The 56921-nt window shown below is 54.4% G+C and carries 54 protein-coding genes and 3 pseudogenes (1 of these 57 only partly in view); 16 read left to right on the top strand and 41 right to left on the bottom strand.

Going from position 1 to position 56921, the window contains the following annotated elements:
- Positions 1-38: 38 nt before the first annotated feature.
- Positions 39-1022 carry a TAXI family TRAP transporter solute-binding subunit gene (locus tag TRICHSKD4_RS16880; RefSeq protein WP_009468089.1) on the top strand — a complete coding sequence of 328 codons (984 nt, stop codon included), beginning with the start codon at positions 39-41 and terminating at the stop codon, positions 1020-1022.
- Positions 1023-1122: 100 nt separating this feature from the next.
- A complete protein-coding gene (locus TRICHSKD4_RS16885; RefSeq protein ID WP_009468090.1) occupies positions 1123-3363 on the top strand; it encodes a TRAP transporter permease in 2241 nt (746 codons plus the stop codon).
- A gap of 77 nt (positions 3364-3440) precedes the next feature.
- Here the strand turns inward: TRICHSKD4_RS16885 and TRICHSKD4_RS16890 are convergent, their stop codons facing one another.
- Together TRICHSKD4_RS16890 and TRICHSKD4_RS16895 are read right to left on the bottom strand one after the other, a co-directional pair.
- Positions 3441-3884, bottom strand: a complete 444-nt coding sequence (locus TRICHSKD4_RS16890; protein ID WP_009468091.1) for an RbsD/FucU family protein — start codon at positions 3882-3884, stop codon at positions 3441-3443.
- Between the two features lie 108 nt (positions 3885-3992).
- The gene (locus TRICHSKD4_RS16895) at positions 3993-5678 is read right to left on the bottom strand and encodes an alpha/beta-hydrolase family protein (protein ID WP_009468092.1); all 1686 of its coding nucleotides are present in this window, start codon (positions 5676-5678) and stop codon (positions 3993-3995) included.
- Positions 5679-6047: 369 nt separating this feature from the next.
- Between TRICHSKD4_RS16895 and TRICHSKD4_RS16900 the strand changes: the two genes are divergently transcribed.
- The gene (locus TRICHSKD4_RS16900; RefSeq protein ID WP_208993114.1) at positions 6048-6965 is read left to right on the top strand and encodes an alpha/beta hydrolase; all 918 of its coding nucleotides are present in this window, start codon (positions 6048-6050) and stop codon (positions 6963-6965) included.
- A gap of 91 nt (positions 6966-7056) precedes the next feature.
- Here TRICHSKD4_RS16900 and TRICHSKD4_RS16905 read toward each other — a convergent pair whose 3' ends face one another.
- The 27 genes and pseudogenes from TRICHSKD4_RS16905 to TRICHSKD4_RS17025 form a co-directional block, all read right to left on the bottom strand.
- Positions 7057-7647, bottom strand: coding sequence for a rhodanese-like domain-containing protein (locus TRICHSKD4_RS16905; RefSeq protein WP_009468094.1), 591 nt, complete (start codon positions 7645-7647; stop codon positions 7057-7059).
- Between the two features lie 82 nt (positions 7648-7729).
- A complete protein-coding gene (locus TRICHSKD4_RS16910; RefSeq protein WP_009468095.1) occupies positions 7730-10819 on the bottom strand; it encodes a DUF6531 domain-containing protein in 3090 nt (1029 codons plus the stop codon).
- 5 nt (positions 10820-10824) lie between these two features.
- Complete coding sequence (locus TRICHSKD4_RS16915) at positions 10825-11292, bottom strand: SMI1/KNR4 family protein (RefSeq protein ID WP_009468096.1); 468 nt, start codon at positions 11290-11292, stop codon at positions 10825-10827.
- Entirely contained in the window at positions 11285-11497 is a 213-nt protein-coding gene (locus TRICHSKD4_RS16920) for an HNH endonuclease (protein WP_009468097.1), read from the bottom strand. The genes TRICHSKD4_RS16915 and TRICHSKD4_RS16920 overlap by 8 nt, the downstream gene beginning before the upstream one ends.
- A gap of 4 nt (positions 11498-11501) precedes the next feature.
- Positions 11502-12368 carry a PAAR domain-containing protein gene (locus tag TRICHSKD4_RS29490; RefSeq protein ID WP_009468098.1) on the bottom strand — a complete coding sequence of 289 codons (867 nt, stop codon included), beginning with the start codon at positions 12366-12368 and terminating at the stop codon, positions 11502-11504.
- An 81-nt stretch (positions 12369-12449) separates the two neighbouring features.
- The gene (locus TRICHSKD4_RS16930; RefSeq protein WP_009468099.1) at positions 12450-12977 is read right to left on the bottom strand and encodes an SMI1/KNR4 family protein; all 528 of its coding nucleotides are present in this window, start codon (positions 12975-12977) and stop codon (positions 12450-12452) included.
- A 624-nt stretch (positions 12978-13601) separates the two neighbouring features.
- Positions 13602-14096: an SMI1/KNR4 family protein gene (locus tag TRICHSKD4_RS16940; RefSeq protein ID WP_009468102.1), complete on the bottom strand. Its 495-nt coding sequence runs from the start codon at positions 14094-14096 to the stop codon at positions 13602-13604.
- Positions 14097-14098: 2 nt separating this feature from the next.
- The gene (locus TRICHSKD4_RS16945; protein WP_009468103.1) at positions 14099-14821 is read right to left on the bottom strand and encodes a restriction endonuclease subunit M; all 723 of its coding nucleotides are present in this window, start codon (positions 14819-14821) and stop codon (positions 14099-14101) included.
- Positions 14821-16170: a hypothetical protein gene (locus TRICHSKD4_RS16950; protein ID WP_009468104.1), complete on the bottom strand. Its 1350-nt coding sequence runs from the start codon at positions 16168-16170 to the stop codon at positions 14821-14823. Before TRICHSKD4_RS16950 ends, TRICHSKD4_RS16945 begins: the two co-directional genes overlap by 1 nt.
- Positions 16167-17105: a DUF4123 domain-containing protein gene (locus tag TRICHSKD4_RS16955; RefSeq protein ID WP_009468105.1), complete on the bottom strand. Its 939-nt coding sequence runs from the start codon at positions 17103-17105 to the stop codon at positions 16167-16169. Before TRICHSKD4_RS16955 ends, TRICHSKD4_RS16950 begins: the two co-directional genes overlap by 4 nt.
- Positions 17105-19189: a type VI secretion system tip protein VgrG gene (locus TRICHSKD4_RS16960; RefSeq protein WP_009468106.1), complete on the bottom strand. Its 2085-nt coding sequence runs from the start codon at positions 19187-19189 to the stop codon at positions 17105-17107. Before TRICHSKD4_RS16960 ends, TRICHSKD4_RS16955 begins: the two co-directional genes overlap by 1 nt.
- Before the next feature lie 61 nt (positions 19190-19250).
- Positions 19251-19574 carry a hypothetical protein gene (locus tag TRICHSKD4_RS16965; protein WP_009468107.1) on the bottom strand — a complete coding sequence of 108 codons (324 nt, stop codon included), beginning with the start codon at positions 19572-19574 and terminating at the stop codon, positions 19251-19253.
- Between the two features lie 243 nt (positions 19575-19817).
- A complete protein-coding gene (locus tag TRICHSKD4_RS16970) occupies positions 19818-20333 on the bottom strand; it encodes an Hcp family type VI secretion system effector (RefSeq protein WP_009468108.1) in 516 nt (171 codons plus the stop codon).
- A gap of 398 nt (positions 20334-20731) precedes the next feature.
- Complete coding sequence (locus TRICHSKD4_RS16975) at positions 20732-22015, bottom strand: TRAP transporter large permease (RefSeq protein ID WP_009468110.1); 1284 nt, start codon at positions 22013-22015, stop codon at positions 20732-20734.
- Positions 22012-22560 carry a TRAP transporter small permease subunit gene (locus TRICHSKD4_RS16980; protein ID WP_009468111.1) on the bottom strand — a complete coding sequence of 183 codons (549 nt, stop codon included), beginning with the start codon at positions 22558-22560 and terminating at the stop codon, positions 22012-22014. The genes TRICHSKD4_RS16975 and TRICHSKD4_RS16980 overlap by 4 nt, the downstream gene beginning before the upstream one ends.
- Positions 22561-22584: 24 nt before the next feature.
- Positions 22585-23622 (bottom strand): TRAP transporter substrate-binding protein, encoded by a 1038-nt coding sequence (locus TRICHSKD4_RS16985; protein WP_009468112.1) that lies wholly within the window; start codon positions 23620-23622, stop codon positions 22585-22587.
- Between the two features lie 2 nt (positions 23623-23624).
- Positions 23625-24473, bottom strand: a complete 849-nt coding sequence (locus TRICHSKD4_RS16990; protein WP_009468113.1) for a putative hydro-lyase — start codon at positions 24471-24473, stop codon at positions 23625-23627.
- A gap of 97 nt (positions 24474-24570) precedes the next feature.
- Positions 24571-25272 (bottom strand): annotated as a pseudogene (locus TRICHSKD4_RS16995) (substrate-binding domain-containing protein); the annotation flags it as partial.
- Positions 25267-25440 (bottom strand): annotated as a pseudogene (locus TRICHSKD4_RS32375) (LysR family transcriptional regulator); the annotation flags it as partial. The pseudogenes TRICHSKD4_RS32375 and TRICHSKD4_RS16995, both read right to left, overlap by 6 nt.
- Positions 25441-25568: 128 nt before the next feature.
- Complete coding sequence (locus TRICHSKD4_RS17000) at positions 25569-26312, bottom strand: ATP-binding cassette domain-containing protein (protein ID WP_009468115.1); 744 nt, start codon at positions 26310-26312, stop codon at positions 25569-25571.
- Positions 26309-27520: an alanine racemase gene (locus TRICHSKD4_RS17005; RefSeq protein WP_009468116.1), complete on the bottom strand. Its 1212-nt coding sequence runs from the start codon at positions 27518-27520 to the stop codon at positions 26309-26311. Before TRICHSKD4_RS17005 ends, TRICHSKD4_RS17000 begins: the two co-directional genes overlap by 4 nt.
- Positions 27521-27537: 17 nt before the next feature.
- A complete protein-coding gene (locus TRICHSKD4_RS17010; RefSeq protein WP_009468117.1) occupies positions 27538-28491 on the bottom strand; it encodes an ABC transporter permease in 954 nt (317 codons plus the stop codon).
- Positions 28492-28584: 93 nt separating this feature from the next.
- Positions 28585-29445 carry a substrate-binding domain-containing protein gene (locus tag TRICHSKD4_RS17015; RefSeq protein ID WP_009468118.1) on the bottom strand — a complete coding sequence of 287 codons (861 nt, stop codon included), beginning with the start codon at positions 29443-29445 and terminating at the stop codon, positions 28585-28587.
- Complete coding sequence (locus TRICHSKD4_RS31740) at positions 29442-29642, bottom strand: hypothetical protein (RefSeq protein ID WP_247642827.1); 201 nt, start codon at positions 29640-29642, stop codon at positions 29442-29444. Before TRICHSKD4_RS31740 ends, TRICHSKD4_RS17015 begins: the two co-directional genes overlap by 4 nt.
- A gap of 24 nt (positions 29643-29666) precedes the next feature.
- The gene (locus tag TRICHSKD4_RS17020) at positions 29667-30926 is read right to left on the bottom strand and encodes a M20 family metallopeptidase (RefSeq protein WP_009468119.1); all 1260 of its coding nucleotides are present in this window, start codon (positions 30924-30926) and stop codon (positions 29667-29669) included.
- The gene (locus tag TRICHSKD4_RS32035; protein WP_009468120.1) at positions 30923-31192 is read right to left on the bottom strand and encodes an ROK family protein; all 270 of its coding nucleotides are present in this window, start codon (positions 31190-31192) and stop codon (positions 30923-30925) included. The genes TRICHSKD4_RS17020 and TRICHSKD4_RS32035 overlap by 4 nt, the downstream gene beginning before the upstream one ends.
- A 52-nt stretch (positions 31193-31244) precedes the next feature.
- Positions 31245-32135: an ROK family transcriptional regulator gene (locus TRICHSKD4_RS17025; RefSeq protein WP_256377409.1), complete on the bottom strand. Its 891-nt coding sequence runs from the start codon at positions 32133-32135 to the stop codon at positions 31245-31247.
- A 541-nt stretch (positions 32136-32676) separates the two neighbouring features.
- On the opposite strand from TRICHSKD4_RS17025, the gene TRICHSKD4_RS17030 reads away from it, so the two are divergent.
- The 7 genes and pseudogenes from TRICHSKD4_RS17030 (at position 32677) to TRICHSKD4_RS17060 (ending at position 40587) form a co-directional block, all read left to right on the top strand.
- Positions 32677-33828 (top strand): Xaa-Pro peptidase family protein, encoded by a 1152-nt coding sequence (locus tag TRICHSKD4_RS17030; protein WP_009468122.1) that lies wholly within the window; start codon positions 32677-32679, stop codon positions 33826-33828.
- 37 nt (positions 33829-33865) lie between these two features.
- Positions 33866-34078 (top strand): hypothetical protein, encoded by a 213-nt coding sequence (locus TRICHSKD4_RS17035; RefSeq protein ID WP_040617158.1) that lies wholly within the window; start codon positions 33866-33868, stop codon positions 34076-34078.
- Positions 34075-35444: pseudogene (locus TRICHSKD4_RS31745) on the top strand (amidase). Before TRICHSKD4_RS17035 ends, TRICHSKD4_RS31745 begins: the two are co-directional and overlap by 4 nt.
- A gap of 45 nt (positions 35445-35489) precedes the next feature.
- Positions 35490-36761, top strand: a complete 1272-nt coding sequence (locus TRICHSKD4_RS17045) for a sarcosine oxidase subunit beta family protein (protein ID WP_040617070.1) — start codon at positions 35490-35492, stop codon at positions 36759-36761.
- A 10-nt stretch (positions 36762-36771) separates the two neighbouring features.
- Positions 36772-37068: a sarcosine oxidase subunit delta gene (locus TRICHSKD4_RS17050; RefSeq protein ID WP_009468127.1), complete on the top strand. Its 297-nt coding sequence runs from the start codon at positions 36772-36774 to the stop codon at positions 37066-37068.
- Positions 37065-40016, top strand: a complete 2952-nt coding sequence (locus TRICHSKD4_RS17055) for a sarcosine oxidase subunit alpha family protein (protein WP_009468128.1) — start codon at positions 37065-37067, stop codon at positions 40014-40016. Before TRICHSKD4_RS17050 ends, TRICHSKD4_RS17055 begins: the two co-directional genes overlap by 4 nt.
- Entirely contained in the window at positions 40009-40587 is a 579-nt protein-coding gene (locus TRICHSKD4_RS17060) for a sarcosine oxidase subunit gamma (RefSeq protein WP_009468129.1), read from the top strand. Before TRICHSKD4_RS17055 ends, TRICHSKD4_RS17060 begins: the two co-directional genes overlap by 8 nt.
- Before the next feature lie 28 nt (positions 40588-40615).
- Here TRICHSKD4_RS17060 and TRICHSKD4_RS17065 read toward each other — a convergent pair whose 3' ends face one another.
- Positions 40616-41620 carry a PQQ-dependent catabolism-associated beta-propeller protein gene (locus TRICHSKD4_RS17065; protein ID WP_009468130.1) on the bottom strand — a complete coding sequence of 335 codons (1005 nt, stop codon included), beginning with the start codon at positions 41618-41620 and terminating at the stop codon, positions 40616-40618.
- Between the two features lie 14 nt (positions 41621-41634).
- Positions 41635-42936 carry an ABC transporter substrate-binding protein gene (locus tag TRICHSKD4_RS17070; protein ID WP_009468131.1) on the bottom strand — a complete coding sequence of 434 codons (1302 nt, stop codon included), beginning with the start codon at positions 42934-42936 and terminating at the stop codon, positions 41635-41637.
- A 33-nt stretch (positions 42937-42969) separates the two neighbouring features.
- On the opposite strand from TRICHSKD4_RS17070, the gene TRICHSKD4_RS17075 reads away from it, so the two are divergent.
- From TRICHSKD4_RS17075 to TRICHSKD4_RS17090, 4 genes are read left to right on the top strand one after another with little or no spacing between them, the layout of a single operon-like run.
- Complete coding sequence (locus TRICHSKD4_RS17075; RefSeq protein ID WP_040617071.1) at positions 42970-43476, top strand: DUF3280 domain-containing protein; 507 nt, start codon at positions 42970-42972, stop codon at positions 43474-43476.
- Position 43477: 1 nt separating this feature from the next.
- Complete coding sequence (locus TRICHSKD4_RS17080) at positions 43478-44023, top strand: SRPBCC family protein (protein WP_009468133.1); 546 nt, start codon at positions 43478-43480, stop codon at positions 44021-44023.
- Positions 43992-44990 (top strand): YncE family protein, encoded by a 999-nt coding sequence (locus TRICHSKD4_RS17085; protein ID WP_009468134.1) that lies wholly within the window; start codon positions 43992-43994, stop codon positions 44988-44990. The genes TRICHSKD4_RS17080 and TRICHSKD4_RS17085 overlap by 32 nt, the downstream gene beginning before the upstream one ends.
- Entirely contained in the window at positions 44975-45820 is an 846-nt protein-coding gene (locus tag TRICHSKD4_RS17090; protein WP_009468135.1) for a quinoprotein dehydrogenase-associated SoxYZ-like carrier, read from the top strand. The genes TRICHSKD4_RS17085 and TRICHSKD4_RS17090 overlap by 16 nt, the downstream gene beginning before the upstream one ends.
- A gap of 3 nt (positions 45821-45823) precedes the next feature.
- On the opposite strand, the gene TRICHSKD4_RS17095 is transcribed toward TRICHSKD4_RS17090, so the two are convergent.
- The 6 genes from TRICHSKD4_RS17095 to TRICHSKD4_RS17120 form a co-directional block, all read right to left on the bottom strand.
- On the bottom strand, positions 45824-46378 hold the full coding sequence (locus TRICHSKD4_RS17095) for a PQQ-dependent catabolism-associated CXXCW motif protein (protein ID WP_009468136.1): 555 nt from the start codon (positions 46376-46378) through the stop codon (positions 45824-45826).
- Between the two features lie 45 nt (positions 46379-46423).
- Positions 46424-47242 (bottom strand): substrate-binding domain-containing protein, encoded by an 819-nt coding sequence (locus tag TRICHSKD4_RS17100; protein WP_139052220.1) that lies wholly within the window; start codon positions 47240-47242, stop codon positions 46424-46426.
- A 52-nt stretch (positions 47243-47294) separates the two neighbouring features.
- Positions 47295-47822 (bottom strand): c-type cytochrome, methanol metabolism-related, encoded by a 528-nt coding sequence (locus tag TRICHSKD4_RS17105; protein ID WP_009468138.1) that lies wholly within the window; start codon positions 47820-47822, stop codon positions 47295-47297.
- 145 nt (positions 47823-47967) lie between these two features.
- A complete protein-coding gene (locus TRICHSKD4_RS17110; protein WP_009468140.1) occupies positions 47968-49767 on the bottom strand; it encodes a methanol/ethanol family PQQ-dependent dehydrogenase in 1800 nt (599 codons plus the stop codon).
- Between the two features lie 169 nt (positions 49768-49936).
- Complete coding sequence (gene fghA, locus TRICHSKD4_RS17115; protein WP_040617072.1) at positions 49937-50788, bottom strand: S-formylglutathione hydrolase; 852 nt, start codon at positions 50786-50788, stop codon at positions 49937-49939.
- A 12-nt stretch (positions 50789-50800) separates the two neighbouring features.
- Positions 50801-51913: an S-(hydroxymethyl)glutathione dehydrogenase/class III alcohol dehydrogenase gene (locus TRICHSKD4_RS17120; protein WP_009466440.1), complete on the bottom strand. Its 1113-nt coding sequence runs from the start codon at positions 51911-51913 to the stop codon at positions 50801-50803.
- A gap of 168 nt (positions 51914-52081) precedes the next feature.
- Between TRICHSKD4_RS17120 and TRICHSKD4_RS17125 the strand changes: the two genes are divergently transcribed.
- On the top strand, positions 52082-52708 hold the full coding sequence (locus TRICHSKD4_RS17125) for a hypothetical protein (protein WP_009468143.1): 627 nt from the start codon (positions 52082-52084) through the stop codon (positions 52706-52708).
- A gap of 9 nt (positions 52709-52717) precedes the next feature.
- On the opposite strand, the gene TRICHSKD4_RS17130 is transcribed toward TRICHSKD4_RS17125, so the two are convergent.
- Entirely contained in the window at positions 52718-53755 is a 1038-nt protein-coding gene (locus TRICHSKD4_RS17130) for a quinoprotein relay system zinc metallohydrolase 2 (protein WP_009468144.1), read from the bottom strand.
- Between the two features lie 288 nt (positions 53756-54043).
- Between TRICHSKD4_RS17130 and TRICHSKD4_RS17135 the strand changes: the two genes are divergently transcribed.
- Positions 54044-54901, top strand: a complete 858-nt coding sequence (locus TRICHSKD4_RS17135; RefSeq protein ID WP_050763461.1) for a quinoprotein dehydrogenase-associated SoxYZ-like carrier — start codon at positions 54044-54046, stop codon at positions 54899-54901.
- 25 nt (positions 54902-54926) lie between these two features.
- On the opposite strand, the gene TRICHSKD4_RS17140 is transcribed toward TRICHSKD4_RS17135, so the two are convergent.
- The 3 genes from TRICHSKD4_RS17140 to TRICHSKD4_RS17150 all read right to left on the bottom strand — a co-directional run.
- Positions 54927-55313 carry a hypothetical protein gene (locus TRICHSKD4_RS17140; RefSeq protein ID WP_009468148.1) on the bottom strand — a complete coding sequence of 129 codons (387 nt, stop codon included), beginning with the start codon at positions 55311-55313 and terminating at the stop codon, positions 54927-54929.
- On the bottom strand, positions 55310-55975 hold the full coding sequence (locus tag TRICHSKD4_RS17145) for a hypothetical protein (protein ID WP_009468149.1): 666 nt from the start codon (positions 55973-55975) through the stop codon (positions 55310-55312). Before TRICHSKD4_RS17145 ends, TRICHSKD4_RS17140 begins: the two co-directional genes overlap by 4 nt.
- A 96-nt stretch (positions 55976-56071) precedes the next feature.
- Positions 56072-56921 carry the final stretch of an ATP-binding protein gene (locus TRICHSKD4_RS17150; RefSeq protein WP_009468150.1) on the bottom strand. Its footprint extends 1403 nt past the window's final position, so 850 of the gene's 2253 nt are visible here — the last part of the coding sequence; its start codon lies beyond the right edge, outside the window; the stop codon is at positions 56072-56074.

Genomic DNA, 56921 nt, shown 5'->3' on the forward strand with positions numbered 1-56921 from the left:
CTCGTTCCCAAACAGGAACAGACACCCAGGAGGATTGAATGAAAATTGCTTCCATGACGAGCGCAGCTGTTGCTCTTGCAATGTCCGCAACTGTCGCCATTGCTGAAGACCGCACCGGTTGGCCTGAGAGCTTCACCGTTGGCACAGCGTCTCAAGGCGGCACTTACTTCGCTTACGGCTCTGGCTGGGCAAACCTTGTTGCTGAAGAACTCGGCTTGTCCGGCGGTGGCGAAGTTACTGGCGGCCCAATGCAGAACATGGCTCTTGTTCACACTGGCGATGCCCAATTCGGCATGACCACAATGGGCCCGGCAGCTGAGTCCATTGCAGGCACCAACCCGATTGCACCGGGTCTGCAAATGACCAACGCCTGTGCCATGTTCCCGATGTACCAGACACCGTTCTCCATCACGGCACTGTCTTCTTCCGGCATCACATCCATTGCTGATATTCCGGAAGGCGCAAAGATCGGCTTCGGTCCTGCTGGTTCCACATCTGACACCTACTTCCCGCGCATGATGGAAGGGCTCGGTGTGAACTTTGAACGCCGCAACGGCGGCTGGTCCGACCTTGGTGGTCAGCTGCAGGACGGCCTTCTGGATGTGATCGCGTTCGCAGCAGGCGTTCCGGTCCCAGCTGTGAGCCAGCTCGAAGTTCAGACAGACATCAACATCATCGAGTTCACCGAAGAAGAGCGCGCGAAAATTCTGGAAGCCTTCCCGGTTTCCGAGTTTGAAATCGCAGACAGTACTTACTCCACCTTGAAGGCCCCGGCTCGCTCCGTGTCCATGTGGAACTTCGCTGTTGCCAATTGCGACCTGCCTGCATCCTTCGTGAAGGCTGCTGTCAACGTTGTCATGTCCGACAATGATCGCATGGTGAACATCCACAAGGCTGCTCGCTCCACTTTGCCTGAGAACTGGACCAAGAACACTGTTCTCAAATGGCATCCGGGTGCTGCTGAGTGGTTCAAGGAAAATGCTGGCGCGGATATCCCGGCTGACATGATCCACGGCAACTAAGCCAACCTCAATTTCTTCAACAAAAGGCGCCGCGCACCTCGCGCGGCGTTTCTCTAAGAACCATAAAAATCGCGGTATCAAAACCGAACTGCGGGGAAACATGAACGAGAAGACAATCAAGGCGGAAGACGACGATCATCTGATTGCCCATGACGTCGATGAAGAGCCGGTCGAGATTAACAGGCGATTGTTTGAGGGGCGCGACCTCTTGATCATCACCACCTTTGCAGCGCTTTATGCTGCGTTTCACATGGCTGCGCTCAACGGACTGTCCATTTCCGAATGGACCGGCATCACCATTCCGCTGCTGCCGACGTTCCCGATGGAAACATGGAACTTCCGTATTGTTCACATCGCAGGCGCGCTCGCGCTCGGTTTCCTTCTGTTCGCCGGTCGACTGGACTTCCCCGATGAAGGCAAGGAAACCAAGGCATTGGGCTACATCGCCTATGCCCTTATGGTACCCGCCCTCTTTTCCGTTGGCATGGCCTTCTCGTTCGCAGCTGAAATCAGCAGCGGAAAAATGTGGAACGGCATTGATGAGACCATCAAGTTCAACGAGACTTATCTCTTTGGCCTGCCACTGATTATCGCCACTTTTGGCGCAATTGCCCTGTCCTGGTTCCACAAACGGGTTCGCTCCGGTTTTGCTGCACCTGATGTTGTGCTGGCCGTGTGCGGTGTAGCCGTCGCAACGTACTTGATCACGATCTACGGCACACTGATGCGCAACTCCACGGGCACACCGTTTGCACCGATTGGCATTTCCATTGCGGCGGTTGCCGGAACCGCCTTGATCATGGAATTGACCCGCCGGGTTGCAGGTATGGCGCTAGTTGTTATTGCGGGCGTTTTTCTGGTCTATGTCTTCATCGGTGACAAACTGCCGGGCTTCCTGAATTCACCTGCGATCACATGGCAGCGCTTCTTCAGCCAGGTCTATACCGATGCAGGCATCCTTGGCCCGACGACAGCTGTCTCTTCCACCTACATCATCCTATTCATCATCTTTGCCGCCTTCCTGCAGGCCTCAAAAGTGGGCGATTACTTCGTCAACTTTGCATTCGCTGCAGCAGGGCGTGCCCGTGGTGGCCCTGCAAAGGTTGCGATCTTTGCATCCGGTCTGATGGGCATGATCAACGGCACTTCTGCCGGTAACGTGGTGTCGACCGGCTCCCTCACCATCCCACTTATGAAGAAGGTCGGTTACCACCGTAAAACGGCGGGTGCTGTTGAAGCAGCAGCGTCAACTGGGGGTCAAATCATGCCGCCGATCATGGGCGCTGGTGCGTTCATCATGGCTGAAATCACCGGCATTCCATACACCGACATCACGATTGCCGCCGTTATTCCTGCGGTTCTCTATTTTGTCTCCGTGTACTTCATGGTGGATTTCGAGGCAGCAAAACTCGGCATGCGCGGCATGCGGTCTGACGAACTTCCGAAGCTCAAGCAAATGCTGCGTCAGGTCTACCTGTTCGTGCCCATCCTGACCCTGATCTATGCGCTGTTTATGGGCTACTCGGTGATCCGGGCCGGAGCACTGGCAACGATTGCAGCAGCTGTTGTGTCGTGGTTGACGCCTTATCGCATGGGACCGAGGTCCATCTTCAAGGCGTTTGAGATTGCCGGTACCATGTCTGTTCAGATCATCGTGGTCTGTGCCTGCGCGGGTATCATTGTTGGGGTTATCTCCTTGACAGGTGTTGGGGCGCGCTTCTCGACGCTTCTGCTGAACCTTGCTGAATCCAGCCAGTTGCTGGCGCTCTTCTTCGCAATGTGTATTTCCATCCTTCTGGGGATGGGGATGCCGACAACGGCTGCTTATGCCGTTGCTGCGTCTGTGGTCGCGCCGGGTCTTGTTCAACTGGGCATTCCACTTCTGACAGCACATTTCTTCGTGTTCTATTTTGCGGTTCTCTCGGCAATTACCCCGCCCGTTGCTCTGGCGAGTTACGCTGCTGCAGGCATCTCGGGAGCAAACCCGATGGAGACGTCGGTCACGTCGTTCAAGATCGGGATTGCCGCCTTCATCGTGCCGTTCATGTTCTTCTACAATTCGGCATTGTTGATGGATGGTACCATTCTGGAGATCCTCAGAGCGGGTGCTACGGCTGTTGTCGGGGTCTTCCTGTTGTCCTCAGCGGTTCAAGGTTGGTTCCTCGGCGGTGTCGCTGCTTGGTTCCTGCGGTTGGGACTACTTGTCGCTGCGATCTTCTTGATCGAAGGCGGGCTTGTGTCCGACCTGATTGGAGCAGGCATCACCGCTGCGGTCTTCGCCGTTCAACGGATTTTCCATCCGAAACCGAATGCGAGCATTCCGGTTCGTGGCGCCGATTAAGACATACAAAAATCACAAACAATGAAACAGGCGGGACCACCAAATCCCGCCTGTTTCTTTATGAGCAGAAAGCTATCTTAAAACACAACACCCTTGCGCAGGATGAAACAGCCAAAAGGCCTGTCTTCTGTTGTTTGAACAACAGCAAATGCCTTCCGGGCATGGCTGTAAAAGGATTGCCGCTCGATGCTTTTCAGCTCACCACCTTCCGGAAGTCTTGGTCGGAGCACATCCCAAACATCCATATGCACCTCAGCAATCTCTTTTGGCGCACCGTCAATTTCCATCCGCAAGGCCGCATAGTCCGTGAACCCGTCAAGCGGCATTAACGCGCTGATGATGTCGGCCGCTTCAGGTGCATTCAGACCGGGCAGATCAATCACAGACGTTTCGCAACATGTTCGCGCCGTGTTGACAGACGGATAATTGCGATCTGCCAATACAAGCTCATCTCCGTGCCCCATCCGCGCAAGGCAATAGAGCAAATCCGCTGTCATGCGCGGATCAATTCCGGTTAACATGAAACCCTCCCCCTCCTCTTTGCAGGCATTAGAGCACACAGATGCTCTGGAGCCGATAGGACGTCGCTCACCTTTCGCCTTGATGGCTCTGCCCTGGCGTATCGGGGTCTACTCAGCCGTATTGGAGCAACCGCCTTGCACGCCATTGTCGCAATGAGCCTTCAGCCGCGCCGTATCGTCGGCGCTCCAGTCTTCCGGCGCCGTGGTTTCAACCCAGGGCGCGATATAGTCTTGAGCATAATAAGCGTGACCATGTCCGGGCGGAGAGCCGAAGGCTAACGCCATATCCAGAAGCAACTGGAAATGGGTCACAATAGGTATGAAAACGAAATGCTCCGACATGTCCTCGGCTGGTGGATCCAGCATCCACGGAGGTGCGCGCCAAATTGAAGCCGGATCATAGAAAACAATCGGATCACTGGAATACTGCAAGAAAACGATCCGAATATCCCCCCAAGGTGCCCCTTCTGACGCATCAGCAACGTGGGATGCATAGCGCACCAACGACCCGTCTCCGATTGTCGGCAAAACCCAAGGGCTTCCCGGCTCACGTCTATTTTGAACATAGTTCCAAAGCGTTGACGGGAACGGAGGGCCTGCCCAGAACGCGCCATCAATTGGGTCATCCAACAAACGGAACAGGTTTGTGGCATACATGGAAGACCATGCTCCAAGGCTGAGGCCATGCACATAAAGCTTTGGCCTTTGTTCCTTTGGCAAGGTTCTCCAGCGGGCATAAACCACATCCTGCAAAGCTGTTGCCTGCTCCAGTCCGGACTGCGTTTCCAAGAGCAATGCCAAGGGCGACTGCAGATACGAATATTGCACCGAAACCGTCGCGATGTCGCCATTGTGCATGTATTCAACCGGATCATGAGACCCGGGGTCCATCCAGCCTGTACCAGTCGGGCTGACAATGATCAGCACCTTCCGGTCAAATGCCCCCAGCCGTTTAAGTTCAGCAAGGGCCAGCTCTGCCCGTTCCTTGGGTGTTTCAGCATTCGCACGGCCAACGTAGACCCGGATCGGATCGAGAGCGGGTTTGCCCGTGTAGCTGGTAATCGCCTCGGCATCCGGCCCGGACAAAATGAAATCCCGTCCCGGTTTCCCTATGCCGCCCCAGTTAACGAGGGACTTTGAGCTGCCGGTCATACGCGCATTTGTTGGAGCCGGCGGCGCTTTGTCAAACAGCGCTTGTGCGGCTTCATAACTTTGATCGAGAGCAACAACAGTCCGGTCAAAAACTTCATCGCGGGTTACAACAAACAGGATAAGACCCACAGCTATGAGACCCAGCACGTTGGCTCGGCGCGGAGGCATGACCTTGTAGAACCAGGCCCGAACAAACCGGAAAAACGAGGCGACTGACCGCCCGGCCGCATAGGCAATCAGGAACGTCAGGGACGAAACGGCAACAATCCAGGCAAGGTGAAGCGCATTGGATGGCTCCATGCCCATCTTCAGCCGTAGTTCATTTTGCCAGTTCAAACTTGAGCCCAACACAACGAGGAAAAGCACTAACACACTGGCGGACGCCGCCCAAGTGACCCATCGCATCGCTCGTTTGGGAAGTTCCGGCATCTGGGCCGCGCGCCAAAGCAAAAGCAGACTCTGCGCCAACAAGTAACCAATGGCTGTGAGTAATCCGCCAAGCACTCCCTGCTCTGTTGGGCCTCGAGGGATGAGAGACGGGGTCAGGGATGCTGCAAAGAACACCAGGCCAAGAAGGAGAAACAGAATTGAAAAATCGCCAAACAGCCGGTGGAGGATTTTTCGAAATGTCAGACCAGCCATATTACTCAAATGCCTCAGGATAGAGATCACAGAACTTGGGAGAGCCGAAACAGCCCATCAGAAATATCAACGCTCAAGCGCCCCTTTTAAACACAATCACAACCATCAGGCGCAACCTCAAGACCTAAACAGCCTTCCTCGACTTGTCGATATGTTGCTGCTTTGATTACTAAGTCTTGGCATACCAACGTCAAATCGCTCTACTCGATTTCCTGCACTTGTCTATAAAGAAAGTTCCTTATGCGTTTTCACTCCTGCCGATCATTGTTTCTCGGACTTGTTTTTCTCTCTCCTTGTCTTCTCACAAGTCATGACGCTGCCGCGGACCAAACCGAGGCGGCAACGCCGAAGGTTCAGAAAACCCCATTTGTGACGTCAAGAAACCGCAACGACACCAATACCCCGGCCAAAGCGTTTGGTGATGAACGCAGCACGCTCAAAGCAGGGATTTACAGTGTTGTAGAACGAGATCTCAGTGTCCTGAATAGCCTCACCGAGGAGGCACCCGCCTATATCAAAGAAGAGCTGCTAAAGGTTCAGGAGGTTCAAGACCGGAAGGTCTCGGACCTTTTGGATCTCTATGCGAGACAAGCTGCAGATGGCTCAGCGACCCTTTATGTCCACGGCTATAACATCAGTTTTGAAAAAGGCTGCCGACGCGCCGCGATGCTTCGCGAAAACGCTGGGCTTACCGAGAATTATCTCTGGTTTAGCTGGCCTTCCGATGGCGTTGTGACCAATTACACCCGCGATGAAGCAGACCTTTATTGGAGTGTTCCGGATCTCGCCGACGTAATCGCCGACCTTGAGAGACGGCTCGGCGGAGACAACACCAATCTCGTTGCGCATAGTCTTGGCGCGCGCGGGCTGGTGCTTGCGCTTTACGAGATGGCGTTCCGAAAGCCAGACGCTCGCTTTGCGAATGTTGTGCTGCTTGCTCCTGATATGGATTTCGGCCTTTTCCAGCGCATCTTGCCACGCATCCGCCCGTTGACAGACCGGCTGACCATTTATGTCACGTCCGGCGACATTCCCCTCGCCCTCTCCGCCCAACTCCACGGTTATCCGCGACTTGGTCAGGCGGGCAATGATGTTGCCAGTCTTTCAGGCGTCGAAGTGATAGACCTGAGCGACCTGCCGGATGATAGCCCAACGGGACACCTTTATCACATTCACAGCCGGGTAGTTGGAGCCGACCTAGATGCGCTCTTAAACCGAGGTAAAGCAGCGCAAGAGCGGAAAGGCCTTTCACAAGTTGGCGAAAACAGCTGGCTCCTGAAACAATAGCAGGAGTACAAGAACAAATCCGGCCTGCCGGTGTTTCATGAACCAACAGGCCGCCTATTTGAATGAGTGGCGTTTGCCTTTTTAAGCCGTTTTATTTGCCCGGGGCGACCGTCAGGCCGAGCATGTGCAAGTTCTGCATGCCGCCGCGATAATAGTAGATGTTTTCAGCCGGAAATCCGGCCTTGATCATCCGCCGCGCGGCGGTCGGCGACTGGCCACACCAAGGGCCATTGCAGAACAAAACGACCTTTGGCATTTCCCCTTCACAGATCCAGCCGTCGAAATCGACCTCACAGCCAAATTCACCCAATCGGTCTGCCGCTTCATTATACGGAACAGAGATAGCACCTGGAATGGTGCCTTCTTCAAACTGCGGACGAATACGCCCATCAACTAGCAATGCATCACCCGTGCGCAGAAACTCCAGAACTTCCAACTCGCCAATGGTTGTGACACCGGGGGCCGGCGTCATCGGCTGGATACAAAAGTTTGGGCACTCTCGAGAGGTTTTGACCCACGGCTCGCCAAGGCGCGCCTCCGGGTCCTGATTGCGTTTGATCTCAACGCCCCCCTCCGCCGTTTCCACCGTCACGCTCATGATGTCTTTGGTGATTCCCACCTTATCTGCCAAAGCTGGTGTCGCAACCACAGCCAGCGCCAACCCCAGGACCATTCCCCGCATGCAAGCTTCCTCCGAACTCGTTTAACGTGCTGAAAGAGTATTGGTATCGTTGCGGCATGTCGAGTGAAGCCTTGGATTTACGTCACATCAAACTCAACACTGGCCGGTGCCTTGGTGTTTCTCCAAGAAACGCGGAGAATGGAAATAAATCTTCTAAAATCGGCACGCCGGCAAGCAGGTTAAATAGGGGAAGAAATCCAAGATGTTGATCAGCTAGCGATAAACCAAGAACCCGACGGGAAGTGACTTCAAGACCCAGACTGTCGCCTTTTTGCCCATGCAGAAACAGAATGCCTTGTTTCCCAACTTGGATTTGTCCAAAAGGCAGATGGAGCAATGTAGTCCCTTTGGTCTCACCGAGACACTCCTCGAAAACAAAAAGCGGCTGCCGTTGCGGCGACCAAACATACTCTGTGAGGCGCTCAACCCCATCATTGTCCTGTTGCCGGATATGCTCCAACAACCCTTCGAATGAATAGGAACAGGTTGTCTGGACCGGCAATTTCCGCGATCGGGTATTTTGAAAAAAACCGGTAACTTCCGGGATCAATCTCTGGGATACCAGCTCTTTGCCAAGTCCCCACTGAAACTCCAACCAAAAAACAGCCTCTCCATTCAACCTGACGGTTTGTGCTTTTGGGAGATTTTGTGCTCCCATTTCCGCGCAGATTTCGAGTGTTGATCCACCACAGTGGAGTTCAAAAGTTTCTGCATGACGCTGGCAGTCCAGTTGACGGTCACCTAAAGAAACAGAAAAACCTGTCGTATTACCTGCAATTCGTAATTCGTCGACCAGATGCTCACCGATCCACTCGATGTGTCGATCAACGATTTTGAACGTACCATATCCGGACTTGTCTCTGACCGTGGCTGAATTTCCGGTCCACGTTGCTTCAAACTGCGCAGCACCCTCAGAGACCAGGCGCAGCAGCTTTCCATTTGCATCACGTTCAATACAAATTTGTTGGCCCAAGTGATCTTCAATACGGAGTTCGTTATCGCGCTCTTCGAATTGAGCCAGAACCTTGTCGTCCAGACGAACTTCACTATCGGAGAGACACCAGCGACCACTTGCATGTTCAACTTGGCAGCCGCCATTTTCAAGTACAAGCCGTCGGGCCATTTTATCGTCTGAATAGGAAGTCTGCTCTAAGGGCAGTCTTCCATGAAAACTTCGCTCCAATGCAATTTGGCCATCACGTTGCCCTCGCGCTACAGCGCTGCATAAACTGCGGTTAAATCGCAACTCCGCCTCGCAGTCATCACGTGCTGGATTGGCATTCCATGGCCAAACACGAAGGTAACCTCCCCAATCCGCGTCACTCACTTGCATATGAGAGAGCCCGGAGACGTCCACCATGCTGTCTGAGACCACGGCGATCTCCGCGCCCTTATTGTTCTCCAGCGATGAGAGAACACCATTAGAGAGAAACCGGAGCCTGATGTCCTGGTCCGTATCGGCAATCAAGCGACCCAGTTTGTCTCGCCCATTCAGGTCATCCAAAAACGGCCCATCAACACAGCTCTCCGGAATGAAAGGCCGCTCAAGAGGAAAATGGCGAAAGGTTCCCCGGAAACAATTCTGCGGATTAAACTCTGCAATGCAGCTTCCGAATAGAGCGGAATGCGTTAGGTTGCTAATCGCCCGATAGACATCGGTAGGCACACCTAATGCGACTGAGGGTGTGCTTCCGATCAAATTCGCCGGAATCTGTGCGGATTCCGCAGGAGTTTGAAGAAGAGCGTGTGCCCAGTTCAGAGTTTCGGGAATTTCAGCTGCGTCTGAGATAGCCCCGCCAATCCAGTGCGGATGCTGGCCCGCTGGCCGTTCCAGATAGAACCTTAGAGCTTCCAGTAAGTGTTCAGCACCGGTGGCAGATTGGGTTGCTGTTTGCGCAACGTCCCAACTCGTCGGGTTCCACGTCACGTTTGCCGGATTTAACTCCTCTTTTGTTCCTTCGGGTGTTTCAACAGAGGTGAGTTGGCCGTTTTCAGAATAGTGCAGCTGCCAGTCGAGCCCGAGACATTCAAACCTTGTCAGACTTCCATCTTCTGAAAACGAAAACTCCAATAGCGGTGTGATTCCACCAGTCACACTTGATAGCTGTCCCCACGCCTCGTCATAGGTGTATTGAACCAAGTTGAGTTGCCGGACCTCAAAGGGTTCGGCTTCTTCGGTTTCAGAAGGTCCAGATGATACCGCATTGCCCAGACAAGCCAGCGTTACGCGGCCAAGGTCATCGCGGTCCAGATGAACACGCGTCTTGTCGGCAAACTCGAAAGCCTTAACTGCACGCGCTTTGACATCCAGCTCAAAAGATGTGATGACCTCTCCTCCCCGGCGAATGATGGTCATATCCTCTTTTGGATAGGCACAATCCAACGCCATCATACCGTGGGTGAAACGGCGAGCGAGCAAGCGCCTTTTCGCGTCAAAACGAAATGCTTCGCAGGCTTCATTTGGCCTGACGCGGTGCGTTAACAGCCCGTTTTCGTCATAAACGTACGCCCATTCGCCTGACAAACCCCCGAACGAATAGATGAGCTGGCCCTTTTCATTATAGCCATAGGATGCCAGTTCCGTTTCTTCGCCGGTTTGGGGGTCTGGTCCCAAGATGCGATCGAAGTTGATGTCCTCACATTCTACCTTCAAGGAGACGCCGTCAGATCTCAGAACCTTCTTCAAGTCGCCATAAGCGGAGCGCTTGAACCGAACTTCATCCCCGGCCCGATTATAGATCCGCCGCAGATAAAGACGTTTCCCGTCATGAAGCCCAAACTCGTAAAAGAAGCCACCCGGCACCTGAAATGTTGGCCTATCGTTCAAAAACTCCAATTTCCAGTCGATGACAACGGGATGACTGGATTGCCCTCCTGACCACGGCGTTTCGAACGCAGCTATTTCCCCAGTCGGCAGATGCAGGTGCATGTGCTCCAGTTTTGGGAGGACGAATATGTTCCAATTGTCGACCCAACCAGAACCAATTTGGCCGCTGAACAGCGGTTGGGATTGCCAAGTCGACAGAAGCGTTAGAGGGATTGGCCCGGGAATGGTGAAATCACGGCGAGCGAGGCGAACTTCACCTGTTACCGGATCAAAAATATTATCGATCAGCAACATTTGCGACGGCCGCGTCCCGCGGTAGTCATATAGGCGGTAAAGGTCGTCCAATTCGATTATTCCTGCCAGGCAAACAGACGCGAATAGAAGTGTTCTAGATCCTTGCCGAGGTAATTGAGGTTCTCGTAGCTCGGCCCCTCTCCACTTTCCCTCTCATGGTCCCAAAAGAAAATGGCACCTTCATCCTTTCCGGACGCGCTGATGAGGATCAGGTTTCCAAATGGATCATGGGCGAAAGGGATCATGTGCGGCAGGATGCGCCCGCCTCGATGATACATGTCGAAATATTCAAAGAAATTAGAGTGTTCCGCATCCGCATCAAATGTCAGGAACCAGTCAATCAGAGAATCTGAATAAGGGCCGTCATAGTCGAGAAATGTAAAACACTCCGGGACAGGCCGTCCGCCATTCTTTTTGGCTAACTGGTTCTTGAGGGCTCGCGGAACCGGCATCCCCAAAAACGCATCCACCTGAACCAATTCCTCGGCAGTTAGTCCCGGATCAGCCTGAACGATCTTAATCATTTTCGATCTGCCCTCGGATGACCGTGACGCCGCCGGAATGTGGAAAGGCGTTGTGCACACCAGTTTCCACCAGCTGCAAGGTGCCCGGATTGGCTCCATCATGGTGCCAGGTATAGCCCCGAGGGGTGCGTTGGTTTCCGGTTTGGCGCACCGCCTGATAACAATCGCGGATGCGGCTCGGTTTTGTGTCTTTGGTTACGGTCATAATCTCACAGAGTGGTTCCGGCAGCATGGGCGGCAAGATTTGGCACCTTGTCGGTCGCCATTGCCGTTAAGGTCGATTTCAGCGCTTCAGGCTGACCGGATGCCATGGCATGAACAGCATTGGCAAGGCTGTTTCCCGGCGGGTTAGGCAACACGGCCGTCAACGGGTTTCCCATGGAGGTCAAAGACTTGGAGGCCCGTCCCAATTGGGCTGACATATGTCCGCCGACATCGTTGGCAATCCCGTTCAATTTTCCCTTGAGGGCGGAAACGAGATTGTCTGATGTCAGCCCGTCTTTAACAGCGGACAAAGCAGCACCCGGCAGTGCTGCCCCAACGCTGGGCGGGACCAGACTTGCGACATGTTGGGACAGAGCATTTTGAATGCCGTTTTCAAGCAAGGAGTTCATTGTCTGCGAGACGAAATTCTCGAGACTGTCCAAGCCTCCTGCCAAGGCATTTCGGTAGGACAATAGCTCGGCGGCAGCCGGATCCGCCAATTTGCTCAATCCGGGATCAAGGAGCGGCGTAGATGAATCTTTTGCACCCTTCATGCAGCTCTTGAAGGGACCACCCATGCCAACGTCGCCAATAAGCGTGTCGCCTGATCCGGTAGAAACCGACCCGCCACACCCAATGGCATCCCCAACCCGTCCTGCCTTCTTGTTATTGATAAAAACAGTTGCTGACCCAGCCGAAAGAGACCGGGGATGAGGCGGACAGTTCGGGCATCCGTGCGGAACAAAAGCGTCACCCAAACGAACAGCCGGTCGGCCGTTGATAAACGTGTCGGATGAGCCGGCGATGGCGGGCGTTGGCGGAAAACACCCATGCCCGGCCCCAATATCCCCCAATCTCGCAGCTTTTGGCATTAAAGCCCCCGTCACATCGCAGTTATTGGTTCGAACTTGCTGTAATGCTTCATCAAACGCCGCCCATTCCAGTTCCAGATATTAGCCGTTGAGCGGACCGTAATCTTCTTCCCATTCCTCAAGCTCTTGCGGATCGGAATACAGGCTATCGATGAATTCATCGAAGGACCGTGCGAGGTGATAAACACCCTTCACGTTCGGAATTTCCGTCTCCCTTCCATCAAGGATCAATCGCGCACTGTCCATTGCCACAACCGATCCATAAAGCGGCCCCTCCAAGATCAAACCGTATTGAAGGTGGCCGCCGTAAGCTTCTGCAAACAAAAGGATGTTATCACTGATCATGCCGTTGGCACGGAAGGTTCTGGTTGCTCCCGCGACAGACTCTGGATCGTCCTCATCAGAAACGGTTAAAAACTCTTCGACCCGTAGATCATTCACTGTGCCCGATTTTACAGTGTTTGGCTGAAGTTTCCGTCCAGTACCGTATTCCCTTAAATAACCAACGTATTCATCCGGAATTGTTCCACCCACCAACTTGCCAATTCTCTGAAATGTAGCTTCACAAAAATCGTCTCTACGAGGTTTGCCGTACCTGATCAGCTGCATTTCTTTGTCACTCTATCCCAACAGGTCTATTGACTATCCAGAAAGGCCTTAAAACTAGCATTCACAAGAAACGGGTTTTCGCCGTCCTGCTGCTCGTCCGTCGCTACAAAGTCCTGTGGTCTATCGTGAATACGGAAATAAGTTTTGTCCTTATTTATTTCTTGGCAACCTATAAGTAACTGATCACCAAATCCATTTTCTGCGATTGGCAAGTAGTACTTTGCATTATTTTCTGCGTTCTAGCGCGTGTTTGAAACCCTGATCCAGATGTTTAAATACTCATCGCGTATCTGTTTTTGCGACATAAAGTCTGTAACACTATGCGCCTCTCCATTTGGGCCTCGGAAACCTTCTGGTTCGAATATTTGACCACCGTTATTTTGTTCCAAATACTCAAGGAACTCATTTCCTAAAACCAACCCATACTCAGCAGCCAACTCCGCTACGAGACGTTCGTTAGCCAGTGGGTCTCTAAAATCCCATTGCATGCCATTGACACAGCGTTAAATTGAGCGGTATTCGAACGCCTAAATATCACTTATGCCCTCCCCAGACCACTAAATTCAGTTACTGATTAATAAATGCCAAATAACACCAAACACGCCCCATATCTCCCCTAATACATTAGTAAATGGGGTATTCATCTACTAAGCCACCCCAGTATTTGGAAAAGGAATTTGCCATTAAAACCATCTTTTCCTTGAAATCCTCCACATTTTCTATTTCCTGTTCAACAAAGTAATAGAGGGCCCCGCTAGATATTTCCAAAATAATAAGCGCGTGCTCATGTGCACGACCAATGCACAAGTAACCATTAGGTAAGTGGAACTGACCGCGCATTTCTTCCGTATTATTTAAAACGTTCCAACCCATAAACCGACCTGTATATTTGTCATCTGTCAGATCCGCTTCTGTATTCGATATATGGTAAAGCATCATCACCGGCCAAGACGCCTCATTCACCTCATCCTCAAAACCGGCATCTAAGGGAAATGACGCTCCATTATAGGTTGCTAAAAAATCAACGTAGTCGGCAGGCAGTTCCGCTCCGATCTTTTGTTGAAACTCTTCTATTTTTGAAGCAGATGCTTCTTTAGACCACCTTTTGATCGACACCATTATTACTCTCCCAATTGGGCAGCTTTATTGTTTGCAAACTCCCCATGGTGCTTGAATAAACTATGCACACTCGCATCAACTGCAATCATACTTTTCCCACCAGCGTGATGCCAGTGCCACTCATCTCCGTCCAAACTCTCACCTAGAGCCTTGTTTGCTTTTCTTTTGTCCATTTGCCTGGCTCGGTCCTGTGCCGCTTTCAATTGATCAGGGTCGTCAAGGTCATATTGGCGGTATTTGTAGCTACCATCTTTTTTCAGGTCTTTTGGGTTAAGCTCTGTCAGTTCTATTTGGACCTTATCTGATCCTGGATAAATGACATTCTCGACCGGCGCACCGCCGTTGCTTTCGTTCCGTACGTTATGGAAATCTGGGTTCCCTTTCTTGTCGTACGGCACGCTGTATACGTCACCGCTTTCATGACGCATATGGACCTTGTAACCGTCGCCGAGCTTCTCTACTTTTACGAAATTTGGGTTATCGGGAGTCGGTGTACCTTTGGGTCTGACATCTTCCCACTCCTTGTTCGATAACGGCTTAGGCTCACCTTTGGGATAAGGATTCCCCTTCTTCCCGGTCGTTACATCTTCCTTCAACGGGGCTTTTTTGCCGTTGTTGAAGTGGGTGATTTTTCCGGCGCCGACTTCCTTGAATTCCTTGCCACCTTTCTTGATGGCGTCGAAGGCTCCTGCATTGCCGGTGATCTGTTTTGGAACGCGCGCCACTATTGTGCTCCCTGCATGGCCGTGGCACCCGTTGCAACACCTCCGGCGACGGTTCCTCGCTGGGCAGCTTCTGTCGCAACGCGGCTAAAGATCTCGGCGGCCTTGTCGCTGAGTTCCTTTGCGGCCTCCTTGGAGATCAATACACCTGCAATGTATTTGATGATGCGTTTGACGAACTCTTGAATGACTTCATCAAGGTAGCGCAACATCTCCGTCACTTTTCCAATGGCCATGCCGGCCAGTTCTATTATTCGGTTGAGCGCATCCGTTGCCGCCGCAACTTTACTCTCCCAGTAGAACACGACCCAAGAGTCTCGCAAGTCTGCGACCTTCTTTGTTGCCTGCTCTGTAAACTCGGCGAGGAACCGACGAAGGTGACCAATTGTTTGCTGAATGATGTTGCTAAAGGCAGCAGCCTGATCTTGCAGCCATTTCACAGCATTCCCTTTGTGGAAATACCGGATGATTTCCAGCACCTGATTGATCATTTCGGGCGCTGCTATCTTTTTGAACGCCGTTAGGAAATCCGATGCCTTTGCCATGTAGGGCAGCGCTTTTTTCAAGATGATCTTGAAGAAGCCTTTGAGGATCGATCCAAGGGTCGGGATCAGCCCGATTGCGGTTATGGCAAGTGTGAGCCATAGGACCCAACCCTCCCGTTCGCGTCGTTCGCGATCACACAGCTTGACGACAACAGCGACGATGTCCCGCAAATCGGCAATTTGGTCGATCACCGGAATGGCTGAGATCGCGGCATCACAAATGATCTGTCCAACTGTCGGGTTGTCGTTCCACTCCCCTTTGATCGTGCCCCAAATCCAGCTGAAAATGCCTTCATCGTCAGCATCTAAGCGTTTCAGCTCATCTTGCGAGCGCTGTCGCGCATCCTCTGCCGCTTCGAGGCGGGCTTGCTCCTCTGGTGTCAAATCTGTCCAAAAGTCATACCAGGCAGGTTTCAGCTCATCGATAACCTGATCTGCCTGATCATTGATTGCCCGGTTTCGGGCAATATCCTGGTTCTTGCGATAATCTGGGTTTGCGCGCTGCTGGTTTTCCGGCGTGTACTCGAGAGCATCCTCCCCCACAAGCGCGAGGGCTTGTTGCTGCGGAATGCCGTTGATGACCACCAGCCCATTGTCACCAACTGTTCCGTTGGTTTCAGCGCCTCCTTCCATGATGACGTGAAACGGGCATCCCGGAGAGGGAAAGAAGTCGTCATAAGTGACGAAAAGAACCATCGAATTAGGGCAATTCGGACACATGATATCGGGATGAATCTTGATGTCCGAGAAGTTCAAATCCGCGATATCGATGCTATCCGGGTCCGTCTGAACCTGCAGATCGCTCATTGGACACCTCCCGGTTGGAGGCGGGCAGCATCAAGCTCTCTTGCGGCTGCCACGAGCCGATCTATTTTAGGCTCTCCCGCAACATAGTCCGGACCTGACAAAATCGCAGAGGCATCAGGAATGGCCCCGTTTGCCTCAAACCCGTGACCAAAAGCGGTGGCAAGGATCAGGAACTTTGCAACATCCACTTCCATGTCGAAGCCAAGTTTATTGGCCTTTCTTTCGTTCACCTGAATGAACTGCAGTGCTTCATCACGGGTCGCTTGCGCCATTTTCGATGGGTACATTTCGCTGAGGAACTTCAAGAACCTCAGGTGTCGCACTTCGTGAAACCGATCGAGCAATCGATCCAGCTGGGCCTTTGACAATGTCACCGGTGTTGTCGGCGTGTTTTGAAACCCGTCAGCAGGCGACGGCAACTCGAGTGTTTGCCATGTCTCGCGTTCTTCATCCGGCGTCAGATGGATTGCGCAGGCGGGACCGGTTAGCGCAGCGCCAAACCCGTTCGGTAGAGATAGAATTGTCTTGATCAAGCTGGGATCATAAAATCGGAATAAAACCGTATCTGGCCCCTTGGGCGGATAAACGTAGAGCCAGCTGCGCCAGTGTTTCAGCCAGTTTTCTAGGGGAACAGGCTGGGCTGTTTCCAAGATGAAGCCCCATTTTGGGTCTTCATCAGCAACGGACGTCACCGTTTCAAGTATCTCATCGTCAAGCAAGACCAGATGCGGTGCCTCGGTGTTGTAATAATCTCCCGCCAAGTCCTCATAAAGACAGCCCGCCCGTTCTTTCCACTCACCGCACCACCCCGGAACATCCTTGTTGCCACACGCATCCAGAAGCGCGACCAAGGTCCCAGCACCACACCTTTCCTTAAGTGCGGCCCAATCAACCTCACCTTCTTGAACCTGATATGGTGGGGCGAGTGCGTGCATCAGCTATACCCACGATCTGTCGCCGGATCGGCTTCTTGCGGCTCTGATGGTTCTTGTGGAGGCACAGGCATGGCATCGGACGCCGTTCCCGGAGAGCCACCCTGATTGATTTTCACCTGCTTGCCGACAACAGTGACGCCACCCGCATCAATTTTCACAAACCCACCCGGCCCTTTAATAGTCAGGTCCTCGGTTCCCTCCAGCACAATGGTTGGTGCCTTTAGGGTGGTTTTGCCAAGCACGCTTGTCGTTGAAGCCCCTTCAACCTTTAGAGTGTCTGTTCCCTTTACTATGGTGGACCGGTTCGCGCGGAAACTGCGCACAAACGCGCCCATCACTGTCAGATTCAAGGTGCCGTAGATCTTCTGGAAGAGCGTTCCCCCAAAGATCCAATGTGTATCTTTGCTAATCTGTCGATACTCGTTATCGACAACCCTTTGGTGGTTTTGATGTCCGACAATTAAATGCCGGTTATGGGAGGTGATGCGGTGTTCGTCGTGGCGAACATGATCGCGGCGGTCATGTTCTACGATGTGATCCTCATCCATCTGCGCATGGAGGTAGAGTTGCTCCCGCCCGCTTTCATCCTCAAACCGCAGCTCATTGGAACCACCGCCCTTATGCGTGTCTGACTTGATGGCCATGACGGTTTTCAAACTCGGCAGTTTGTATGGCGGCATGTTTTGGGCGTGGTAGGTGCGGCCTGTGATGATGGGTTGGTCGGGATCGCCTTCCAGAAAATCCACGATGACCTCCTGCCCGATGCGCGGGATGGAGATGTGGCCCCATTTGGGGCCTGCCCAGTTGGAGGCAACGCGGATCCAGCAGGAGGACTTGTCGTTCTTCTCTCCATGCCGGTCCCAGGGGAACCACACTTTCACCCGGCCATATTCATCGCAATAAATCTCTTCACCGTCCGGACCCGTCACATGGGCGATCTGCGGGCCGTCCACCAGTGGCTTGGCCGGGCGGCTGGGACGATAGGGAAGCCGGGCTGGCATGGCCGTGAAGGAGGCTGAATAGGTCGCCGGTCCCCCGCCTGCTTCCTCGCCAAGCGCTTGCGGCTGGCTGCCATGGTGCGAGACGGTCAGCAGATGCCACGCCGTGTTGCAGGCGTCATTGGGGTGGTCTGTGAGCGCCATCTTGAAGCCCGGAGACAGGTGAATGGCATTGGTGCGCCCCTGCCCCGTTGTGGCATCCACACGCACGGCTTCCTGACGGTATTTGGTGAGGGGTTTTCCTGCGGCATCCTGCTTGTAACGGCCCGGATAGTCGTAAAGCGCGTAATCCTTGGCAGAGCCGTTGTCTTCCTGCCGGTCCACCTTGTGCTGCTGACTGTAGGGCGGGTTCTTGAAAGTGTAGTCGCGCTGGGTGTAGCTGGTGGAGCGCAATTGCTCCTTCAGCGAAAACCGATTGCAAAAGACGCCCTTCACTGCCCCGCTGGGCATGGCGTTGTATTCAAGGCTGGACTGGCCTTCCAGTTCTGCCACAATCTCCGGATTGTCGATGAAGTGCAGCGTGTGCTGGCCGTTCTCGCCATAGGTGAAGTAATACCAGATGCCTTCCTCGGCCGCGCAGCGATCAATGAAGTCCAGATGGCTTTCCCGGTATTGCACGCAATATTCGCGCGCTTCGTGGCTGCCGGTCAGCGACCACTTCACATCCTCAATGCCATGCTCCTTCAACAGCTCCTTGATGATGTCGGGCACGGACTTTTGCTGGAAGATGCGACAGTCCGAACCATGGGCCAGACGATGCAGCATGGGCAGCAAGGTGATGGAGTAAAGCGTGCGGTGGAAACCTTCTTCCCCGCGCGAAATCTGGGCAATCACACCGGCATAGTGGCGAAGGCCGAGATATTTGTGGTGAATGGTAAGCGTTGCCGGTGTGTCCAGCAGCGCATGAAGGTCCACATTTGGATCATCTGAGGCCAGCTGCACGTCAACTTCGGTGAGGCCAAACAGGGCCTCGGACACCGTGAAGTCATAAACGAGCAGTGCCGTGTCACCAGCGGCAGGCACGGTGAAGGAAAAGGCAATATCCTGATCCTGAAACAAGGCCGGTATCCGCGCCAGGACGTTCATGACATCACCTTTCCAAAGTTAAACGCCTCATGAGGCCATTGAGACACCGGGCTTAAAAGGCTCATGATTTGCCTCCCGTCTTCTTCCGGCACTCTTCAGCTAAAAGCGGGTGGTCGGGCAGCTGATCCAAAAAGCCGGTCACTTCCAGCTCGTCCCGATGGTCCTGCCACGTGAGGGCTTCAGACGTGCGAACCGGCACATCGCGCCCGCAAAGAACCACCTTTTGAAGACCGCGCTCGGGCAGCTCACCAGAGGCATCCGACTTAGCCTCGCAAGCACCTTCGCTTGAACCGGCAGCAGAGCCAGACCGCTGGACCGCATGCTGCCACAAGCCAAGGAGGCGATCCTTCACCGCTCTCACCTTGCTTGCGACATATCCGGCCATCGGTCAGTCTCCAGACAAAATCTCTAAACGCCGCCAACCAGAACCAGGCCACGGCGGCAAATGCCCTATCCGGATGCCACGCAAAAACGCAGCACCCGAACAGGCTTGAAGAAAAAGACGGCTCCAGGTAGCGGGGGTAGAGTGCACCTGGAGCCACAAGGGAGGGATTAAAACAGAACCGGCAAGAGAGGCGCTCCGTTCAAAGTCCCTCGAACTGCAAAGGCTTAAAGCTCCACGGCCTAATCAGACAGCTGGGGCGCGCCAGTCGTCAGAACCGGACGTACCTGCAACTGTGTGTTCCCACATGATCTTGCGGTAGGACAGCTCAACAAGAACCAGCTGGGTGTAGTCGGCATTGTCCGGGTTCTGGCAATGCGGCAAGTTACAATCGATGTCTGTCACCAAGGCGTCTTCAAGCGTCGTGGTGAAGAAATGCTCCTGCTTGCCTGCAGAGTTGGTGCGGAACCACTTCACTTCACACTTGGTCAGCATCTCGCCGGTGCACAGCGCGTTGTAAAGTAGCGGCACGGCCTTGTTCAGGCTGCAGGTAAACTTGAACGGCGTGTGGACGCGCTGACCAGCTGGCTGGCCGGATTGCGGATCGCGCGGGATGACAACCTTGTGGTCAACCGCCTGCACCATGATCTCGTCTTCATGGCCTTCTTGCCACACATTGCCGACGGAATCTTCGGTAAATGCACCTTGGGTGATCGGGCCCTGGGTTGCCCCTTCAATCGTAATATAAGCGGGAGTTGGCATGACTGCTCCTATATTAAAAACTTCTGCGGCCCTCGCTGCACAGCCCCGTGCCCGAACACCTTTCTCAAATCATCAGCCCGCATCCGCCGGACCGTGCCAATACAAATACAAACAACGTGCCAATTGCGAAAAAAACAAAAACCCTATCCTTAACTGTATGTATTTATTGAATAATTTTTCAAAAGACCTAAAAATATCAGGTCGTTACGCTCTTTAGGAAAACGGGCGAATTCCGGCCAAAGAAGGCCCAAAGCCGCCTATGCAACGCCCTTACCCCTCACAAACCATTGTAATAAATGCGATATTTTTAATGGCCAAAAATGACCAAAGCTGGCCAAATTTGGCCAGCTTTGATTGTCTGCTTTCCTGCTTGTCAGCCGTTTACTGAAAACGGTCTGTTATTGCAGGGCTGAAGGCAAGAAGAGTGCTATTTGAGGGAATGCGATCAGAGCGGCGACCATAATCAGCATGGCGAAGACATATGGAATCACGCCCAACATGACCTCCGTCAGCTTGCCATCTTTACGGGCACCTTGAACCACATAAAGGTTCAGTCCTACCGGCGGCGAGATAAGAGCCATTTCGATCAACACGATCATCAAAATGCCGAACCAGATCACGTCATAGCCTTGTGCGAGGATCAAAGGCACGATGATCGGGATAGTCACCACCATGAGGGACAAGGTTTCGATGAAAAAGCCCAACACGATGTAGATGCACACAACAACCAGAATGGTCATCAAAGGTGAGAGTCCCAACCCATCCAGCAAGGCCTTAAGCTCTGCGCCAAGTCCAGCTGATGCAAGGGTGAAATTGAGAAACGAGGCTCCGATGACAATCAACATGATCATCGACGTGATCTTGATCGTGCCAACCACGCTTTCGCTGATCATCTTGAGCGACACACCGCCGAAAAAAGCAGCGATCACAAGCGCACCCGCCACACCAACAGCGGCGGCTTCTGTCGGTGTGGCCCAACCGCGGTAGATGGTTCCGATGATGGCACCAAAGAGCAGAATGATCGGCACCAGCTGGATCAGGGCGCGCAGCATTTCGTTCAATGTGAAAACCCGTCTGACACCGCCAAGTTCAGGTCTGACAGCGCAAATCAAGGCAGTCACGGCCATGAACCCGACTGCCAAAAGCAGTCCCGGTATGAGACCAGCCAAAAAGAGCTGCGGGATAGAAGACTGGGTCAAAAAACCATAGACGATCAGATTGATCGACGGCGGGATCATGATGCCAAGTGTGCCGCCAGCCGCAATGGCGCCGGAAAAGAGTTTGGGGTCGTAGCCAAGCTTTTCCGCCTGAGGCATGGCCACGGTCGCGACCGTTGCAGCTGTTGCCACAGACGAGCCGGAAATTGCGGAGAACATGGTGGACGTGGCGACATTGGCATGGACCAAGCCACCCGGCATCCACGACACCCAGCGATCAAGGGCGGCATAGGTTCGTGTTGCCACGCCGCTGCGCACAAGAATTTCACCCAACAGCACAAAGAACGGGATCGCAATAAGTGTAGCGTTGTTGGACGTCGACCAGACCAGATTGCCCAACCCTTTGGTCAACGGAAACGGACTGAAGAAGAAATCAATCCCGAAGCCCAACAAGAAAAGAACAATGCCGACTGGTATGGAAAGGGTCAAAAGGGCCAGAAGGCCAACGGAGATGGCACCGATCATTGTGAAGCCTCCCCTTCGGCAAGTGTTCCTATGGCCGCTTCCGATCCGGCATAGTCACCGCGCAGCACCATCACCAGTGCGGCCCATAATGTCACAAGAGAAACGATTGCAAACCAAGCCCAACCAGCGAACCACGGCAGCTGAACAAGAGCCAAGGGCGTTTCCAGCGGTGTGTTGGCCCGTGATCCGTTCATCAAGGATCGCTCTAGAACAGGCCAGCAGCGATAGGCGACAACGGTGACCGTGGTTGCCATGACCGCCATCGCCATCAAGTCAAACAGGCACCGCCCCAAGGCCTTTGCCTGCAGGCGCAGTATATCAATGCGGACATGCGACAATTCCAGCAGCGCAAATCCCATCCCCCAGGATGTTGCAATGGCCATCACGTAGCCACTGATTTCATCCGTTCCGCCGAGAGAAGACCCCAATTGGCGCACAATGATTTCTGTAAGGATGAAACAGACACAAGCGAGCAGCAAAACGCCAATCACCATGGCGACCCATCGATTGAGCCGTTTCATCAAGTCCAAAACACGGTGTGCCATCAGGGCCTTCCCCAAGTCTTCTTGTTATTCTGCAGAGACGTTAACGCCGACAACTTCGCCGACAGATGCATTCCAACGCTTTGCCCAGTCGGCCCCGGTCCGCTCAGCCCATGCTGGCAAGACTTCGCTTTCAAGGATCATCCGAGCATTATTGAAGTCAGCCTGTGACACTTCAACCAGTGTCATGGAGCGGCTGTCGCCAGATGTGCATTCCCCTTGGCCCGTGAGGCAGGAAATGTTATTGGCCAGCGCACCTTGAGCCACGTCCCATGCCGGGCCTTCAAACTTCGCACTAACCTGTTCCTGGATCAACGCTTGAGTATCAGCGTCAAGGCTGTTCCACTTGTCCAAGTTGATGGCAGTAACCACCGGGTCCCAACCACCGAGCGGGATTGGCAGAAGGTGCGTTGAAACTTCCCACCAGCCAGCGCTGTAACCAGAACCTGCCCCGGTAACAGCACAATCAACAACACCCTTTTGGAGCGCGCCGGGTACTTCAGAAAAGTTGACATTCACCCCCTCTGCCCCAAGCGCTTCGAGGAATTTTGCTGTCATCCGGCCCGAGGCCCGCACCTTCAGGCCCTTCAGGCCATCTAGGTTGCTGACTTCCTTGTTGCAGAACACGACCTGTGGTGGATATGGCGCAATGGCGAGCACGTGGCTGTTGAAACGAGTCTTGTAGATGTCGGCGACCATCGGGCGCGCCGCATCGACCATCTTGCGTGCGTCATCTGCCGTCAGCGCCAAAAGCGGCACATCAAGGCCCTCCAGTTCTGGTGCATCGGCGACTGCATAATCTGCAACGGTCATACCGACATCAAAAACACCGTCGCCCAGAAGGCGAAACACATCGGCAACGCCAAGATTCATCTGATTGTGCGTTGTCAGCGCGACATTCAATGTGCCGCCTGAGGCTTCAGGTAGAGTTTCTGACCAAAATGGTGCTTCAAACTGCTTGTGCAGTGGCAGGCTGGACCAGCTCCCGACAACCGACAGGTCTTCTGCGGCGGCTGGCATCATCATCAGAGCGGACCCTGCAAGGGCGGTCAAAGTGCGTTTCATGATCATTCTCCGTTTTGATTGACGTTGTGTTTGCTTTGCCAGAATGGGGAAATGGATTGATCGACCTTTGGCGGTATGTCCGAGGCAACGTCTGTTACCAACATGCACCCAGGGGCATGGGTAATGCAAAAATCAGGTTTCGCGCGGCTGATGGCAGCCTGAGGAGTGACACCACAAGCCCAAAAGACAGGGGTCTCACCTTCGGGCACTTGGATAGGATCTCCATATTCCGGTGCGCTCAGGTCCTTGATGCCGATTGCCTCCGGCGCTCCCCAATAAACCGGGGTGCCATGGGCGTGCGGATAGTTTGCCGAAAGACCATAGATTGCCGGTATCTGCTCGCTTGGGTAGGAGCGCATGGTCACGACCAACGGCCCCTGAAAAATGCCCCCTGGCATGGTTTCAAGGGATGTGCGGAACATCGGGACGTTCTGCTCTGCCTCAATATGGCGAACCGGATAGCCGTTGGAAATCAGTGCCTCTTCAAACGTGAAGGAGCAACCCAACACAAATGTAACGAGATCGGAGCGCCAAAGCGCGCTGATATCAGCGACCTCTGTTTCCAGTTCCCCATCCTTGAACACCCGGTAGCTTGGAACATCAGAGCGGATATCAATGGAACCAAGATCGGGAAGCCTAGGGTCTCCGGGCTTTGAGATTCCAATCACCGGACAAGGTTTCGGATTGTTTGCGCAATAGAGCAGAAAGTCTTGAGCGTATCTCTTGGGCAGGATGACAATGTTGCCCTGAAGATGGTTAGGCGCTTGCCCAGCTGTTTGCCCACGAAACGCGCCCGTGCGGACGCCTGCTCGCAGATCCAGACCCGTTTTGTACTTTTTGACGTGAGACACTCCAGTTCCTCCCTCCACAAAGGAAGGGGAAAAGCAAACTTAAATCAAATCGAATATTTTTTCCAAACTGTATAAATTATTTTTATAATCACGCCAGATATGCCAATGCGGCGGCTGATATATCCTCCGCTAAACTGCTGGTCACGGCACCAGACACATAACTTGCAGTGAAGGCGATCGGAGAAATCTCCAGGTCTGTTTTCAACTCAACGAGCGCACCAGTCGCAATCTCCCGCCGGATGATGGACCGGGGAAGCGCACACAAGCCGTAGCCTGCACACCCCAAGCGCACGACAGCGCCCAAGGAGGCGGACCCGGTGATTTTGGGTTGGCCATGGGTCAACGGAGCAAGCGCTTCGCGAATTTGGTTATGCGGACGCGTGTTTGCAGAAAAGGTCACGATTGTTTCAGCCGCAATGGCTGCGGAGGACCAAAAGTCAAGCCTTTCCGCCAGACTTGGCGCTGCAGCGAGAACCATTTCATATTCGCACAGATCCAGGTTGGTGATGCTGGCTTCGGCGATTGGCCCCATGAGGAACGCCAAATCGATCTCCCGGGACACCAGCGCATTTCTGAGGTGATTGCTGGAATCAACAGTCAGATCGAAGGTCAATCTTGGCCTTGTTTTGGAATAGTCGGTGAGAAAATCCGGCAACCAACTGCTGACAATTGTCTCCGAAGCGCCCAACCGGACTGACTGTTCAACGGTTGCTGTGTCTGAAAACGCGGTGACAATCGCGCTATCAAGCTCCAGCGCTTTTTCCGCATAGGGCAGCAGTTTTCGGCCTGCCGGTGTCAACTCGGCGCTGCGCGTGTCCCGAACAAACACCTCGGCCCCAACATCCTGCTCCAGAACCTGTATTCGAGCAGTCACCGCGGGTTGTGTCAGGTTCAACTTTTGAGCTGCTGCCCGAAAGCTTCCAAGATTTGCAATCCAGTAGAATGTATCGAGGTTTCGGATTTTCATGCGCTTCGGGCCGTACGGCGTAATCCTTTCGCCTGCCTGCTGCTTTCAGGTGACAGGACACCATTCTCCTATATCAAAGTACCCCTTGCGGCAATCACCGATGCAGTAAAGGTTGAAACGCATGCGTCTTAACTGTCAACTCCAGTGATCATCGAGACAATTTCGTTTTTGTCGGTTTCGCTTGTCTTTCTCACGCCGATCTGTTGTCCACGACGGAGAACGCAGATGCGGTCGGACAAGCGGAACACCTGATCCAGACTGTCGCTGATAATCAGGATCGCGAGGTTCTTTTTCTTCAGCGATGCGACAAGCTCTTCCACCTTCGCCGTTTCGGCAACCCCAAGCGCGGCTGTCGGCTCGTCCAGCAAGATCAATTTGCTCGCCCAATGGGCGGAACGGGCAATGGCAATGCCCTGTCGTTGACCACCACTGAGATCTCGAATGGTCGAGGATGCAGAGGGAATGCGAACATCCAGCTCGTCCACCAACTCCTGACACTCCTTGCGCATGCTGACCTTGTCCAGAAGTCCGAACGGCTTCTTGGTCAGCTCTCGGCCAAGAAACATGTTCATGTAGACCGGCTGTTCAACCGCAAGAGCAAGGTCCTGATAAACCACCTCAATTCCTCGTTCGCGGGCGCTACTCGCATCGGAGAAGGCGGTTTCTTCGCCATCCAGTCGAATTTCGCCAGAAGTGGGTTTATGAACGCCGGAGATGATCTTGATCAGCGTTGACTTTCCGGCCCCATTGTCCCCGACCAGCGCGACGATTTCACCCGCCTTCAAATCCAGCGAAAAGTCCTGAATGGCGACCACGCCGCCAAACGCCTTGTGAATGTTCTTCAGGGATAGAACTGGTGTTGTACCGTTCATGCTGCAGCACTCCCCGGCCAGTCAACCTTGTCGCCAAAGCCGTTTTCAATTGTGGTCACGTGGGGGTTGCCGGTTGAAACACCGCGAACACCTGCGATCAGGGCACGCGTGACGAACGCCTGCCCACGGAAGCCGAAGACCACCGTATCACCGGGTGCCGGTGCTGCTGGGCCGTCTGCATCAATCATCGCGTAATAGTCGATTGCTGAATAATCCGGAACCTCAACATTCCGAAGAGCGCTGGCCTGTGCTGTTGGGGAAGAAGAGACCAGTGCCTTCACCTGATATTTTGGGAAGACCGGATCGATATAAAGCCCTCCACCAAAACAATACGCCTTGCCGCCATGATGGTGGGACACTTCGGAGAGATAGAGAACCGCAGGTTCCTCCGGGAGGTCTTCAACTGCATGCAGCGGCGTTGTTCCGTGCAGCGCATTGCCCGGTTCGCATTGTGTCGCCCCTGCATCAGCGAGCACCTTCAGCATAACAGCAGAGTTTGTACCCGGCGCGTTGACTTCAACGTCGTTCCATCCCGCCTTTGCCAAGGCTTCGGCAGACTTGTTCAATGTGGCAAGGTTTGGGGTCGGGACCACCTTTCGCTGCTCCTGATCAAACAGCAGCGCCGGAAATGTTGTGATACCTGCAAACTGTCCGCCGTCCAGTGCATTCAACTGGTCCGCAACAGCGCAAATCTCGCTTGCATCGAAGCCGCCTTCGTGCCCCCGATAAAAGGTATCGCCTTCAGTTTGGATGCGCGCCAGCAGGCGCTGGACCCGACCTGCAGCTTTTGAGGCGCTGGCGGCTTCCGCAGCTTTTGTCTCTGAAAACACTGTCCAATAGTCAGGTTTCAGCGTTTCAGCTGCAAACCGCGCTTCTCCACGCGGGATTTGTACCAGATGACCTAGATGCCCTGTCTTCAGGCCGGCTCTGTCACAGGCAATCGCGCAGGCCATGTCCACGGCAACCGAGCGATCAATACCGCCTTTCATGATGGCTTCGCAGAAGCTGGAATGGCGACCAACCTGCTTGGTCATGGCAAACACCTTGAGGCCATGGCGATCGGCTTCGGCGCGAAGGCGTTTCGCGTTGGACTCATTTGCATCAAGGTCCAGCACATAGGCATTCGCAGGGATAGCGCCGCTTTGATGCAAAGCCATTGCGGCTTCAACAAAAGCCGGGTTCCGGCGCATAAGAAGATCAAGGAACATGACTGCCCTCCAAAAAGTTATCTGCTGGTGTCGCGGAGCGAGACGGCAACGGCGATGAGGATGATCAAACCGCGCACGATCATCTGATCGGACACATCAAGGCCCATAAGGATCAGCCCGTTGTTGAGCATCCCCATCAACAGAGAGCCGAGCAGCGCACCGATTATCGACCCCTTCCCGCCTTTGAGCGCGGTTCCGCCGACGATGACCGCAGCGATCACAGTCATGAGATCGGTTTCGCCGAGCGTATATTTCGCAGCTTGAAGACGCCCTGCATAAAGAAGGCCCGCCAGCCCGGCGGTCGCCCCGCAAAGTGTCATGACCATCAGCCGCACGCGCGGCGCCTTGATGCCAGACACCTGCGCGGCACGCGGATTATCACCAACGGCGAGCACATGCGCTCCGAATTTTGTGTTCCTGTAAAGGACGTGGCCAATAATGACGGCCCCAAGTGTCCAGAACACCAGAGATGGCACGCCTAACAGGCTGCCAGAACCAAAGATGCCAGTGAAACTGTCATTGATCACGGGAATGGATCTAAGGTCTGTCATCGACCGAGCGATCCCCGCAAATAGGCCCATTGTGGCAAGCGTTACGAGAAAGGACGGCAGCCGCAAATAGGCAACCAGAAATCCGTTGAACGCTCCGATGGCAACACCGGCCCCAAGGCCTGCCAGAACTCCGAGAAACATCGGCCCGGTTTGCATGGCAACAGCAGCAGCAAGCGCCGATACGGCGACAACTGACCCAAAACTGAGGTCGATCTCGCCTGCGGACAGAGCAAACACCAAACCAACGGCCATGATGGTCGCCGGAGCTGTCTGCAGAACAATGTTGGTCAGATTGCGGGACGTCAGAAAACCATCGTCGTGAAGTGTCAACGCAAAGAACAGGAAGATCCCGAGAAAACCCACATAGATGATGCTTTGCTGCAGATCGATTGTTTTGATTTTTTGCAAGGCCGCTTGCATGGTCCACCTTCAAGAACTGGAGACTAGGGCCGAATTGGGAAAGCCGGGAATGCGCTGACGGGCCGAACCTGAAGGCCCGCCAGCTTTTTCACCTTATTTGGAAGCGTTCAGCACACTTGCCGGTGCGTCAATGCGCAGCGAGCGTTGCCACCCTTCTGCAACATTGTCTGCTGTGACCGTGACAGCCGGAGCCACGATGAACGGCGGCACGTCTTCGCCCAACAGATCAAGTACAGCGCTGGCAGCCATTGCGCGGCCCAGCTCATAGGCCTCATCCGCAACAATTGCCGCGACATTGCCGCCTCGGACCATATCGAGCGCGACAGGCTCTGACAGATCAAGTGTGACGACCTTTGTGGTGGAGTTCCCGTTCGCGCGGAGCGCTGCCAGAACGCCCTCTGCCGGTCCGGCCCAAGTGACGTAAAATCCGCCAATATCCGGGTTATTCAGAAGCATTGCATTTGCAACATCTTCAGCGCGGGCCGGATCGCTGATGCCCTGTTCAGCGACGATCTCAATATTCGGATAATCGTTTTCAATGGTTGTCTTGAACGCATTATCACGCTGGTTTGTGACGTAGTAAGTCGCATCGTGGTAGATCCAGCCTACAGTGCCCTTGCCACCCATAGACGCGGCTAATGCATCAGCTGCCTGTTTGCCCATCTGAAACAGGTCATTAGTTACAATCGCTGCATAATCATTCGGGTATTCATAGCCGGATGGAAGGTTGGACAGAAACGTCAGCGCAACGCCGGCTTCCTTGGCTTCCTGAAAGGCTGCAGCTGATGTGACAGGGTCAAGCGGCAGGGACAAGATGATGTTTGGAGATTTGGCCATCGCTGTTTCAATGTCGCTGCGCTGCTTGGCAGCATCAAAGCCCGCACTTGTCTGGGCAACAACCTCGATCCCCATACGGGAGAATTCATCTGTTGCGCCAGCGGTGACCGCATTCACGAAATCGGATTGATCATGCCACAGAAGAGCTGCGGTGTAGCCTTGACCCGCACTGCATCCAGCTGCTCGTCATTGACCATAACAGCTGATGTCGGCGTTGCCTTTTCGCCGCCCGGACCGACAGTTTCTGCAGAACCGGCAGTGGTGCTGAGGCTCAGGAAGACAGAGGCAAGAAGCCCCTTGGTGATGCTGTTCATAGTTTCCTCCACTGTTGAAATTTTTCAGGTCCGTTGCCGCACGCCGCAATAGGTGGCGATGAACAAGGCAAAGACACGGATGGCGTCGAGGTATTCTTCGACCTCGATACGTTCTTCGAATGTGTGAGCAACGGAGATGTCTCCGGGCGCGCAGTAGACTGTCGGGCAATCCAGCGCATTGACCAAAAACGGCATTTCCGACCAATACGGGGCACCGCCGATCTGCCCACCCCCAGCTCGGATAGACCGAACGCAGTCTTGAAGCATCAATGCAGGCTCCGCGTCCGTCGGAATTTCGACAGGCGAACCGCCCTTCGGGTGATCCCGGCCTGCTGGATAGTTGACTGAAACTGAAATCCCCTCTGGAAGGTCTGCCTTGGTGACCGCTTTTTCAAAAGCCGACACCGCATCATCCAGCTGCTCACCGGGCAACAGTTTTCGGATCAATGAAAGTTTGGCCTCGCCAGGAACGGAGATAAAACCACCACTCTCACAGCTGGTGACCAAGATAGAAGACGAGCCCAAAAGCTCATGGCGCGCGCATTTGGAAAGCTCCTCCTCATGGGCCCAGATTTCAGACAGAACCTTGTGGCTGGCCTTCAGCGCATCGACGCCAAGCTCAGGCGTACCAAAATAGGCGGACTTTCCGGTGATAACGATATCGGCAATAAAGAAGCCGATTTGGGCGGTGTAGACATCGAGGCTGGTGGGTTCGACGTAAACCGCGAAGTCCGGCTTTGGTATGCTGCCTGCCTTGACCCGTTCTACAAGGTCTTTTGCCCCGGCGCTCACGCCCGAGCCGGGCTCGCCACTTTCCTCGTCCCCGATAAAGGCAAAACTCAACCGGCTTTCAAGTTCATATCCGGCAGCCTGCAGCAGCCGATATCCGGCAATAGCTGCGCAAATACCGCCTTTCAGATCGCACGCGCCACGTCCCCACAATTTCCCGTCGACAATCGCGCCGCCGTATGGGTTGGCTCTTGAATCCTCTTTCCAATACTCACGCCAGCCGCGTGTATGGACTGTGTCGGTGTGCCCGAGGATCATCAGATCCCGGCCGCCCTTTACGCCCGTTGTCACGCCCCAGACATTTTCACGAGCACCGTCAAATGCACCCCGGTTTGTGTTCATGCCCAGCGCATTAAGCTGCTCAGACAAAAACGCTGCAAAACGTGTCTCGTTTCCGGTAACGCTTTCGATCCCGATTGCCCGCTGAAGCAGATCAATATCAGCCTTTTTGTCCTGTGCCGCCTCAAGTGCAGCCTTCAGCTCTGACCTGCTCATGAGTTCACCGCCTTGAAATTTTCAATAGCCGGCGGTGGCACCTTTATTTCCGCGCCTCTCTGCCCCTCGGCAAAAAGGGATATATGCAACCGAGACAGAGCAACGGACGCACCGCCTGCCAGCGCTGCATGATCTCCAAGTCGAGATTTGGTGATCTCCAAAGGACGCGAGCAACAAAGCGGCACGAAGTGCCTGATCCGATCCAGCAACTCTGGACGTGCCCCGATCGAGCCACCGATGACAATCTCTGACGGGTCAATCAGCATTGCTATGGAAACAATCGCCCGAGCGATTTGTTTGGCCGTTCATCCAGCGTTTCTATGGCCGCGAGGTCTTCTGCCGCCGCTGCATCAAATATTTCTGGCACTTGCAGGTCTTGCCTGTCAAAGACTTATACATGCCAATGATGGCGCTCGTCGCTGCCACACGCTCCAAGGCGCCCGTTGAAAGGCTATCCGGTTCAAACGGGTCAGCCCCGAAGGGCAAGAAACCGACCTCTCCGGCCGCCCCGGTTTTGCCGCGCAACAACTCACCGCCAACAACAATTCCAGCGCCAATACCGGTTCCCACAGATACAAAAACCAGATCACCCTTCTCGCCCTGGTTTCCTAGCCAGTTTTCGCCAAGGGCTGCGAGGTTCACATCGTTTTCGACAAACACTTCAACACCGAGCCGTTCGGTCAATGAAGCTGGCAGGTTGATTTGATCAATTCCGCGAATGTTCGGAGCCATCAGAACCGCACCCGTCGCAGGGTCCGGCACGCCCGGCACCCCGACAACAGCAACCCGCATGTTTTTTGCATCGCTTTCCGCGTCTTTTGCGGTCTGTCCAACTAGACGGGCAATCTGGTCGACAACACCGATCCCGCCCAGCGGGTCGGTCGGCTCTGTTCGCTCAGCAAGCACTTTCCCGGTCAGATCGCACAATGCCACTCGGACTTTCGTTCCGCCCAAATCGATGCTCGCGACCGTGGCTCCTGATGGCGAGATTTCATAGACAACCGCACGGCGGCCAATATGCCCTTCTGTCTGACCGACGGTACGAACCCAGCCGTCGTCTTTCAGGTTTCCGACAATCTCCGAGACCGTTTGCTTGGAAAGGCCCGTCATCTTGGCAACGCTGGCCCGCGAAATCGGGCCATAGTTGGCAATTGCCTGAATAACAGCGCTTTGTGACAAACGTCTCGATATCTTTGACTGGTCGGCCATTCCTGCACCCGATTTAATTCGTTCCATTACCGAACTAACTACGAATTGACATTACTGGTAAGTCTAATTTTTGAGTTTCTTGGTTTCACTACCCCAAACAATCCACACTGAAACTGCGCGCAAGACTGATACCAACCTTCAAAGATAAGCGCCCATCTGACCGTGTTTGGGAACTGTTCGGCAAGGAGCAGGTCGCAGGGCGGTATGGTTTATCGTACAAAACCTGCAACGCAGCAGGGCTGTAGCCAAACGCGGCCTTCGGTGGCTCGCTCTGGCTCGTAGGCCAGCGTTCCACTGCTTGAACGGCCAGACAGGCGGTCCAGTGCAACGCGCCTTGCCGAACAAACCGGGCCCTAGCCATCAAATGGGGTCTTATCTTTGAAGGTTGGCATATGATCAACGCCCCCTACCGCGTCGCATTTGCTGCACCCTTGTCGTTTCTCGGGCATGAAGCGTTTCACCGTCCTCCTATCCTCGAAGTGTTCGCAAGGCTGCTCTATCGGCCCTGTGTCCTTTCTCTCGCATTCAGGATGATGGTCCCGTGTCAAACACTCCGCCTTTTCCAGCAGACGAACTTGCTTCCCGTGTCGCCTGGGCCAACCAGGCGCTCGCCGATGCCAACCTTGATGGCATTCTGATTTCCGTGCCGGAGAGCATTTACTGGCTCACAGGGTTGGATCACTGGGGATTTTTTGCGGCGCATGTTCTGGTCTTGAACCGAAATGGCGAGATGGCGCTTGTCTGTCGGGCAATGGAACGCATCACCGTCGAAAATCAGGTCAGCAACGCTCAATTCTATGGCCATAAAGATCACGAAGAACTTTCGGACTATGTCCTTAAGGCCGCCTCTGATCTTGGCTTGAAGGGGGCACGATTAGGGATTGAAAAGCACAGTCTATTCCTCACGCCACGCCATGCCGAACTCATACAAGCGGGAGATGCCGCTTGGGTTGATGCCTCTGGGCTGATCGATGACCTTCGGCAGGTCAAGTCCGCGCTGGAGATGGATTACACTCGCAAGGCTGCAACAGCTGCGAATCTTGGCACTCTGGCAGCCATTGAAGCCGTCAAAGATGGCGCCAGCGATTATGAAATCGCCGCTGCCTATCATCAGAAGATGATCCTTGCGGGCAGTGAGTACCCTGGGTTCGGGCCATTTATTCGTCCGACCACGCGTCTTGGCGAGGAACACACGACTTGGCGCGGCGAGACATTTCGAAATGGCGACGCAGTTTTTCTGGAAACATGCGCTGCCTATCGCAAATACCAAGCGCCTATGGGACGGCTGGTTTATGTTGACGGGGCTCCGAATGGGGCTGAGAAATCTGCTGAGCTTGCCATTAAAGGTATGCAAGCCATCTGTTCAGCCTTGAAGCCTGGCGGGAAAGCCGGGGATGCCTATGCAGCATGGGGCGACGTTGCAGCCTCTGCCGGTCTCCACGATTACCAGCGCCACCACTGCGGTTACATGGTCGGAATTGGCTTTCCACCAAGCTGGACGGGCGGCTCCATGGTTACATCCCTGTTTCCCGGCTCAGACCGCACACTGGAAGTTGGAATGGTCTTCCATGCGCACAGCTGGTTCACCAACACCGATGTGGTCGACTACTTCATCTCCAACACCGTGCTTTTGACTGAAAACGGGGCTGAAGTGCTGATAAACCAGACACCGGAAACTCTGATCATTCGCTGAGACAAGCCAACGTCACACCAAACCAGTGGTTCTTGCCATGCGCCCATTGAAAAAGCCAACTTTGACCGGGATCTGCGACCAGATGGCGAGCCATGACTGGAGTGATGCGGAACTGGAGGAATTGGTGAAACCGCAGTTTGGCATCATCACGGAATTTCAGGACCTACTGTTGGAACTTGAAGAGCTGCGCAAAGTTGACCTGGGTGAGACCCCGCCCGCACTTTCCGTGCAAAGGCGATTGTTGCCATGACGGTTTCCTATGCCTTCAAAGACGTCAGAACTCTCAAGTCTGACCTTTCGGGTGGGGCTATTACTCCGGGCGAGCTTGTTTCATACTTCGCAAGTCGAATTCAAAAACTGAATGACCTTTCGCGGGCTTTTATCACCATTACGGCCGATGCGGCAGCCGATGAAGCAAACCGCCTCTCCCCCGAAGATCTAACTGCTTCTCCCTTTTCAGGCATTCCATATGCCTGCAAAGATCTGTTTGATGTCGAAGGTGTTCCAACGACTGCGGGTTCAAAGGTGTTCCACGACAGGATTGGTGACCGTGATGCCTTTGCAATCGCTCAATTGCGGGCTGCCGGTGCGGTGTGTCTGGGCAAGACAAACCTTCACGAGTTTGCCTATGGCGCAACCGGTGAGAACGAGGTCTATGGCACCTGTGTCAACGCCTATGACACCACACGTCTGGCGGGAGGGTCTTCCAGTGGCTCAGCAGCAGCGGTTGCCTTTGGCCTTGCCCCTGCAGCGCTCAGAACAGATACCGGTGGTTCAGTACGTGCGCCAGCAGTGCTGAACGTTTTGGTTGGCTTGAAGCCCACACTTGATCTTGTCTCGACACGTGGTGTGGTGCCGTATTGCTGGACGCTTGATCACGTTGGACTGATCACCCGAACGATCGCAGATTGCGCCGATTTTCTTGATGTACTCACCACCACTCGCTCACATGCTGAAGCACTCAATCAACCAATAAAGGGACTGCGGATCGGTATTCCGACCCACTTTTTCCAAGAACGTACGGACCGGAGATTTTGGCCGCATTGGAAACGGTCAAAGAACACCTCTCAGCACAAGGGGCCGTTCTGGTGCCGGTAAGCTTTCCGGACATGGAACACTCGCGAACTGTCTCTTTGACAGTGCAATTACCGGAAGCCTTGAGCGCCCATTCGCCTTATCTTGAAGAACGTGGAGAGCTTTATAGCAAGGACTTTCGGGCCGGATTGGCCTTGGGCCAGTGTCTATTGGCCGAGCACTATGTGAAAGCTAAACGCTTCATTGAAACCTATCGCACACAAACCACTGCACTGTTTGAAGACGTGGATGTCATTCTGACGCCCGCCACTCCCGAGATCGCTCAGAAGCTTGGTAACGTCAAGACCAAGCGAGACGGGGTGGAGGAAGCCATAGGCAACGCCATCACGCGCTTTACCACCTTCTTCAACATGACAGGCCATCCGGCTCTGACCATGCCCTGTGCCATGCACAGTAAGGGATTACCGATTGGCATACAGTTTGTTGCTGCTCACTTTGATGAGACTACGCTGTTTCATGTCGCGCATGCCGTTGAACGCGCGGGCAAATTCGCCATCCCTTTGCCAAAGGTCTGTGTCTGACATGTGCTTGTTCAACCACTTTCCACTCCCAAACGAGACACGCTGATGACCCGTTTTTCTGCATGGACCGTGTTTTGGAATGGCCTCACCGGCCAAAAGGGTTGGGGCCGCCAGTGGCGGGACCCTGAGCCCAAATCACATTATGACGTCGTGATTGTTGGAGGTGGGCTGCATGGACTGGCCACCGCCTACTACCTTGCCAAGAACCATGGCGTGACGAATATCGCGGTATTGGAAAAGGGGTGGCTTGGCGGAGGCAATGCAGGTCGGAATACAACAATTGTCCGCTCTAACTATGGACGCCCCGGCAACCGAGAATTCTATGAAGAATCCTTACGCCTTTGGGAAAACCTGAGCCATGACCTGAACTACAACGTCATGTTCAGTCAGCGCTCCCATATTGCCTTACTGCACAGTCCTGGCGCGATAGATGCTGCTGCGCGCAACTACAATACGATGCGACTGACAGGCACGCCCGATGCAGAAATCTGGGATTTGCCAACCCTCAAGAGGGAAGTTCCGCATTTGAACTACAGCGCCACGGCCCGTTTCCCAATTATGGGTGCGGCCGTTCAAAAACGCGCTGGAACGGCCCGCCATGACGCGGTTGCGTGGGGATATGCGCGTGGAGCTGACCAACTGGGTGTCGACATTCTGCAGCAATGTGAAGTAACTGGCGTAAAGCGGACTGAGGACACGGTCACTGAACTGGAAACCAGCCGCGGTCCCATCACCGCTGGCAAGGTCGCTTTTGCAGTCGCCGGAAACACCTCACGGCTCTGGACGATGGCCGGATTGGGGCGGTTGCCAATTGAGTCCCACAAGCTGCAAGCCTTTGTCTCTGAACCCTTGAAACCGCTTCTGGATCAGGTCGTTGTCTTCGGCGTCGGTGGGGCCCATTTCTACATCTCGCAATCGGACAAAGGTGGAATGGTCTTTGGCGGCGATCTGGACTGGTACAAGTCCTACGCCCAGCGCGGAAACCTGCCGATGGTGCAAGATGGGTGTGAGGCCGCCATGTCGATCTTGCCGTGCCTTGGGCGGGTCAAACTGTTGCGCCACTGGTCTGGTGTTGTCGACATGTCCATGGATGGAACGCATTTCATCTGCAAGACGCCACTCAGCAATCTCTATCTAAACGCGGGTTGGAATTATGGGGGCTTCAAGGCCAGTCCGGCATCTGGTTGGTATTTTGCCGACCTGATTGCCAATGACAGGCCGCATGAGCGTATTCAGTCTTTCGATCTCAAGCGGTTCGAGCGCGGTATTCAAATCGATGAACGAGGCGCGGGCCCGGACCCGAAGCTGCACGGATAAGGAGGCATCCATGATCAGAATCCCCTGCCCCTTCTGCGGCACAAGAGACCACAGCGAATTCACATACGGCGGTGACGCCAGCATCACCTACCCGGCTTTAGATGCGCCGAAGGAGGAGTGGCATGATGCTGTTTTCCTGCGCGACAACATCTGCGGACCACAGTTGGAAACCTGGCACCATGTCCACGGATGCAGAATGTGGCTGGTTATTGAGCGCGATACCATGACCCACGAAATTATGAGTGTCCGCCCCGCAAACCCCAAACTTTCTGCCCTATTTGAAGACAACAGCGAGGCAGACCAATGACGGCACGCAGGCTGGACCATGGTGGGCGGATAAATCGCGCGCACCCCCTCTCCTTCACCTTCGATGGCAACACATTTCGAGGTTACAAAGGCGACACGCTCGCTTCTGCGCTGATGGCCAATAACGAAACGGTGCTGGGGCGGAGCTTCAAATATCACCGGCCGCGTGGGATCATGTCTGCAGGCGTTGAGGAATCCGGTGCAATCGTCACCGTTGGCCGAGATGCAAGCCGGGAACCCAATGTGAAGGCACCCATGCAGGAGCTGTATGAGGGTCTGAGCGCGGAAGGGCAAAACGCCTGGCCAAATGTGCGTTTTGACCTTGGCGCGATCAACGGTCTCTTCAGCCGCTTCTTTGCCGCCGGGTTTTACTACAAGACCTTTATGGGGCTGCCGCCTTTTGAGTGGGGCCATGGTACTCGGCTCTGGATGCTCTACGAAAAGCTCATCCGGAAAGCCGCCGGGATGGGATCAGCCTCACGCGAACCTGACCCAGATTGTTATGATCATGTCCACGCTTTTTGCGACGTACTGGTCGTTGGCTCTGGCCCGGCAGGTTTAACGGCGGCGCTAACCGCTGCAGAAGCAGGTCGCGATGTTATTCTGGTCGAACAGGACTTTGAGCTTGGCGGCGATACCCTAAGCGACCCATCCCGTGAGATTGAGCGCGCCCAGCTCGTCGACGCCCTTGCAAAGGCGGGCGTGCGGATCATGCCCCGCACTACGGCTTTTGGTCTCTATGACCATGGCACAGCTGGCCTGTTGGAACGCGTAACGGATCACGTGGCCGATCCGGCGGACCAACTGCCCCGTCAACGGTTTTGGACGGTCCGGAGCGACGCAACCATATTGGCAACAGGCGCGCTGGAACGCTCTATCGCCTTTGACAACAATGACCGTCCCGGTGTCATGACCGCAGCCGCTGCCCGCAGCTATCTTAACCGGTTTGGCGTTTTGCCGGGGCAGAAGATCGTTATTGCCACCAACAACGACAGCGTCCATCACACAGCGGTTGCCCTTGCGAGCGCAGGGGCAGACGTGACCCTTGCAGATATTCGAAAGCATGGGGCGTCTGACCTTCCGGCTGATATCGAGCTTCGCGAGGGCGTTGCGCCGCTAAAGGTGCATGGCAGGTCAGGTGTTGAGGCCGTGGCATTTGCAAGTGCATCCGGCAACAACTGGTCGGCTGCAGGACAAACTGATTGCGATCTTCTGCTGGTGTCCGGCGGCTGGTCGCCGGTGGTCAACCTGTCCTCACATCGTGGAGCCAAGCCGGCCTGGAATGCGGAGCTTGCCTGTTTTCTGCCCGGCTTAACCAATGAACCGATCTACCACGCTGGGTCAGCAGCCGGAATTTGGGAGTATGAAGCCTGCAAGGCGTCTGGAGAATGGGCAGCAACGGCCGCGCTTGGCGAGGCGACTGCGCCCCCGCAGCCGGGTGGCTGGTCGACACCAATCAAACCGCTATACGAAGTGCGCTTACCTGAAGCCAAAACAAAGGCTTTTGTGGACTTTCAGCATGATGTGACCGGAGACGATGTCCGCCTTGCTCAGCAGGAAGGTTTTGTGTCAGTCGAACACTTAAAGCGCTACACCACCCTTGGCATGGCAACTGATCAGGGCAAGATGGGCAATGTCATCGGCCTTGCCCTCATGGCGGATGCACTTGGCAAGGATATTCCAGACGCTGGAACCACCCGGTTCCGCCCTCCTTACACACCGGTTTCGATTGGTGCTTTGGCAGGCCGGAATGTTGGCCATCACTTCAAGCCCTTGCGACGCACGCCCCTCCACGACTGGAACCTCAAGCATGGTGCAACCATGACCGAGGCAGGCCCCTGGCATCGACCCTGGTATTTCGCCAAGACTGGCGAAGTCATTGATGAAGCCTATGTTCGCGAAGCTTCAACAGTGCGCAAAACTGTTGGCATTTGCGATGTCAGTTCACTTGGCAAAATCGCTGTTCAGGGACCGGATGCAGCAGAATTTCTCAACCGGGTCTATTCCAACGGTTTTGCGAAACTCCCCATCGGCAAGGCGCGGTACGGCATCATGTTGCGCGACGATGGCTTTGTCATGGATGACGGAACAACCTGGCGCCTGGGTGAAACCGAATTTTTGATGACCACAACCACGACCAATGCCGGCAAGGTGATGGTTTTTATGGAGGAACTGCTGCAAACCCGGTGGCCGGATCTGAAAGTCCATGTCAGCTCGGTTTCGGATGAATGGGCTGCCGTATCTGTCGCAGGACCCAAGGCCCGGGCCACAATTGCCGCGTGTCTGGCTGAAGGCGAGTATATCTCCAATGAAGCACTGCCCTTTATGGGCGTACGGAAAATCACTTTAGCCAACGGCATACCGGGGCTGATTGCGCGGATCAGCTTCTCCGGCGAGCTTGCCTATGAGCTTTATGTGCCTGCCGGGCATGGCGCAGCCATGATGGACCTTTTGTGGCCGGAAGCTGAAAGGCAAGGCGGATGCCTTTATGGACTGGAGGCGCTGGGCACGCTCCGGATTGAAAAAGGCCACGTCACGGGCGCTGAACTGGATGGGCGCGTGACAATTGATGATGCGGGCCTCGGCAAAATGGCATCAACCAAAAAACCGTTCATCGGCAGCGCCTTGCGGCAACGCCCCGACCTATTGCGGCATGACAGGCCTCAGCTCGTCGGCATCTTCCCCAAGAACCCTGGGCAAACGTTCAAGGGCGGCGCCATATTGTGTGCAGATGGAGAAGTGAGTGGATTTGGCGAGGGATGGATTACCGGCGTCACCCACTCCCCTATGTTCGGCCACTGGATCGGCATTGGCTTCATATCCGGCGGGCATACCGCCTGGGCCGGCAAGACCGTGATTGCCAGCGACCTGACGCGTTCAGAAGACGTGGAAGTCGAGATCGTTTCACCTCATATGTATGACCCCGAGGGAGTGAAAATGCATGGTTGATCGACAGTCCGCTTTGGCTGCGCACCGAAGACCCCAACAGACCTCCTTTGACGGTGCGACGGGAGTGTCCTTTTCCGAGGTTTGGGCGTTTTCGCTGGTTCAAATCGCAGCATGGCCAGAGACCTTGCATTCTGTGGGCGTTACAGCCACCAAACTGGCTGGGTGTGATGCTGCTCCAGCTCCCGGACGTGCTGTGTTTGAGGGCACCAGAACATTGATGCGGGTAGAACCTTTGAAGTGGTGGGTTCTAAGCGAAGCACCTCAGGATGCTTCCTCCCTTCCAGCTTCGGAAGCATCTCAAGGCGCTGTTCTGGATCTATCTCATTCACGGACGTGGCTTCGCGTTAGCGGAGACAAGGCTGCCCCGCTCCTCAACCATTATCTGCCGATCAACCTGTCCGACAGAGCTTTTCCAGTTGGGTCTGTTGCAACAACAGCCATGCATCATATTGGTGTGACGTTGTGGCGGGACGAAGACGCCTTTAATATCCTTCTGCCCCGCAGTTTGGCGAGCTCTTTGTTCGAGCTCTTCACCGAAAGCTCCAGCCAGTATGGTTATAAATTCACCTGATGCTTAAGTGGCTTAGGGTCAGGATCCATTAATTTGGAGCGACAACCACGCCCCAAGGCAATTGCCCCACCTGAATGGACTTGATCGCTTCTTGCTCGGCTACATCAATGACCGTGATGTCATTTGAGTTGCCGTTGGTTGAGAGCAGGTATTTTTCATCCGGTGTGAAATCCAGCTGCCAGACGCGCTGGCCGACAAGGATATACTTCTCCACTTCCCGCTTCGGGATATTGATGACAGCAACCCGGTTCGCGGGCCCAAGCGCTACAAACAGCCATTCATTGTCAGACGTAATCCGCATTCCGACCGGCTGAAGCCATTCGTTTTGGACACCTGAGACTTCGAAACCGATTTTTGTCTCCAGTTCCGGCCCGGTTTCGCCATTCATGTTGATCACGGAGACCGTACCCCCGATTTCGGAGCTGACGAAGAGAAGTGCGCCATCATTGGTGAAGTGGGCATAGCGTGGGCGTTGGTCCACCAGAATATTGTGTTTGATCTGATAGTCTTCGGTGCTGATGAAATGCGCCATGTTGGTGGTTTCAGATGTATTTATGACCCAGCGGACATCAGGACTTACGGCCATTCCTTCGGGCTCCACACCAACAGGAACCTCGGCAACCACCGTCTTTTTGACTGTATCGACGACCGTGACGAGATTATCGTCCTCATTCGAAATGTAGAGCCGGGTGCCATCGGGGTTGATGACAAAAAGCTCCGGATCGGGCCCTGACGGCAGCGACCACAAGAACTCGTAGGTTTCGGCGTCAAACACCTTGATCGTGTCATCATCAGACGCGCACACATAAAGATGCTTGCCATCCGGGCTGATGCCAATGCCACGCGGGCGATTCCCGGCAGGAAACTCCGCAATTGCCTCCCAAGTGTCGCTGTCAATCACGGTGACGGTATTGCCGCGTTCGTTACTGACATAGACCTTGTTGGCCTGCGCGTCGGACACGTAGCCGGACGCAACTGCAAGACTTGCTGCGAACACACCTCCAAGAAGCGTTGTTTTGATTTGTTCGATCATCTGGCGAGAACCTCTTACTTGAATGCGTCGCAATCACTCTCCGGCTCATCAAGACCGAGCGAATCCAGTGGCGATCTGTGGTGCAAAAACCCTTCTTGAGGGGAAACTCCGACCGTTATCTTGCTGTCGGTCAAAAGGACCGGTTGCCGCATTTGGCCATTCCAGTTTCGGAAAGTTACCTTCTGGCCCTTGAAAGCTGCCAATTCAAAATCATCACCCAGCATGTAGTCCTTCAGAACTTGCGGATCGTCGCTGTTTGTCCGGGTGACAGCTTCCCCAATGACCCGAAGCGCCAACCAGGCGTTATAATCCGCTGGTTGGAGGAAGCGACCTGACAGTTTTTCAAACCGGCGCTGAAACTGGGTAGCTCCCCACGCCTCATGGCTTCCATGAAAGCTGACGGGCCGCAAGCCGCCAGAGCCGGCAACCGGCCGCGGTGTCCAGGCATGAAACGGGAGATACAGCGCAAAGACGTCACTTTCATCCGCTGCGATCAGCACGTCATGGTCCGTAGCATCTTGTGTAAAGACCGGCATCTGGCGCTGCACCAGCACATGCCCGCTGTCGGAACGACGAGACCCGCCGGTATCTTCATAAGTGCGTTGTTCAACAATCCGCGCCCCAAACTTCGTTGCGGCGCGCCGATAGGCATTACCTAGCTTGCGGTCATCTGGGTTGGAACCCTCAATCAAAAGCCAACGGTTCCAGCGCTTCCAAACAAGAAACTGAGCGAGAGCGTCAGCCAGCATGGCGCGGCTAGGTGCGACGTGGAACAGATTGGTCCGGCATTTGGACTGCCGCAATGCGTTGTCTGGAGCCAAGGCATTGAAGGCCAGTACTTCTGGCCCAACAGCATCGGTTATCCGAACGGTGTCCTCTGCATTTGCCAATATGACCAGAAAACGAACACCCTCCGACACCAGTTTTTGTGCTGCTTCGACAGCCTGCTCCGGTGGAGTGGCGATCGTCGCCATCTCAAATTTATGACCTAGAAATGAGCCTGTTGTGAGATTGTCCTCATTGCCAAGCTGAGCTCCGGAGAAGCCGAGATCGTCTGGTTTTCGATCAAAGCGCGAAACAGGTGCGAGAACCGGGTAGTCCACGCGCAAGATGCCGGTTTTGACTTCAACCGCTGCAGACGGGTTCGCCCATAAACACAACACAGCAAGCGTTATCACCCAGACACTCAACCAATGGCGTGGATGACACCAACACCTCATTCTTGAACCGGTCATGTCTCCGGCCCCTCCCGTTATTTCTCCCAAGGGCAGAATGACAGAAACGACCTGCAGCAAAACCGATACTTTCGGATCCATTGCGGCTGATAAGTGGCCGAATAGGATGGAGAAATGAGATTTTTGCTGACCCTCATGCTGTTCCTGTATTCGGGAGTTGCAAATGCTGAAAACGCATTCGCGCCCGGAGCCAAGATCGCCTTCTTGGGGCTAACCTTTTTGGACACATCAACCGAGGGCGCTTACTTCGGTGCGCGCGATGATGAAGCACAGCGCCTTAGTCTTCTGGAAGAGCTGATATCAGACCGTTTTGGCTCAGAAGGCATGGTCCTTCTGGACCTTGCTCCCATCGCGGGAAAACTGGAAAACACCACCAATCCGGCGAACTGCTATGGCTGCGATGTGCGTATGGCCAAAGAGCTGGATGCAGACTTTGTGGTGGTTGGCGTGGTCCAGAAAGTCTCTAATTTAATCATCTCCATGAACCTTGTGATGCGCGATGTAGAAACCGGCAAAGCCGTACGCGGTCGGTCAGTCGATGTGCGCTCCAATACAGACCAGTCATGGACACGCGGCATGAAATACATTCTCAAAACCACCTTCTTCAAGGAGCAACGCTGACATGATGTTCAGAATATTTGCAATGTTTGCCCTCCTGTTGGCACCTGCGATCACCACTTTGGATGCGCAGGCGCATGGGCCAACGCGCCAGAAGGTCACCGTCACCAAAGAGATTGCCGCCCCTCCCGCCGAGGTTTGGGCAAGGGTTGGAAACTTTCAGGACATGAGCTGGCATCCAGCCGTTCATTCCTCAACCGGCGAAGGCGACAATGCCATTGATGCCACACGGGTGCTCACACTCGGGGAAGCCGGCGGCCCCACCATCTCGGAAATTCTCTACAAGTTCAGTGATGCGAAGATGAGCTACTCCTACCGGATCACTGACGTGAACGTCGAAGTGCTTCCGGTCACCAATTACTCTTCCCATCTGACGGTCAAACCCGGTGCGGACGGTGGATCGCTTGTCGAATGGCGTGGCGCTTTTTATCGCGGCTATCCAAACAATGACCCGCCGGAGCATTTAAATGATGAAGCAGCCATCAAAGCTGTAACCGGCGTTTACGAGGCTGGACTGAATGCGCTTCAAGCCAGTTTTGCAGGCAACTGATCTTCTCGTTGCCGCACTGTACGTATGTTTCCCTGCAAGTTCGGTCGCGCTTGCAGGGACTTATGCTTTTGTGACCAATCAAAACAGCTCTGACGTCAGCGTTCTCGATCTTGAGTCTCAAACCGAAATTCGACGGATACCCGTGCCGGGAAAACCCGCAGGTGTTGCCGTAAGTCCGGTCCATGGCTCCTTCTACACAGTCAGTCCAGACAGCAAGACGGTGCACCGGTTTTCGCTAAAGACCTGCGAAGAAATCGCCCACGCGCTTTTGCCCGGAGGCCCGACAGGCATTGCCGTCGCACATGGTCTTGGCAAAGTCTTTGTTGCTGACTGGTATAATGCGCGCGTCTTCGTGCTGGATGCCACCACACTATCCCATGTCGCAGACCTTGCCACGGGCAGCGCTCCAGCCGGTGTTGTCGTTGCTCCAAAGGAGGACTGGCTTGCGTCAGCTGCCCGGGATGCCGATCAGGTTTCCATATTCGATCTACCCTCGATGAACCTTCGTCATCGGGTAACTGTCGGCACGCGTCCCTTCGGGATCGCAATTGGGCCCGATGAGCGCCTGCACGTTGCCAATGTCGGCACACATGACATTTCCGTTGTTGATCCGGATACCGGGGCTGTTGTGGCAACCGTTCCGGTTGGCAAGCGCCCCTATGGCGTGGGCTTTGCCCAGGGGTTGGCGTTCAGCACAGATCAATATGCCGACACCATCACCGTCTACTCGCTGGAGACTTTGTCTCAGCTCACCAAGATCGACGTTGGCGAGTACCCGGAAGGTATCGAGGCTACGCGAGATGGCAGCCTTGTGGTCTCCACCAACTGGTTTTCAAACACGGTCTCATTGATCGATCCGGCGACACAAACTGTTGTTGGTGAGATTGAGACTGGAGATGGGCCGCGTGCATTTGGCCGATTTTTATATTCAGCTCCTGAAGGACTTGAACCATGCCGGGACAGATAACCCCTTCCCTCTCTGCAATGACTGCAGCCTTAGTTTTTGCCGGTTTCCTCTCTCAGGTGGACCCAGCGCAGGCGTTGGAACCTAGCTGGCCTGACCTGAAAGCCTCCCTTTATGACAATCGCTTCGTTGCCTTGTCCGACGACGTGGTGAAGCTGGAATTTCCCTATCGTTCCAGCAACGATGCGCGTACGGACATCAATGTGCGGCTGGATGCACCCGACAGCAGTCTTATTTCGAGGTTCTCGCTTATTCTTGACGAGAACCCGATGCCGGTTTCTGCTGTGATTGATTTCGCCGAACCGATCGATCAGTTCAATTTTACCGCCACCATGCGTATCAACGGACAAACGCCGATACACGCGGTTGCCGAATTGGACAACGGCCAGCTATTCATGGCCGAGGGATACATCAAGACCTCAGGTCTGGGCGCTTGTTCCGCCCCGCCGGGCACTGATCCGGTGGAAGCTTTAAAAACTCTTGGCCAAATGGCGCTGCATATTGGTCGGGTCAAAGACAGTTCCTCACTGATGAGCACAGCACGCGGGGAGACGCAATCTGATCTGGAACTAGATGTCGATATCAAACATCCCAGCCATTCCGGCATGCAAATGGACCAAATCAGCCTGCTTTACATTCCGGCCCGCTACGTGGAGACACTGGAGATCAACTTGAATGGCGCGCCGTTTGCGACGATGACAGGCAGTATTTCGTTGAGCGAAAACCCGTCTGTTTCGATGTCTGTCCCCAGTTCAACCCGCCGCATTAAGGCAAGGCTGACCGATACGGATGGTACGGTGACAGAAGCAGAGCAAAGTCTGGCGGACTATTAAAGGCTACTTTTCCCTGTCCTGCTCGAACGGTTCGCCTTTTATTTCTTCGAGCGGATGGTCTTCAAAACCCCACCCGTCTGTGCCCTCAGGATACCATGCGACGTCTGAGTAGCCGTATTCCAGCGCCCGTTTGGCGGCATTCCACGACATCCAGCATTCGTCCAGACAATAGAAAACAACCGGATGGGACATGTCTCCCCCGGTTGCCTTTTCCAGCCCGGCTTTGAAATATGCTGCAGTCGCGTCGTCAAGTTTTTCGTATCCAACATTCGGCAACCAAATGCTGCCGGGAATGGCGTAACGTGGCTTTTCGCGCCAGATTGTACCTTCGGGCAGGTTTTTAGGCTTTGGTGCGCGGGGAAGGACATCAACAAAGGCAACCTGATTGGTCTGCCAAAGTTCAAAAGTCTGGTCCGTTGAAAGAACTTTGCCACCTTTCAGCGTTTTGGGAACCGGGCCGCGATACGGATCGCCGCGATACCCTTCGGGTTCCTGCACATCTTGCGCCTGCACACTCACCAATAAAGGAGCGCTTGCGAACAAGGCGAGGACCAACATTGCTAGAACGTTTGATGCCGCGATGCCCTCTCTCCCAAACATGGTCTATGACCTGGGTTCGTAGAGCGCATTGCCCTGATCGTTCAACAACGGCACGCCAGCATCGATCAAAAGTGCATCAATCTCGTCACGGTTGCGGCGGATCAGAGAGTTGAGCTTTCTTTTCCAGACAGCATTTCCCTGACGCACACCCATTGTGATGCGGAAAAACAGCCGAGGTGGCAGTGTTTCATTGATCAAGGGAATGACGGTCAAATTGGGATGATCCTGTTTGACCAAAGGCCCGGCAATCGGCCCCCACAAGATGGCTGCATCAATATCACCGGCCTCGAGATCCGACAGCATGTCGACAGCCGGGGATTCATGACGACGGTCCACCATCAGGTTATAGGGTTTGGCCGCGCCAATAAGTCCATTGCGCGCCATATGGGTTGAAGGCGGTGATCCGGCGACAATACCAATGCGCTTATCTTTCAACCGATCATCAGAAAGCACGTCCACTGAAGCAAGTTCCCCCTCTTTGGGGACAATCAGCGTGTAGACAGATGTCATGTAGTGGTTGGTGTTCAGCACCAATTCGTGCCCTTGGGCATAGCCCATCACCACGTCGCACTTGTTGGCTCTCAATGTGTTGCGAATAAACCCGGTTGCCATTGGAAACCAGGTGTATTGAACCGGCAGTTCCAGCTTGCTGGCAATCAGGTCAGCCAGCTTGTTTTCGAAGCCGTTTTCATCCTTATCCGACATTGGAGCATTTGCAGGATCGGCGCAGACCCTGAACGCGTTTTGCGATACCAAGTCGGACGTTTGAGACACAGCTGGACTTCCTCCTGCCCCAAATGACAAGAGGAAGCCTGCAGCCATGCCGAAACACAGCCTGCGAATGCGTGCTGTTTTCCGCCCGCAACCGCCTGCCTTAACCGAGGCAGGCATTTTCTTCTTCGCGGATCGCATCAGTCTTCGGTTCCTTCTTGCGCGGACGACCGCGTGCAACTGCGTCTGTCCCCCGAGCCTTCAGGTAAACATAGATATCGTTTAGATAGCACATGACATTCGGGTTATCGCCAAAGGCCGGCATCACTGATTGTTCCGATGCGTTGACCCGTTCACGGCCATTCACCACGACATCATAAAAATCGTAGTAGTCCATCTCCAGCGCGGACTTCTTCAAGGCTGGAGCATAGGTCGACCCCTCGCCTTCCGGGCCATGGCAGACGTGGCATTCCGAATGGTATCGGCGGAAACCCGAATAGGTGGGCCAGTCCACGGTGCCATCTTCCTGCACCTTGTAGGTTGGAAGGTCGTCTTCGGTGAAATACTTGCCATCTTCGGAATAGGCCGCTTCCACCAAAGCGGGGTCTACTTCAGATTCGGCCCATGCAGCGCCTGTAAAGGCTACGCTTGCAATCAGGCTCGCAGCGCAAAGTATCTTGAGGTCTTGCATTTTGTCTCCCTTGGATACCGGTCCCGCTACTTCATTCAACGCCATTGCTGTTCAGGCCGTTTGCGGGAGGCATGCGGATGTTGGTCATCCGTTCGATGAAACCGGCGCACGACCAAAGTGCGCCGGTTCTTTTCAAGGTTAGCCCTTAGTTCGGCAGACTGAAGACTGTCAGCTGACCACCCAGAGCGGTGTAGTCGCTAAGCGCTGCATAGCCGCCCACAGCACCCAGACCATCATTCGGGTTGGTCAAACCAGCTGCCAGACCGATACCGGCCCAACCGCCAACACCTGACAGAACAGCAACATATTGCTTGCCACCGTGGGTGTAGGTCATGACGTTACCGATGATGCCGGATGGGGTCTTGAACTTGTAAAGCTCTTCACCCGTCGTGGAATCCACAGCCTTCAGGTAGCCTTCAAGTGTGCCGTAGAAGACAATATCGCCGGCAGTTGCCAAGGCACCAGACCAGACAGAGAACTGCTCTGGCAGAGACCAGACGATTTCACCCTTGATGTTGTCCCAGGCAATGAAGTTACCCATGCCGCCATGGCTATCCGGTGCCGGATACATGGACAGGGTCGCTCCAACATAAGGTTGACCAGCTGTGTAGCTCACGCGGAACGGCTCGTAGTCCATGCACACGTGGTTGGTCGGGACATAGAACAGGCCGGACTTCGGAGAGAATGAAGCTGGCTGCTGGTCCTTGGAACCAAGAGCCGCCGGGCAGATGCCGGTGGAGTTCACGTCTTCGCCGTTTTGCTCAGTAGAGTACTGTGCAACGACCTGAGGACGGCCATATTGATCGGAGTTCTTGTCCATTTCAACATGGGTGGCCCAGTTCACAACCGGGTCGAACTTCTCGGCCACCAACAGCTCGCCTGAAACGCGGTCGAGAGTGTAGCCAAAGCCGTTCCGATCAAAGTGGGTCAGAAGCTTGCGGGTTTCGCCGTTCACTTCCTGCTCGGTGAGGATCATCTCGTTGATCCCGTCGAAGTCCCACTCATCATGCGGTGTCATCTGGTAGAACCACTTCGCCATGCCTGTGTCGGCATCACGGGCCATGATGGTCATGGACCAACGGTTGTCGCCAGGGCGCTGAGCCGGGTTCCAGGTCGACGGGTTACCGGTTCCGTAATAGATGAGGTTTTCTTCCGCATCGTAGGAATACCAGCCCCATGTGGTGCCGCCACCGATCTTCCACTGATCACCTTCCCAGGTGTTCAGACCGGAATCGACGCCAACCGGCTTGCCCAGATGGGTGGTCTTTTCCGGATCAACAAGAATATCGCTGTCAGGCCCCATGGAATAAGCACGCCAAGCCTGAGAACCGTCTGCGAGATTGTAGGCAGTGACAGAACCGCGGACACCGAATTCACCACCAGAGATACCGACAATCACCTTGTCGCCAACTGGCATCACGGTTGCTGTGTTGGTTTCACCGATAGACGGATCACCGTTTACGACGCTCCAGACCTCTGCTCCGGTTTTCGCATCCAATGCGACGACCTTAGTGTCGGCTTGGTGCAAAAGGATCTTGCCATCGGCATAGGCCACACCACGGTTGACCGTGTCACAGCACATCACCGGAATGACATTTGTGTCCTGCTTAGGCTCGTATTTCCAGATGATCTTGCCTTCATTTGCCAGATCAAGAGCGTAGACAGTGTTCGGGAACGGCGTATGGACATACATCACATCGCCGATGACCAACGGAGAGCCTTCGTGACCGCGAAGAACACCCGTCGAGAAAGTCCATGCGACTTGCATGTCTCCGACATTGTCCTTGTTGATCTGCTCAAGTTTGGAATAGCGCTGGTTCTTGTAGTCACCAGTCTGAATCACCCATTGGTTCGGGTCATCCATCATTTTCTGCAGGTTGGCATCTGCCTGCGCAAGACCTGCGCTAAAGCAGATCGCTGTTGCAGCAAGAAGTATTCGTTTCATACTTTCCTCCCAATAATTCACGGTACAAACGCGTCTCAAGGCCAGGAAGCGGCCCGGAAACAAAACTGTTTGACTTCATTCCCCCCAAGTTCTGATCGTTCTCCTTTGTGTCGGCAGTGCCGAGTTCATTCAGCAGCAGGCTCCTCCCCCGCCGCCGAAGCTCCAATGCTCAGCCCCCCAGGCCGAGATGATCGAGTTCGTAAAGCCGCTCTGCGTGCCATGCGACGTGGTCGCGGGCGAAGGTGGCGACGAAGTAGTAGGAATGGTCGTAGCCTTCCTGCATGCGCATGACCGACGGCGTGCGGGTCTCTGCCAGGGCTGCGGAGAAGGCCTCCGGCTTTAGAAGATCCAGGAACTGGTCGCTCGCCCCCTGATCAATCAGGATATCGCTGTGCCAGCCCTTTTCCTTCAAGAGAAACGTGGCGTCATGCCCTGCCCAGGCAGCTTCATCAGAGCCGAGATAAGCGCCCAGTTGCTTGCGCCCCCAGTCGCTAGCTGCCGGATTGACAATAGGCGCAAAGGCCGACACCGACTGATATCGATCCGGATTGGAAAGCGCGATGGTCAAGGCCCCGTGACCGCCCATGGAATGGCCGGTGATGCCGTGCTGGCCAGACAGCGGCAGCTTTTCAACCAGAAGACCCCGCAACTCCGTGACAATGTAGTCATACATCTTAAAGTGCCTGGCCCACGGCTCCTTCGTGGCGTTGACATAAAAGCCCGCGCCCTGTCCCAGATCATAGGCCTCGTCATCGGCAACACCCTCGCCCCGCGGGCTGGTGTCGGGGAACACAACAGCCAGACCGAACTCCGCTGCATGCGCCTGAAGCCCCGCCTTGGTCATGGCGTTCTCGTGGGTGCAGGTCAGGCCGGACAGATACCAAAGGCAGGGAACCGGACCGTCCTTGGCCTGCGGCGGCAGATAGACCGCAAAGGTCATGTCACAAGCGCAGGCCTCCGAGGTGTGCCGGTAGACCGACTGAACACCTTCAAAGCAGCGGTTTTCGGACAGAAGCTCCATCACATCCCGTCCTTAATAGACCACAACGGAGCGGATCGATTCACCGGAATGCATCAGGTCAAACGCCTTGTTGATATCGTCCAGACCCATGGTGTGGGTGATCATCGGATCAATCTCGATCTTGCCGTCCATGTACCAGTCGACAATCTTCGGCACATCCGTGCGCCCACGCGCCCCGCCAAAGGCCGTGCCGCGCCATGAGCGGCCCGTGACCAGCTGGAACGGACGGGTGGAAATCTCGGCCCCTGCCGGAGCAACGCCGATGATGATGCTCTCGCCCCAGCCCTTGTGCGCGCTTTCCAGCGCCGTGCGCATGACATTCACATTGCCCGTGGCATCAAATGTGTAGTCGGCCCCGCCCTTGGTCAGATCCACCAGATGGGCCACCAGATCGCCGTCCACCTCTGTCGGGTTGACGAAGTCGGTCATCCCAAAGCGGGTTGCCATTTCAACCTTGGCCGGGTTCAGGTCAACGCCGACAATCTGGTCCGCACCCGCCAAACGCAGGCCCTGAATGACATTGAGGCCAATGCCGCCCAAACCAAAGACAATCGCCCGTGAGCCGATTTCCACCTTGGCGGTGTTGATGACAGCGCCAATGCCCGTGGTCACGCCGCAGCCGATGTAGCAGACCTTATCAAAAGGCGCGTCCGGGTTGATCTTGGCCAGTGCGATTTCCGGCACCACCGTGTGGTTGGCGAAGGTGGAACAGCCCATGTAGTGCAGGATCGGATCACCATCGAGCGTTGAAAAGCGCGATGAGCCGTCCGGCATCAGGCCTTGGCCCTGTGTTGCCCGGATTTGCTGGCAGAGGTTGGTCTTGGGATTGAGGCAGTATTCGCATGTCCGGCATTCCGGCGTATAGAGCGGGATGACATGATCACCCGGCTTCAACGTGGTCACGCCTGGCCCGACTTCCACAACAACGCCTGCGCCCTCATGGCCCAAAATGGCTGGAAAAAGACCTTCAGGGTCAGCGCCGGACAGGGTGAACTCGTCCGTATGACAAATCCCGGTCGCCTTCACTTCAACCAGAACCTCAAACGCCCTCGGACCCTCAAGGTTTACTTCCATAACCTCAAGAGGCTTGCCAGCCCCAACCGCAACAGCTGCTCTCGTCCGCATGAAAAAACTGCTCCAAAACTCACATATTTGCGCCAAGGTGACGCAGTGTTCCTTTGTACAGTTGACTATAAATTCGGACCCAATCTGAACAATTAAGACCTTAGTGTGTGTTTTTTAACATGGACAAAAACGCTGTTTTATTTACGCTTTCTGGCGGAGGAACAGTGCATGGCAAATCACGTCAATAAATACCGTTTTGCTGCGGCTTTGGGTCTTGGTCTGTTGGTCGGATCATCACTGGGAACACAAGCTGCAACATTCAATGATCCGACATGGCCCTGTATTCAGCGCAAGGTGGAAAGCCTGTCGCTCGGCTTGATGTGGCCCGTTCCTCTTTCTGAAGAAACACCGGTGCTTTCAGGTGATGCCCGTTCGCTGGCCGAACAACTGGCGTTGCGGAAGATTTCGCTTGAAGATGCAGAAAGGTTGATCGCACAGTTCGCCTCTTCTCACCCCGACACACCTGCAGACGTCTACGGCCACATCTTCAAAATTGCCTTTGACAAACTCAACCTGCACCGCAGCCGAATAATCTCGGGAATTGGACGCTATTCGCTGAAACAGATTGCTCTGGCGGACAAGATTGATGCCGCACGGTTGAAGATGGACGCTGTCATGGCAAAATCCGAGCCGGACTATGATGCCGTGGACAAGCTTGAAGAAACGCTCGATTGGGACGAACGAATTTACCGGGATCGGTCCAAATCGCTGACCTATGTGTGTGAGACACCGGTGCTCATTGAACAGCGCCTTTATGCGATTGGGCGAATGTTGCACAAACAGATAAAGGAATAGAAGTGCTGTCTATTCCCACTCCAGCTCCGTGTAAGACACCGTTGCGTTTCGGGTATTGAAAAGCTCAAACAGTTCCCAGTTCTCAGCTTCGCTTTTCCCGATCTCTTCGACAGCCTCTCCGATCCGCAAACCCCGCTCAAGAGCGGACCGCGTATCTGCCTCTAGCACGCCGAGGTATTGTTTCAAGGGAGCAACACCTGCAACCGGTTCGAGCACTGGGCCGCCATGTCCGGGTACAATGTACGTTGCGCGTTTCTCCGCCATCATATCCAGCGCCGTGCGCCACCCCCTCAATGAGCCGTCGAGCGCCGGAGCATACTCGTGAAACACCAGATCACCCGTAAACAGAATACCACTGGTCCTATCAAAGACAGTTAGATCAGTGGGTGAATGGGCGGTCGGCCACACATCAAGGTCCAATACTCGCTCGCCAAGGTCCAAGGTGCTTGGCGCTGGCTCTGGCATCGCCAACGCCGTCCCCAGAAATCCAGCGGGTGTCATCAGATTCGAAAAACCGGCGTGGTATGCCTCTCCCCGGTCCTGCAGGGCGCGTTTCAAATCCGGATGTCCGACAATCTTTGCACCGACGTCTGCAAACACGGATGCGCCATAAACGTGGTCCGGGTGCATGTGAGTGAGGATTACAGTCGAGATGTGCAAATCACTGATTGTCCGGATTGCGCGATAAAGGTCCTCACCAACTTTTCTGGAACCGCCTGTATCGATGACGGCAATTTCACTTTCACCGATTACGACGCCAATATTAGATACATCACCGAGGTTGGATGGGTTTGGCTCATCTATTGCACCCAAATGCACAAAAACACCCGGCTCGACTTCGATAAGCGACAGCCCATCCGGCATTTCGCGGCAGGCCGCTCTGCCAACCGAAATCTCGGCTTCATTGATGGTCAAAGAACGGGAGTTGATGTCCGTCAACTTGCTCTCGCACTGGTCCAGACGATGAGTCTCATGCCCTGGAATCAACTGGCTGCGGCAGATGTCAGGATCTCCGACTAGGCAGATTGTGACTATGATTTCAAACATGTACACGCCTCATCGACACCCTCACCCTTAAGGAATAATCAAAGTAAATCACATGATCATAAAAATACTTTCACTACAAATATCCATGATCAATACATCCAAAAGGCGTAATTACGCGATTTTTGGTAACATGATATTGATTTCACAATTCCAGTTACTTTGCGCAGCTTGTTTTGGATCTAACTCAACAAACCTTGCCTTGCGCAAAGCGTAATAGTCCTGCGTTTCTTCGTTTGCTTTGGGCTGAGCTAAATACGGGCCTGATCCGAAATCCAAGGGGTGGAACCAATGACCACAAGCAGCTCTTTGAGTGCTTTTGCCAAGACGTTTACAAGTGCATTTGCAATTCTATCCGTTACTTTGATAGCACTGCCAAACAGTGTGGCCGCATCTGACACGCGCCCCAATCCGTTGAGTTCCGAAGGCAGCTGGTCTGATCTTAAGGAAGACATACTCGGTGACCTGCAGCCCATATTGTCAGATGGGTCTCTCGATCTGGAAGCACCGTACCGTGCCCACGATGCCGCCACTGTTCCAGTTGTTTTGAAGCAGTCCAGTCCGCTTGCCCCCATGATCGACAAGGCGCTTTTGATCGTTGATGAAAATCCCGCGCCGGTCGCTGCTGAAATGACGTTTGGTCCGGCCATGCACCCGATTAATATGGAGATGCGCATCCGGGTCAATCAGTATTCAAATGTGCGCCTGGTCGCGGAAACCGAAACCGGTCCGGTGATGGCGGGACGTTTTGTCAAAGCATCCGGGGGATGCTCTGCCCCGGCTACCAAGGACCCGGAAGTTGCTCTTTCAACCATGGGCGAAATTCGTGCGAAATCCTTCGGCCCTCAGGCAGGCGACAGCAGTCAGCGCCGAGAAGCGCAAATCATGATCCGCCACCCGAATTATTCAGGCCTGCAGCGAGATCAAGTCACGCACTTGTTCATCAATGCCCACTTCATCAATCATGTTGAAGTCAAGCAAGGTGATCAGACGCTGTTCACAGTTGAAGGGGGAATTTCCCTCTCTGAAAATCCCGTTTTCCGCTTTGCCTATACCGATGACGGGTCTAAAGACTTCGTGATTTCAGCCGAAGACACTGAAGGCAACACCTGGCGAAAGGTTATCGCCAAAGATGGTTCGTCCAGCTGAGCGTGCGGGGGATATTGGTCCCCCCTTAAAAACACAGAATATCTGCCTCCGCCTGCGCACGGCGTAAGGTCGCAACCAATTCCTTGGCGCTGGCAGCCGTGCGGAAGAGCGACATGCGTTCTCCGCCCACAAGCTGAAGGGACAAGACCGTTTCAGCTTCCGCGTAGCGTTCATAAGGAAGAATGGAGGCAATTACATCGATTGAGCAGGCACAGCGGCGCAGCACATCCCGGCTTTGGCCGTTGACGGCCATACAGCCAAAGACATAATCGGCACGCGCTTCCGTTGGATAGTCATTTGCAATCGTCGCACCACCATCCACAGCGGAGGCGGATAAAGGCAGCGCAGCCAACAAGATAGCCGCCAAGCCTAATACCCATGCCTTGCAGGCGATCTTCAATGAGCGCTTCATTCTGTGCCTCCATTCTCAGAAAGCACGATTGAGCTGGTGTAGACGCTGTTTCCGGTATCTGCCTCAAGCGCGTAGTACCAACCGGGAACCGCTTCAGACATGGTCACTGTCAGGGCGAGGTCCTCGAACCCCTTCATTCTCTCCCGGTTGGGATCATTCTTGAACGGATAAAGGGTAACTGTTTTAGCCGGGACCATTTCATTGTCGACCGTAATTTCCGTGTCGTTGATCGGTGTTTTTTCAATCAAGGACGCCTTCACTCGATTTCGGATATAAAATGGGCTTCCCCCTGCCGTTCCGGCCATATCCCGGATAACGGTTTCAACGAAATACATGATCATCGGATTTCCCACCGTCGCCGGAAATGCCCCGATCTTGCGATACTTTTCCCCTTGCTCGAAACGCAGATCGGCCATGTCGTCTTCGCCAAAACTCAGACGAACGGTGCCTGTGCTGTGGTCTGCGAGCTCCTGATTGGAGGGAAGCGCGACCTGCCGGTCATAAGTGAGCTGCTGGCTGCGCGGGAGATTGTCGAGCGTTCCGGTCTTGAACAAAAGGTCATAGGCTTCGGCAGCCCACGAGCTACCCAACCCAATAGCCATGCCTGCAACAAACGTCGCGAAAAATCGCACACGTTTGGCAATTTTCTGCAACACGATCATATGAACCTCCCAATCCACCCAGTGCCCTGAGGAAACACTGCTATTTCCAGTTTCGGACACTCACAAGAAGCGGTCACTGCAGACTTTTGTCTGCATTCAGGTACCGAAACAGACAATTTTAGGCTGGTGGGTTTTCCAATCCATCAGTGAGCGCAAACTGGACAGTTTCACTGGCTTGCTGAGGACCGTGAAAGCCTGCTTGCGGCTGGCTTCTTCCAGCTCTCCCGGCGGGCTGGCCGTGATTATAATCGCCGGAACCCGGCTGCTGGTTTGCCGCCGGATTGCCTTTATCGCCTCAACCCCGTTGTCCGACCCAGTCAGCTGGTAATCCGCCAAAATGATGTCGGGCGCCATACCAATTTCGCGAACCTGCTCCACGGCTTGCGCAGTTGATGAAGCTGTCAGTACGCTGCCTCCCCAACTCTCGACCTTTTGGGCTGTGGCGAAAAGCACATCTTCGTTGTCTTCGATAATCAGGACAATCAAGTCCATCGCTTCGGCGTGCGTATCTTGCTCTTCGGCCAGACCAACGGGAAGCTCATCAGGAACTTGACCAAATGGAAGCGTAATGGAGAAGCGAGACCCCTTGCCAACGGTTGAAGAGACCGACAGAGGATGACCGAGCCGCCTGCATGCGCGCTCGACAATCGACAGCCCCAACCCCATACCGTAGTCAGAACTTTTCTCGGATACTCTTGTAAACTCGGAGAAAATCCGGGTTTGGTCTTCCGGCGAGATCCCGATACCAGTGTCGATGACCTCCAGCACCAATAGGCCGTGCTTGCGTCGGCAACCCGCCAATATCCTCCCGGTTTCAGTATATTGAATGGCATTCACCACGAGATTTTGAAGCGATCTGAGCAGATAACGCCGGTCACTTTGGACCCACTGGCGACATGGCACGATGCTCAGGTCTATTCCCTTTTCACGAGCCAGACGCGCATAG

The sequence above is a fragment of the Roseibium sp. TrichSKD4 genome, assembly GCF_000148725.1.
GTDB lineage: Bacteria > Pseudomonadota > Alphaproteobacteria > Rhizobiales > Stappiaceae > Roseibium.

Excerpts from the sequence above, each read along its gene's own strand:
- TRICHSKD4_RS16880 (WP_009468089.1), top strand. The coding sequence starts at position 39 with ATGAAAATTGCTTCCATGACGAGCGCAGCTGTTGCTCTTGCAATGTCC.
- TRICHSKD4_RS16885 (WP_009468090.1), top strand. The coding sequence starts at position 1,123 with ATGAACGAGAAGACAATCAAGGCGGAAGACGACGATCATCTGATTGCC.
- TRICHSKD4_RS16890 (WP_009468091.1), bottom strand. The coding sequence starts at position 3,884 with ATGTTAACCGGAATTGATCCGCGCATGACAGCGGATTTGCTCTATTGC.
- TRICHSKD4_RS16895 (WP_009468092.1), bottom strand. The coding sequence starts at position 5,678 with ATGGCTGGTCTGACATTTCGAAAAATCCTCCACCGGCTGTTTGGCGAT.
- TRICHSKD4_RS16905 (WP_009468094.1), bottom strand. The coding sequence starts at position 7,647 with ATGCGGGGAATGGTCCTGGGGTTGGCGCTGGCTGTGGTTGCGACACCA.
- TRICHSKD4_RS16915 (WP_009468096.1), bottom strand. The coding sequence starts at position 11,292 with ATGATTAAGATCGTTCAGGCTGATCCGGGACTAACTGCCGAGGAATTG.
- TRICHSKD4_RS16920 (WP_009468097.1), bottom strand. The coding sequence starts at position 11,497 with ATGACCGTAACCAAAGACACAAAACCGAGCCGCATCCGCGATTGTTAT.
- TRICHSKD4_RS29490 (WP_009468098.1), bottom strand. The coding sequence starts at position 12,368 with ATGCCAAAAGCTGCGAGATTGGGGGATATTGGGGCCGGGCATGGGTGT.
- TRICHSKD4_RS16930 (WP_009468099.1), bottom strand. The coding sequence starts at position 12,977 with ATGCAGCTGATCAGGTACGGCAAACCTCGTAGAGACGATTTTTGTGAA.
- TRICHSKD4_RS16940 (WP_009468102.1), bottom strand. The coding sequence starts at position 14,096 with ATGGTGTCGATCAAAAGGTGGTCTAAAGAAGCATCTGCTTCAAAAATA.
- TRICHSKD4_RS16950 (WP_009468104.1), bottom strand. The coding sequence starts at position 16,170 with ATGAGCGATCTGCAGGTTCAGACGGACCCGGATAGCATCGATATCGCG.
- TRICHSKD4_RS16955 (WP_009468105.1), bottom strand. The coding sequence starts at position 17,105 with ATGCACGCACTCGCCCCACCATATCAGGTTCAAGAAGGTGAGGTTGAT.
- TRICHSKD4_RS16960 (WP_009468106.1), bottom strand. The coding sequence starts at position 19,189 with ATGAACGTCCTGGCGCGGATACCGGCCTTGTTTCAGGATCAGGATATT.
- TRICHSKD4_RS16965 (WP_009468107.1), bottom strand. The coding sequence starts at position 19,574 with ATGGCCGGATATGTCGCAAGCAAGGTGAGAGCGGTGAAGGATCGCCTC.
- TRICHSKD4_RS16970 (WP_009468108.1), bottom strand. The coding sequence starts at position 20,333 with ATGCCAACTCCCGCTTATATTACGATTGAAGGGGCAACCCAGGGCCCG.
- TRICHSKD4_RS16975 (WP_009468110.1), bottom strand. The coding sequence starts at position 22,015 with ATGATCGGTGCCATCTCCGTTGGCCTTCTGGCCCTTTTGACCCTTTCC.
- TRICHSKD4_RS16980 (WP_009468111.1), bottom strand. The coding sequence starts at position 22,560 with ATGGCACACCGTGTTTTGGACTTGATGAAACGGCTCAATCGATGGGTC.
- TRICHSKD4_RS16985 (WP_009468112.1), bottom strand. The coding sequence starts at position 23,622 with ATGAAACGCACTTTGACCGCCCTTGCAGGGTCCGCTCTGATGATGATG.
- TRICHSKD4_RS17000 (WP_009468115.1), bottom strand. The coding sequence starts at position 26,312 with ATGAACGGTACAACACCAGTTCTATCCCTGAAGAACATTCACAAGGCG.
- TRICHSKD4_RS17005 (WP_009468116.1), bottom strand. The coding sequence starts at position 27,520 with ATGTTCCTTGATCTTCTTATGCGCCGGAACCCGGCTTTTGTTGAAGCC.
- TRICHSKD4_RS17010 (WP_009468117.1), bottom strand. The coding sequence starts at position 28,491 with ATGCAAGCGGCCTTGCAAAAAATCAAAACAATCGATCTGCAGCAAAGC.
- TRICHSKD4_RS31740 (WP_247642827.1), bottom strand. The coding sequence starts at position 29,642 with ATGAACAGCATCACCAAGGGGCTTCTTGCCTCTGTCTTCCTGAGCCTC.
- TRICHSKD4_RS17020 (WP_009468119.1), bottom strand. The coding sequence starts at position 30,926 with ATGAGCAGGTCAGAGCTGAAGGCTGCACTTGAGGCGGCACAGGACAAA.
- TRICHSKD4_RS32035 (WP_009468120.1), bottom strand. The coding sequence starts at position 31,192 with ATGCTGATTGACCCGTCAGAGATTGTCATCGGTGGCTCGATCGGGGCA.
- TRICHSKD4_RS17025 (WP_256377409.1), bottom strand. The coding sequence starts at position 32,135 with ATGGCCGACCAGTCAAAGATATCGAGACGTTTGTCACAAAGCGCTGTT.
- TRICHSKD4_RS17035 (WP_040617158.1), top strand. The coding sequence starts at position 33,866 with ATGCGCCCATTGAAAAAGCCAACTTTGACCGGGATCTGCGACCAGATG.
- TRICHSKD4_RS17045 (WP_040617070.1), top strand. The coding sequence starts at position 35,490 with ATGACCCGTTTTTCTGCATGGACCGTGTTTTGGAATGGCCTCACCGGC.
- TRICHSKD4_RS17050 (WP_009468127.1), top strand. The coding sequence starts at position 36,772 with ATGATCAGAATCCCCTGCCCCTTCTGCGGCACAAGAGACCACAGCGAA.
- TRICHSKD4_RS17055 (WP_009468128.1), top strand. The coding sequence starts at position 37,065 with ATGACGGCACGCAGGCTGGACCATGGTGGGCGGATAAATCGCGCGCAC.
- TRICHSKD4_RS17060 (WP_009468129.1), top strand. The coding sequence starts at position 40,009 with ATGGTTGATCGACAGTCCGCTTTGGCTGCGCACCGAAGACCCCAACAG.
- TRICHSKD4_RS17065 (WP_009468130.1), bottom strand. The coding sequence starts at position 41,620 with ATGATCGAACAAATCAAAACAACGCTTCTTGGAGGTGTGTTCGCAGCA.
- TRICHSKD4_RS17070 (WP_009468131.1), bottom strand. The coding sequence starts at position 42,936 with ATGGATCCGAAAGTATCGGTTTTGCTGCAGGTCGTTTCTGTCATTCTG.
- TRICHSKD4_RS17075 (WP_040617071.1), top strand. The coding sequence starts at position 42,970 with ATGAGATTTTTGCTGACCCTCATGCTGTTCCTGTATTCGGGAGTTGCA.
- TRICHSKD4_RS17080 (WP_009468133.1), top strand. The coding sequence starts at position 43,478 with ATGATGTTCAGAATATTTGCAATGTTTGCCCTCCTGTTGGCACCTGCG.
- TRICHSKD4_RS17085 (WP_009468134.1), top strand. The coding sequence starts at position 43,992 with ATGCGCTTCAAGCCAGTTTTGCAGGCAACTGATCTTCTCGTTGCCGCA.
- TRICHSKD4_RS17090 (WP_009468135.1), top strand. The coding sequence starts at position 44,975 with ATGCCGGGACAGATAACCCCTTCCCTCTCTGCAATGACTGCAGCCTTA.
- TRICHSKD4_RS17095 (WP_009468136.1), bottom strand. The coding sequence starts at position 46,378 with ATGTTGGTCCTCGCCTTGTTCGCAAGCGCTCCTTTATTGGTGAGTGTG.
- TRICHSKD4_RS17100 (WP_139052220.1), bottom strand. The coding sequence starts at position 47,242 with ATGGCTGCAGGCTTCCTCTTGTCATTTGGGGCAGGAGGAAGTCCAGCT.
- TRICHSKD4_RS17105 (WP_009468138.1), bottom strand. The coding sequence starts at position 47,822 with ATGCAAGACCTCAAGATACTTTGCGCTGCGAGCCTGATTGCAAGCGTA.
- TRICHSKD4_RS17110 (WP_009468140.1), bottom strand. The coding sequence starts at position 49,767 with ATGAAACGAATACTTCTTGCTGCAACAGCGATCTGCTTTAGCGCAGGT.
- fghA (WP_040617072.1), bottom strand. The coding sequence starts at position 50,788 with ATGGAGCTTCTGTCCGAAAACCGCTGCTTTGAAGGTGTTCAGTCGGTC.
- TRICHSKD4_RS17120 (WP_009466440.1), bottom strand. The coding sequence starts at position 51,913 with ATGCGGACGAGAGCAGCTGTTGCGGTTGGGGCTGGCAAGCCTCTTGAG.
- TRICHSKD4_RS17125 (WP_009468143.1), top strand. The coding sequence starts at position 52,082 with ATGGCAAATCACGTCAATAAATACCGTTTTGCTGCGGCTTTGGGTCTT.
- TRICHSKD4_RS17130 (WP_009468144.1), bottom strand. The coding sequence starts at position 53,755 with ATGTTTGAAATCATAGTCACAATCTGCCTAGTCGGAGATCCTGACATC.
- TRICHSKD4_RS17135 (WP_050763461.1), top strand. The coding sequence starts at position 54,044 with ATGACCACAAGCAGCTCTTTGAGTGCTTTTGCCAAGACGTTTACAAGT.
- TRICHSKD4_RS17140 (WP_009468148.1), bottom strand. The coding sequence starts at position 55,313 with ATGAAGCGCTCATTGAAGATCGCCTGCAAGGCATGGGTATTAGGCTTG.
- TRICHSKD4_RS17145 (WP_009468149.1), bottom strand. The coding sequence starts at position 55,975 with ATGATCGTGTTGCAGAAAATTGCCAAACGTGTGCGATTTTTCGCGACG.